The sequence below is a fragment of the Hoylesella buccalis ATCC 35310 genome, assembly GCF_000177075.1.
GTDB classification, from domain to species: Bacteria; Bacteroidota; Bacteroidia; order Bacteroidales; family Bacteroidaceae; genus Prevotella; species Prevotella buccalis.
Genome location: NZ_ADEG01000095.1, coordinates 1 through 45,842 on the forward strand (window position 1 = coordinate 1; position 45,842 = coordinate 45,842).

The following is a 45,842-nucleotide window of genomic DNA, read 5'->3' on the forward strand; positions in this document are numbered from 1 at the left end:
AAGCAACACTGAACTGCCCAAAAGTGAACGGTACGTAGTTGTGGTTTGATGTAGAATCAAGATATAAAGCAACTACTTGTGAAGCACGAGCGCATTATCATTGTTGTGGTTTGATGTAGAATCAAGATATAAAGCAACAGAAGTTTATGGATTTTTGAAGAGAGAATAGTTGTGGTTTGATGTAGAATCAAGATATAAAGCAACGTAGGAGATTTAATTGAAGAATGCAAGTTAGTTGTGGTTTGATGTAGAATCAAGATATAAAGCAACATAGCGGTAAATATTTCCAGCATCGGAAAGTTGTGGTTTGATGTAGAATCAAGATATAAAGCAACCTTGTTGCCGTCCACAGAGCATCGCTCGCAGTTGTAGTTTGATGTAGAATCTTAATTGAACTTACGAGCGGGTCGATATTTTACACCTATATATAAGAAGGACATAAGATAGCAAAAGAACATGGTGCCTCATCCATTCATCACCGAGCAATGTTTCAGAGTGGCACATTAGCCCCCCACCCTCGGCACTTTGCTCATCATGCTTACCATCGTCATCGCACACAAAGATTTCTTCTACGACAGCTGGGTAAGTGCAGTTTGCCTAATCGTCATCATCGTCTTGTGCTGAATAGGTAAGGAAGGCAGAGCGGCGCAAGGGTGGATACGGCACATGCTCGCCTTTGAGTCCGTGCCATAGAACCTGATTGAACTCCACGTCGGGAACATTGTCTTCTTTCGTGAAATCGTAGGTCTCGCTCATGGCCTGGTATTTACTTGCCTTCACATTCAGTTCGTCCAACGCCACATTGTTGGGCAGATGCACAAAGGGCGTAACGTCGGCCTGCGGTGTGAAGCATCGCCACATGGTGCGTGCGGCGGCATCGTGCTGGGTCATGGGCGGCAACCCCAGTATCAGTTCCATGGTGCGCACCATGGAGGTAGTGGTGTAAGGCGTACTGTCTACGAAGCCTCGCTTCACAAATCCACCAGCCACATAAGCCGTACTGCGGTGGGCATCTACGTGGTCGGAGCCATTCTGCGCATCGTCCTCAATGACAAACACGACCGTTTCTTTCCAGATGGGTGAATGACTGAGGTGATTTATCAGCTTGCCTACAGCCAAATCGTTGTCGGCCACATGGGCGTATGGCGTGGGCCGTTTGAGCTTCATGCCCTCGGTGTGATCGTTTCCGAAGCGCACGGTATTAAACTGCGGAACCTGATGGATGGCCAACAGCGAATCGAAATCGGCCTCCCACTGACGATATCGAAGTGTGTCTCTCACCTTGAGGGTGTAAGGCTCGAACGTGGGGCACACGTGACCTTCCAGCGAGGCAATGGTGGGAACAACCTCTGCCGCAACCTTCTTGCCGCCCACTTTCCTGGTCTCGCGTTTACAAAACTCGCCATAAGAACGGTAGGATACACCACGGGCCTTGCATAAATCCCAGAAGAATCCCGACTTGTTGTTTCCCATTCTGTGGCCGCCCTCACCGGCATATACGTCGCCCCGCCCGCTGTAGTTGGTTGGCCACACTTTCTCCAAATAGTCGTTGGCATAGGCACCCATAGTCCAATTGTGTCCGTCACAACTCACCTCAGCGTTCACATAGAAGTTGTCCAGCAGCACAAACTCCTCGGCTATCTTATGAAGGTTGGGCGTGACGCGTCGACCGAAGAGCGTCAGTGATGAATCGCCATTGCCTTTGGGGATGTCGCCCAGCACCTGGTCGTACGTTCGATTTTCCTTGATGACGTAGAACACATACTTGATGGGACTGGGATCACCTAACTTCTGTGGAATGGGATTACCTGGCTCACTACCTGAAAGATATTCTTTTTTCTGGTCGTATGGTGTGTTGGCAAAACACTGTCGAGTGTATCGTTCCAACTGTTTCTTGTTGGGCACGTCGATGATGGACATTGCCCCGAGAAACATTCCGCCGATGTACTGCACTTTCTTGTTTTTCTTGACGTCGCCGCGATGATGCTCAAATTGTTCTTGCCGAGAGACAGGCCATGGCCCATGTGGGTTCGCCGCAGAGCTCAGTCCCTTGCCGTTGGTCACCCACAGCTTGTGGTTGACATACTTCACGTTCGTGGGATACCATCCTACCGGAATGAAGCCCATGGCTCTACTGCTGCCTGGCGTCGACACGTCGAAGAGTGTAACACAGTTGTTGTCGGCATTGGCGATGGCCAGCTGCCTGCCATGCTTCAACAAGCACAGTCCGTTGGTGGTGCTGCCAGGAAGCGACTGACTGAAAAGAGCTGCGTTGAGGGTTTCCTCCACCCGCCGCTGCCGCAGGTTCACCACCGAGACACTGTTGTCATTGGCATTGGCCACGAAAAGTCTACCGTTTCTCTCGTCCAGACACATCTCGTTGGGGTGACTTCCCACGGGGATAGAATCGGACCACGCCTTCGCTGCCACGTCCCAAACCTTCACCTGGTCGCATCCCCAGCAGGAGGCGTAAGCGTGCTTGCCATCTGCTGACACCAGCACCTGATAGCCCTCGCCGCCCAAAGGAGCCTTCGTGAGGAGCCGCTTGGTTGCTGGATCGTAGATGTACAGTGAGTTGTCCCAACGTGTCACGATGTAAAGATGACCGGTTTTGGGATGAACAGCCAAACCAGCGGGCGATATGCGCACGGGCCACTTCTTGCCCAGCACGATGCTGTCGCCGAGGTGTATTTTCCCATTATTGGCCACTTGGTACATGTTAACCTGGTTGTCGTTGCCACCCGAGACATAGAGTGTCTTGCCGTCGGGCGAATAAGTCAGTCCGTACCAACTGGTGCGGATGGTTTGGTCATCCACCTCTACCTGCTTTTTGGTGTCAAACACCTTGACGCATTGACGGCCGTAGCCGTTGTTGGTCACGGCCAGCCACCGCCCGTTGGGCGACACGGCCATGTTCAGCGGGAGGTCTCCCAGCGGTAAATGTTTGCCTGCAGGCGTGAGGCGCCAGCCGTTGGGCAACATAACAGATTGTGCCTGCTGGGCAAACGCACCAACAGACAGGAGTGTAGCGAAAAGCACACTCCATGTTTTCAAATATTTCATCATTGACAATTTCAAATAAATCACGCTAATACCTTGGTCTACAAAAAGACAGCACAAAGTTATGGATTCATTCTGAGAAGAAAAACTGAATCAGGTTACAATCATGTGACATCTCAGAGAGGGAGAAGGAAGGTCTCGATTGCAGGAGCTCATTGCTGCGTCCATAAGAAATAAGAATTGAGGAAAAAAAATATGAAATAAAGATGGAGAAATGAAACGAGAACCTGCCTTCACCTCATACAAAAAGACCGTATCCCAGTCAAATGACAGGATACGGTCTTTTTTTTCGGTGCCTGTTGCCCACTTATCCCACAACCATGCTCACTAAGTACAGCGCGACGGGGATGGTGACGATAGCGATGCCGATGAAGTCGATGTACACACCCGACTTAATCATCTTTGTGATGGGGACGTAGCCGCTGGCATAAACGATAGCGTTAGGTGGCGTCGAGACGGGGAGCATGAAGCCCAACGAGGCTGAGAGTGCCACGCCTACTGCCACCGGCACTGGGTTGAACCCTGCCGAGAGGGCAGTTCCAATGGCAAGCGGACCAATCATGTTGGTCGCGGCGGTGTGCGAGGTCAGCTCTGACAGCAGCAGTGACATCACGCAGAATACGGCCACGAACAGCAGTTCAGACGGTTTACCGCCCATCATGGCGATAATCTGGTCGCGCTTCGAAGACTGTCCTGGAAGAAAGATCCGTCTGTCATCATCCGTGCGATGGAACGTGTACGACTGTTCAGCAGCAACATCAGGGGGGAGGACTTCGAGCTAACCAAAAACTACCTGGAGTCTGCTAATGCTTTCAAGGATGAAGATGGCTATATCTTGAAGTTTTAAAACCAAGGTCGCATTTACTCTGAAATTTTATCTCAAATAAGGATATTATCGTAAAATAATATCTAAACTCGTGGCATTATTCATTTTTCTTTTGGATGATTTTGTCATTACCTTGCTAACCGATAAAGACATTGAACTCACAAGCTAAATGTAATTCTTCTATAAAAATTACTTCTCATTGCACATATTATTTTCTCAAATTTTACGCTAAACGCGTATCTTTTGAGTATCCTTTCATTTTAATTTTTATTAGATGACTGCGCTTTCTTTTTTGTCTTCAAGACAATAAAAACTCACAAATAGTAAACATGAAATAAGAAAAAGCGTGTCTTAAAGACGAGTTATAATACACTCTCAATAAAATAAGCCCCTCCGAAGAGGGGCTGTAGGACTTACATCCTTCGGCATATAGCCTTATTGTGATAAGATGTAGAATATCTTATGATTCATCCGACATTTGGAGTGATAATCCTTATTTAACACGAGAAGCAAGATTATTCCTGACGAGGTCACCTCCTCTGTCCTATTGCATCAATTAAAATGGATCATTGTTCATCCATGCAGTTTTGTTCTCATCAACAGATGTCCTGGATGAATCCTGAGACAACAAATACTGATATTTTTTCTTACAATCATCTCTCTATATTTCGCGTATTTAAAAATAAGAATCCTTCGGTTTGAAATTCGAGAAATTTGAGATAATTCGTAGTGGGTTGACGTTCTGGGGTTTAACAAACATGATTTTACTATACGTTTTTTGTTGTCTACGATTAGATATCAAACGCCACTGCGATTAAACTCTAATCACGATGCGACAAAGGTTCGGTCGCGCAATCGATAAGCTCAAATCGCGGTGCCACAAGGCTGTAACCGCATCGGCCTTGTGTTTTTGATATTCTTCGGTCTTGTAATTATCCGAAAAACATGGCGCATTTCTGCCCAGATGCGACGAAAGAAAATGACAGGAAATGGTAATAATATTTTATAAAGTGAAGAATGAAAAGTGAAGAATGAAGAATGAAGGATGAAGAGGGAAGAGAGAAGAATGAAGAGGGAAGTGTATGCACTGCATGACTGTCGTATCACTCGATCCGATTTTTGACGATTCAAAGTTACCGATTACAAAAGTATGTTTTGAGTGTTATAAAAAATAAAAAAAGCACTATTACGTTGATACTTTTGTATTTTTGCACTCAGTTATCTTGAACAGCAGAATTTGAAACACTGAAAATCCGTAATCTGTCTATATGTAAAATCTTTAAATTTGGATTATTATGACTAAGAAGTTTTGGTTAATAGCACTCATCGTAGCTTGCACTGTTGTATTTGGCAGTTGCGATAAGTCTGAGGAATTGAGTGTTGAGCAACGTAAGTTGGATATGAATCTATTCAACCAAACCTATACTGTCAATGATGAGGGGTGCTGTGTGCTAAAAGGGAGAAAGCCAATAGCAGCAGAAGAAATACAGAGTAAGGTCAAGGGCTATGGTTGGGAGAGTATTGCCACTTATGAGGTACAGGAAAACGGAAAGTTGAGCAAGGAGGAATTTTGGAAAGACAGAGTTGGTGGCAGCCCTACACACTTTTGGTTTGAGACATCACAGCAAGCTTTTAGTTATTTTTATAGTGATGACTTGCCTGCCTTTTGTTTCAGTCGTGTATCATGGAGTTATGACGTGGGTAATGGCTTCATACTGTTTGGCAACAACAATCTGACAACAGAAAACAGATACATGCAGATTCTTAAACTTGACGAGTCGAATGGCAAGACTTTAATGTATACCATGCAAAAAATAGGAACGAGAAGTGAAGGCAGCAATGGTTCCAAGTCTGTTTATGGCATGATTGTATATAAGCGCATGACAAAAACAGATTTGGAAATGATGAAGAAAAGTTACACATATGATTTGGATATAGACCGTTCTGTACCTGAAAACTGCAAGTTCAAGATTAAGGCATACTATACAGAAGACAATAAAGACAACACAGACCCTGTGTTTCAGACTTTCCGCCTTATAACATTTGAACTTACCGATGAATATGGTTTCAACTCTTCGGATAACGCCTTTTACAATTACTACGATTCAATTACTTGGACGAGTGATTGTCGTGATATGCCAGATAGCTTTGGCATCATGGAACGCAAGACAAACAGTTTGAAGACCTCCTATTGGTGGAGTACATACTTCTTCACACCTCATGACAATACTACCGTATATGCCAATGGCTATAAAGATGGTCATATTGTCTATCAAGCTCATAAGAGGCTCTATTTAGTAAATGATGGATTCTTTGGTTACGATTGGGATATTGTAAGGTATAATCCAAAGAACCCCGAGCTAACAGAATATTGCTTGCTTGACAAGAACCGTGAGTTCATCATCACTCCACCTACAGCCTACAAAGAAGACATTGCAAATCCGTATGCAGAGTTACGTATTGTACTGAAAGGAGCAAAAGACAAAAACGACAAGGAATATATGTTAGGCGTGCTTGAACGTGAAAGAGAAGGTCTGTTGAAGATTATGGACCAGTACTATGAAGCACACAGTACTATAAAAGAAACAGAAAAGGCTTCGCTGTGTAAAACGTTTAAGACACTACCCGAAGATGCTGATATTAAGGCATATTGGCGTACAAAACATTCACGCATGGTACTGATACTTAAAACTGACGAAGAAGACCCTATAAACAGTGAATACTATGTGCATGCGGAACCAATTAAATGATAAATAAGTTTAATGTGGATAACGCAATTAAATGTAGTTTATATAAATCGGGTAGGAAGTAAATGTTATTCATAAAAGGCATTTACCTCCTACTTTCACATATACCGACCTCCCACACCACCGTACGTGCCGTTCGGCATACGGCGGTTTCGTACTTTTACACCTCACGGTGTGTGGCAAGTTGTTTTCAGCTATCCCTTTGAGTAACGTCACTTCTATCCTATTGTCGGATTCCGTCCTATCGTCTTGGATAGAGAGCTCCTTTCGGACATCTGACGAAAAGGTTCGCAGGGTAGCATTCATTTACTATTGCACTGCACGATTCGGTCCTTCCCTGTAGGCACACGTGCCTTGGGTACTATGACCTCTGCTGACTTCTCACGGCAAGCTTTACTCCGCTTCTTTCGTAAAAACAACTATTTGAAACGTCCGTGAGACCTCCTCGGATAAGAACATTATCTTTCCATCTTATACCTACTTCATTTACACCGACCATTCCGAATAGCTATGGGACTTTGATTTGTCTGGCAATCTTATCCATGGTCATATGCCTTATATGAAGTTTCTGTTCGTTAGGCCAGATGTTTGCCGCCGGCTTCCTTCAGATTTCACCTCACGATGAACACCCTTGCCTTTGGCTATGTAATTCCCACTATTAGGGCTTACTCGGGACTTCCACCCGTTAGATAATGCTCATGCCGAGCGTACCAAAAAGACCGTATCCTGTCGTGTGACTGGGATACGGTCTTTTTTTTCTGTGCTTGTAGCCCACTTATCCCACAACCATGCTCACTAAGTACAGCGCGACGGGGATGGTGACAATGGCGATGCCGATGAAGTCGATGTACACACCCGACTTAATCATCTTTGTGATGGGGACGTAGCCGCTGGCATAAACGATGGCGTTGGGTGGCGTCGAGACGGGAAGCATGAAACCCAACGAGGCAGAGAGCGCCACGCCTACTGCCACCGGCACTGGACTGAATCCTGCCGAGAGGGCTGTTCCGATGGCAAGCGGGCCAATCATGTTGGTCGCAGCAGTGTGCGAGGTCAGCTCTGACAGCAGCAGTGACATCACGCAGAATACGGCCACGAACAGCAGTTCAGATGGCTTGCCACCCATCATGGCGATAATCTGGTCGCCAATCCAGCTCGACAGACCGGTGGAATACATCATGCCGCCCATGGCCAGTCCGCCACCAAAGAGCAGCAACGTGCCCCATTCCACGCCTGCCACGGCATCCTTCCAGTCGAGTGTCATCTTATTCTTCTTCAGGTCTACGGGCAGGAAGAACAGCAACAGTGCGCCCACCATTGCCGCAATGGCCTCGGGGAAGAGCTTGTTGTATCTGTTCAGCACGTCGCTTTGGGTTCCGAGGACGATGCTCAGCACACCTGGTGTTATCCAGAGGATGACAGCCACACCGAAGGCAATCATCGTGTTCTTCTGCGCACGGGTCCATTTCCCCAGTGCTTTTACCTTGCCGTCGATGAACTCGGTGGCACCCGCGATGTGCTTCACGTCACTTGGGAACATGCGAGAAAGCACGATGTAGGCAATTGCGAAATAGGCCACCATGGCCACGAATCCCCATACCATCCACTGGAAGAACGATACATGCAGGTCGCACATCTCGTTGAGAAATCCCAACATGATGATGTTCGGCGGCGTTCCAATCGGCGTGAGCACGCCACCGATGGAGCAGGCGTAGGCCGTCATGAGCATGAGTCCGGTGGCATATTTGTACGAGCTGAGGTTGACAATCTTGCCTTGCGCGGCCATCATCTCACGGATAGCCTCGAGCAGTCCCAGCGCAATGGGGAACATCATGGCAGCCGTTGCCGTGTTGCTAATCCAGCCCGAGCAGAGCATACACGCCAGTCCGATGGCCAGGAAGATGCGCCGCGGGTTGTCGCCCACCCATTTCATCGACATAATGCCATAGGCGATACGCTTGTCCACGCCGTTCACCATCATGGCCTTGGCTATCATGAAGCCTCCCATGAAGAGGAAAATCATGGGAAATGCTTATATTTGCGTTGTAACTTTTCTGTCAAGGAGAGTTGAACATACCGCTCTCCCGATGTGGGATGTGTAGTTTTTATTCAGGAATTATCCATCAAAAACCTTATATATTATGAAAATGGTGTTTATTATTCTCATTGCAGTAGTGCTCATCCTGGCAATTGCCTATCTGACCTATCGTAAGAACCACAATCTGGCGTTTGATGAGCCGCGTCTGAAAGATGCCGTCAATCGTGTTTTCAGCGAGTCTGGCGAGTCTACTCTAAAGCGGTCTGATTTTCTCTTGCGCTTGAAGCAAATCCTCGGCTGCACGCACAAGCAGGCGCTCTATATGTATGGAGTGGCTCGAACCAAAGGGCTTATCGTGGTCGATAACAAGCAGGTCAGCAAGGCTCTATAGCCAGCTGCACAGAGCCGCAGTGCCTATTCTATACGATGGCTTTTGAGGTATAGGGTGTGACAGGTGCCGTCGTGATATTAGAAATGAGGAACGAAGGATGAAACGAGAAGTAGCCTTCGCCTCATAAAAATGAGAAAAGATTAGTTACCCCTCAAAAAGGCGAGATAGCATTTTTCATATTAACCTGCGGAAAGAATTGGTGATGAAAACTATTTAAGAGCAATAAAATTGCTTTAATTTGCTTACTTAAATTTAATTCTATAACTTTGCACTGCAAAAAAGGTCGAACAGTACGACTGATATTGCAGTAATATGAGTAATATATGGTTATCCAAAGAAATAAATACATCGAAGCTTTGATAAGTAAGCGTTGGAATGGAAAGGTAAAGGTAATCACTGGCATTAGACGCTGTGGCAAATCTTTTTTGTTATCGACATTATACAAAGATTATCTGAAGAAAGAGGGTGTTTCTGAAGATTGCTTCATAGAAATCGCATTAGATAGAAAAGCGAACATAAAGTACAGAAATCCGAATGCGCTTTATGAATACATCATGGATAAAGCATGCGATGAAGAAAAACGATATTATGTTTTTATCGATGAGATACAATTGTCTATAAAAGTAAAAAACACAGTTATAGACGAAAGCCTTGTATCTGAGGACGACAAGGATATGCTTTACACAACGTTCTATGACATTCTCAATGACCTTATGGCACGGAAGAATTTGGACATATATGTTACTGGTTCAAATTCTAAAATGCTGTCTTCTGATATTGTGACGAATTTCCGTGATAGAGGGTCAGAAATAAAAGTGTATCCACTTTCCTTCAAAGAATATTATGAAGTGTGTGGACTTGAAAAAGCTGATGCACTTGAAGAGTATTTAACCTATGGGGGAATGCCGTCAGCAGTCTTGGAACAAAGTGAGTCTGAAAAACAGAAATACCTTTACGACCTTCACAAGAATGTGTACATTAAAGATATTGTTGAAAGGTATAATTTAAAGGATGATGAAGTGTTGGATGCTCTTATTGATTCGCTTTATTCAGCAGTAGGCTCACTAACAAATACCCATAACTTGGCTAATACTGCCAGTTCTTTTATGAAGCGCAAAACATCTGATCATACTATCAAGAATTATATCAACTATCTTGAAGATGCTTATTTGTTCTTGGGTGCTAAACGATATGACATTAAAGGAAAGAAATACTTCGACAACACTCAGAAGTATTATTCCATTGATATGGGATTAAGAAATGCGAAACTGAATTTCCGCCAACAAGAAAAGTCTCATTTAATGGAAAACCTTATTTATTTAGAACTAATTCGTAGAGGATATCGCGTCGATGTTGGAGTCGTAGAACTGACACGTGTTATTGATGGCAAGAAGAAACAGTCACAATATGAGATTGATTTTATCGCCAATACAGGACGTGAAAAGATTTACATCCAATCTGCATTGAATGTAGATACTGTTGAGAAAAAGAACCAAGAAACATTTTCTCTAAAGAACTCAGGGGATTTCTTTAAGAAAATGGTAATTCTTGATGGCAACTCCAAATTATGGACGGATGACGATGGCATAATCTATGTTGGTGTCATTCCTTTTTTATTGGAAGAGTCCATTATACCACAATATTGACATTCTAAATTATTGCTGAACAATCGCGAAAAGCTACCTTCGCCTCCTAAAAACAAAGAAAAGTATGGCAGATGCCTTACATCCGCCATACTTTCCTCATTGATTTGACCGCTATTACAGCAGGGCCTTGAACTTCTCATCGAGCGTTGCCTTTGAGGCTGCCCCGACGAATTTGTCTACCAACTCTCCTCCCTTGAAGAAGAGGATAGTAGGAATGTTGCGTACACCAAACTGCATGGCGATGTCGTCATTCTCTTCTACATCGCACTTACCTACGACGATTTTTCCATCATAGTCGTTTGCCAACTCTGAGATGACAGGCCCTACCATGCGACAGGGGCCGCACCATGTAGCCCATAAATCCACTACCAATGGCAGATCGCCATTCTTGTAACTCTCGAAATTCTCGCTTGTGATTTTTACTTCCATCTTTTATTTGATTTTTATATGTCTTTATGACAAAGATAAATGATTATCATGAATCATGCAAGCATCGTGCCAAATTAATTCACCAGATAATTCATATTGGGGTTTCCTTCGATATATCTGATTAGGTCATGATTCAAACTGATTTGCTGAAGCCCTGAATGAAGCAAGATACTGGTTTGATGTTTCTTGTCCACTACCTGGAAGCACAGCTGCGTGTTGCCCTTCGAATCTTGCAGCATCGACACGATGTCGTTCACCACCACTTCGTCGATGGCCTCGCTGTCCACGACAATGGTCAGCCTGTGTATCTGTTTGTCTCTTACCGTTTGCAGGTATTGAACATCGTTGATGCGAAAGTCGTAGTAGTTGCTGTCCCGGTATCGCTGCGAACACTTGCCGGTAAGATAAACGGTACTGCCCACTACCATCATTCCTTTCCACTTTCCCCATTCCTCACCAAAGAAGGCTATCTCGCCTGTTCCACTAAAATCTTCTATTGTCACGAAGCCACAAGGCTTTCCGGTTCTCGTGAATTTGTCCTTCACCTCAGTAATCATGCCAGCGAAAACCACGTCTGCCTTTTTGGCCAACTCTGCCTTGTCGCCCAGTTCGGTGCACGATGTGTTACACATGCTCTTCAACACGATGCTGAACTCGTCCAGCGGATGGGCCGAAAGATAGATTCCCACCAAATCATGCTCGCGATTCAGTTTCTCAATGTTGCTCCACAACTCTGGTTTAGGAATGGGTGGTGTGGCAATCTCTACGGCATCTACGCCGCCAAACAGCGAATGTTCTATTTCTGATTTCTTGTTCTGATAGAGCTGTCCATAGCGCACCAGCGTGTCAATAAATAGTTCGCCTTTGCTGTTGGCGGTGAAGTAGCTCTCTCGCGGAATGCCGAAGCTGTCGAATCCACCACTGAGCGCCAAACTTTCGAAGGCCTTGCGGTTGACTTGAGTAAAGTCCACTCGGTGTGCAAAATCGAAAATGTCTTGATACAGTCCATGGGCCTCTCGCTCCTGGATGATGGCAGTTGCAGCGGCATCGCCCATGCCCTTGATGGCAGCAAGACCAAAGCGTATTTCCCCCTTGTGGTTCACGCCAAACTTCTGATAGCTCTCGTTGACGTCGGGGCCTAACGTGGCTATGCGCAGCGACTTGCACTCATCCATCAACTTGGATATTTCCGTTATCTGATCCTTGCGTCGACTCATGATGGCTGCCATGAACTCAGCAGGATAGTGCGCCTTGAGGTATGCCGTTTGGAAAGCCACCCACGAATAGCAGGCCGCATGCGACTTGTTGAAGGCATAGGATGCGAATTTCTCCCAGTCGGCCCATATCTTGTCCAACACGTTCTCATCATATCCGTTCTTCTTGCCGCCTTCGATAAACTTGGGTTTCATGGCATCTACTATCGCCTTTTTCTTCTTACCCATCGCCTTACGCAGGGCGTCACTCTCACCACGCGTGAAATTGGCCAGCAAGCGCGAGAGCAACATCACCTGCTCTTGATAAACGGTGATGCCGTAGGTATCTTTCAAATACCGCTCCATCACCGGAATGGGATACGTAATCTCCTCCTCTCCTTTCTTACGGGCGATGAACGACGGGATGTTGTCCATGGGACCAGGGCGGTAGAGGGCGTTCATGGCGATGAGATCTTCAAACTTCGTCGGACTTAACTGGCGCAGATAGTTCTGCATGCCGGCCGACTCAAACTGGAACGTGCCAATGGTGCGCCCCTCTTGGTAAAGCTTGTAGGTCAATTCGTCGTCAATGGGAATCTTGTCAAGGTCGATGTCTATGTTCTTCGTCAGCTTCACATTTTTTACCGCTTCCTTCAACTCAGACAGGGTTTTCAGCCCCAAGAAGTCCATCTTTATCAGACCTGTTTCCTCAATCACATGCCCATCATACTGCGTACAGTTGGTCTTTTCGTCCTTAAAGTCAGGGTCATCCGCCGTTGACACAGGTACCCAGTCGCTGATGGGGTCGCGACAGATGATGAAACCACAGGCATGGATGCCCGTTCCCCGCACCGTTCCCTCCAGCATTTTGGCATACTTGATGGTGTTGCTCTCGCGTATGTCGGTAGATACTTCGGCCATTTGCAGCTCGGGCGTGCACTTGATGGCGTTGTTGAGGTTCATTTTCATCTTATCGGGAAGCCTCTCCGGAATGGCCTTGCACAGAGCGTTTGCTCGCTCCAGCGGCAGTTTTTCCACCCGCGCCACGTCCTTGATGGAGTTCTTGGTTGCCATACTGCCGTAGGTGATGATGTGCGCACAGTTCTCGTGGCCATACTTGTCCATCACCCATTTCAGCACCTTCCCCCGGCCATCGTCATCAAAATCGGTGTCAATATCGGGCAAGGAGATACGGTCAGGATTCAAGAAACGCTCGAACAGCAAGTCGTATTTCAGGGGATCAATCTTCGTGATGCCCAAGCAGTAGGCCACAACCGACCCGGCTGCCGACCCACGTCCCGGTCCAACCATCACGCCCAATTCCTCTCGGGCCGCACGAATAAAGTCGGATACTATCAAAAAATAACCCGGAAAACCCATGGTCTTCATCACATGAAGCTCAAAACGTATGCGGTCGTCCACCTCCTTGGGCAGTGGGTCGCCATACAATGGCTTGGCACCCTCGTATGCAAGATGCTGCAAATAGTCGGCCTCAAACTTGATGCGATACATCTTCTCGTAGCCACCCAGATGGTCTACCCGCTTCTGCGCGTCTTCCTCCGACATGGGATTTTCGCCATTCTCATCGGTGGTAAACTCACGAAGAAGGTCTTCCTCCGTAAACTTTTGTTTCCAATCCTCTTCCTTTCCAAACGATTCGGGAATGGGGAAGTTGGGCATAATGGGGTCGTGGTTGATGGAATAGGTTTCCACCTTATTAAGAATCTCGAGGGTATTCGCCATCGTTTCTGGCACATCGCTGAAGATGCTGTTCATCTCTTCGCGGGTTTTGAACCACTCTTGCTTGGAATAGAGCATGCGCGTGGGGTCGTCAAGGTCTTTCCCCGTAGAGAGGCACAGCAGGTGATCGTGAGCCTCGGCGTTCTCTTTGTCTACAAAGTGAACGTCATTGGTGCACACCACCTTAACGCCGTACTCCTTAGCCAGGTTGAAAATCACCTGATTGGCGCGCTGCTGCATGGGATAGGCCTCACGGTTGGCCCGAATGGAGGGGTCTTTCACCTCGTGGCGTTGTATCTCCAGGTAATAATCGTCACCAAAAACTCGCTTGTACCACTCTACCGCTTCCCTGGCTCCGGCCATGTCGCCGGCAATGATTTTGCGTGGCACCTCACCGGCCAGGCAGGCCGAACAAACAATGAGGTCTTCATGATATTTCTCCAATTCCTCACGGTCGGTACGCGGCCGCATGTAATAGCCCTCCTCCCAGGCATGGCTCACCAGCTTGATGAGGTTTTTGTAGCCGCGGTAGTTCTTCGCCAACACGATGAGGTGATAACCACTCATGTCGCCCATATCCTTGACCTTGTCGAACCTACTGCGCCGAGCTACATACATCTCACAGCCGAAGATGGGCTTGAAGGGCTGCTTGCCGTCGGCCTTCAACTGCTTGTTAACCGTGTTGGCATAGTCGAAAAATTCCTTGATGCCAAACATGTTTCCATGGTCGGTGATGGCCAAGCCGCGCATCCCGTCGGCAACAGCCTTGTCAACGAGTCGCTTCACGGGCGACTGACCGTCGAGAATGGAATAATAAGTATGTACGTGTAGGTGGACAAAATCGTTCATGTGCTCAATTTATTTGGAGCGTAAAGGTACTCAATATGCGCGACACGGCCAAAGAATGAGCGTAAAAGTTTGTGCGGTTTCCGAAAAACAATTATCTTTGCACAAACTTCTAATCGGTTTTCATACTATGATTAAAAGAATCAAAAAACTGAAGAAAATCCGTATACATCGCGAAGGAACAGACTCCCTGATTTGGGGATTCATAGTCATTGCAGCCATTGCATTGCTATTATGGCGTTCGTTCGAAACTAAAATCCCATTTTACGCCTTTACGGTTATCTTCGGAACAATATATTGCATCGTCATCAATTTCTTTCAATGCCCCATCCGCTATTTTCCTTCCGAGGACACCGACAAGATTGTGGTGGCCCCGGCTGATGGCAAAATCGTGGTGATTGAGGAGGTGGAAGAGAACAAGTACTTTCACGAAAAGCGCCTCATGATTTCGGTCTTTATGAGCCTGTTCAACGTTCACGCCAACTGGTTTCCCGTTGACGGTAAGGTGAAACTGGTTCATCACCAAAACGGCAACTACCACAAGGCATGGCTGCCCAAAGCCAGTGAGGAGAATGAGCACAGCGACATCATCATCACCACGCCCGACGGTGTGGACGTTCTTTGCCGACAGATTGCCGGAGCCATGGCCAGACGCATCGTGACCTACGCCAAGGAAGGCGAAGACTGCTACATTGACGAGCACCTGGGCTTCATCAAATTTGGCTCGCGCGTAGACGTGTACCTGCCCATTGGAACGGAAGTGTGCGTGAAGATGGGACAAAAAACAACAGGCGACCACACCGTCATTGCAAAACTGAAATAAAACAAAGCGGGAACGGCAATCGGGGTGACGCACGTCACATCCACCACCCTACCGAACCTCTTCGATACAAATGAGCAACATCATCAAAAGAAACATACCCAACGCACTGACTTGCAGCAACCTCATCTCGGGCTGCATCGCAACTTGTTTCGCCTTTACCGGCGATGCCAAGATGGCCTTGATATGGATACTCGCCGGAGCCACATTCGACTTTTTTGACGGCATGTCGGCCCGCTTTCTGAAGGTATCATCGCCCATCGGCAAGGAATTGGACTCGCTGGCCGATTGCGTCACCTTTGGTGTAGCACCGTCCACCATGGTTTTTTATGAGCTTATGGTCATCGACTACCCGTCGTTTCTCACTACGCCAGAGGCGTTTTCTTTCGACCCTTACCGCACGTTCATTCCCTTTCTGGCCTTCCTCATGGCAGCTTTCTCGGCACTGCGGCTGGCCAAATTCAATATTGACACGCGTCAAACCGATTCGTTCATTGGGCTTCCCACACCGGCGAACGCCCTGTTTTGGGGATCGCTCATTGTCACAAGTCCTGCCTGGCTTGAAAACAATGCCGGCGCATTGGTATACATTTTAGTACTGCTGCTGTTGAGTTGTTATCTATTGGTCAGCGAGATTCCCATGTTCGCCCTTAAATTCAAAAACTTTAAATGGCAGGGCAACGCCATCCGACACAGCTTCATCATCTTCACCGCTGTTGTGCTTATAACGTTTGGCGTGTTGAAAGGTTGGTGGATTGTCATTGCATGCTACTTCCTCATATCCTTAGGATTGTTGGTAACAGGTAGGTCAAAAATCACCAAGATGAATCACGACAAAGAACAGAAACTATGATATTCAAAATAATTCTCATCATTTTCCTCATCGGTTTGCTGGTGGTAGGCTTTTCCGCAGCAAAGTTTATCAGCATTTTCCGCGAAGGCGCCAAACTGTTCAGAGAGCAAGCCAAGGGGTCAGCCCAGCAGCGACAGCACCATAGAAACACCACCCAAACAGTGGTAGACCATCGGGATGCTGATGAAATAAACAAAAAAATCTTCAAAAAAGACGAAGGCGAATACGTTGAATTTGAAGAAGAACCGGTGGAAACGGAAAAACAGAACTAAACAGAAGCGACCATTTCTTTGCCTCATCCCGCGCCCGCGAATGGTCATTCTGCACCCGTGAAGGAATGAAATCAAATTGAGTAGGCACACATTTGGCCAACGGGGACTATTGGAAGAGGCTTCATGATTTTTTTCTTAAAATCTTACTGATTGCTCGTAATGTACTGATAATCAGTACTAATTGGAATGGTAAAATGATGAAAGAAACAAATTAGGAACAACAAAATCAAGAAACCCCAAAATGAAAGCAAGAGAAAACATAAATTAACACAGAAAACAACGATTATTTTCCGATTTTGTCTTTTGATTGTTCAGGTCTATGAAATGATATTTATGTCATCTCTGTGTTAGTAGTAACTCGAAAAGCTCCAAAACAACCTTTTTCGCTCGTTTTTTATGATTATCAATGAAAGGAATAATATTGCGAAATACTCAATTATATGCATGTCTCGTAAATATTTTGAGAATATTGTACCTTTTTCTGAAATTATTTTCGTATTTTTGCATACGAATTATATATCTATAAAAGTATGGCAAAGAAAGATGTAAACAGATTGAAAATAATGTTGGCAGTAACCAAGCGCTCAAACAAGTGGTTGGCAGAAATGTTGGGTAAAGACCAAGCAACCATTTCCAAATGGTGCACCAACACTTGCCAACCAGACTTGGAAACCTTAATACGGATTTCTGATTTGCTGAAAGTGAATGTAAACGATTTATTGAACAAAGAATGTATCAAAGAATGATGAACGATATATTGAAACAGATAAACGCTGGCGAGGTGTCGGGGGTGCAGTTCAAGGAACGCATTCTCGACAAATATGATATTGCCTGTGAGTTAGTGGCGTTCAGTAATTCACATGGCGGCAAGTTGGTAGTTGGCATAAAGGATAAGACCGGAGAAACCAATGCCTTGTCGTATTCTGAGGTACAAGAAACAACCAACTTGTTGAGTGACATTGCTTCAGAAAACGTAGTGCCATCCATTCTGATAAAGATAGATACTGTTGAGGTCGAGGATGGCAACTTGGTTATTGCTACTGTGAAGGAAGGACTCAACAAGCCTTATCATGACAACAAGGGAATCGTATGGGTGAAGAATGGTGCCGACAAGCGCAAAGTGTTCGATAATGCTGAACTTGCAGAAATGATGACCGACTGTGGTAGTTTTGCACCAGACGAGGCTGGTGTTAGGGATGCAACTGTCAACGACCTTGATGCAACGACCATCAAGCAGTATCTTGGCAACCGTTTTGAAAGAGTTTTGGAAAAGAAAGGCTTGACAGGTGACGCTTTTAATGAAGCATCACTTGATATGATATGTTCTGCCATCGCTAAGGGGCATGACTGTGAGAAGATACTGCGTAATCTGCGATTTATCCGTCCTGATGGTTCACTGACAGTTGCTGCCATGCTTCTGTTTGGCAAATACACCCAACGTTGGTTGCCAATGATGACAGCCAAGTGTATCTGTTTTGCAGGCAACAGCGTCGGCAGCAAGGTTTTTCGTGACAAGGTGAATGATGCAGATATGGAGGGAAATCTGCTTCATCAGTATGACACGATCATGGATTTCTTCACTCGTAACCTACATAATGTGCAGGTGGGAGATGAATTCAACAGCATGGGTAAGTTGGAAATACCTTATACAAGCTTGGTTGAGTTCACGGTAAACAGCCTTGTACACCGTTCGTTGAACATGAAAGCCCCTGTTCGCATTTTCATTTTCGACAATCGTGTGGAGATTCACAGTCCAGGTGCATTGCCTAATGGACTCACTATTGATGACATCAAGGCTGGAACATCCATGCCTCGCAATATGTTCCTTTTTAACAATACCATATACTTGCTGCCATACACTGGTGTAGGTAGCGGCATCACTCGTGCACTTGACGAAGATATCAATGTCACGTTTATGAGTAATGACAAGGCACAGGAATTTGTCATCACAGTTTGGAGAGGAGAAAGTAACCAAGTTGAGAAAAAAAGTAACCAAGTTGAGGAAAAAAGTAACCAAGTCGAACAAAAAAGTAACGAAGTCGAGGGGAAAAGTAACCAAGTCCAAGACTCTGACACAAAAAAAGTGTCATTGTCTAATAAGCAAAGGGATATAGTCAATTTCTGTTCAGTTCCTCGAACCACCGCAGAGATTATGGAACGCCTTGGTTTATCCAATCAAACCAAGAACCGAGAGCGTTACATCACCTCCCTTGTTGCAGCAGGATATTTGCAGATGACTAATCCAGATAATCCTACAGCAAGTAATCAAAAATACAAGAAAGTAAACAAAAGATAAGAAGCGTATGGATTCATTATTTCTACTTCAGTTTGCATTTTTCAATTTTTCTCGCTCCAAAAGCATGGTTCTAAGCGTGCAATCTGTATGCCTTTGCCTGTCAAGAACCTGTAAATAAGGCATCAAGATGATGCTTCTTCGTTCGCAATCTCAATGCCCTAATAGCAAATTTCACTTTTTCATGCAAATCAATCTCTTGTTTGCTTCCTCCCTGCCTATTGATTTTTTCCAGTTTGAAAGTTTAAAGGTGCCATTTTGGGGGCATCAAACAGGAAAAATATTGAACAATTCCGTAGGGGCGTGATATAGCATGACCCGTCGTTTTGTGGTTACACGCTGCTGTTTCAGGGATTCCTTTTTTGTCTACATGTTAAAAATGTATGTCAGGCTAACCGAATGTTTTATCTTTTTAGTATCTTTGCACATCACGCAATCATGGGGGTTCGTGATGATCAATTGAGTGTATTCAAAGAAGTTATGCCACTGCATTTGCCCAAAAATTTTCCAGCCATCGAGCGGCTGAAACAGGAAAACATCCTCGTGGAATGCGGGGAAGAGAAAACTGCGCATGGACAGGTCAAGCCTATCAAGATAGCCGTATTGAACCTGATGCCTACCAAGTTGCAGACCGAAACCGACATTCTGCGGTTGCTGTCGGCATCTCCGTTGGATATTGAAGTGGCGTGGATGAGGCTTCGGTCGCACACGCCAACGCATGTGCCAGCGGCTCACATGGATGCTTACTATCATTATTTTGACGAATTGGTTTCGCTGTCGTTCGATGGACTCATCGTCACTGGCGCACCTGTAGAGCATTTGGATTTTGAAGAAGTGGATTATTGGGACGAGCTGACGCAGATATTTTCGTGGGCAAGGACTTCGCTCAAATCCACCTTATATATATGTTGGGCGGCGCAAGCGGGCTTGTATTTCCATGAAGGTATTCACAAATATGCGCTTCCTAAGAAGATGTTTGGCATCTTTCCTCAACGGGTGCTACATCCTGAAGTACCCATCTTCCGCGGGTTTGATGACGTATTTTGCATGCCGCACAGTCGCCATACCGAGATTAGGAAGGAGGATATCCTCCAGCATCCTGAACTGACGCTGTTGGCAGAGTCGGAAGAATGTGGGGTGAGTATGTGTATGACGACCGGTGGAAAGGAGATTTTCATCACGGGACACATGGAGTATGCCCCCGATACCTTGGACCAGGAGTACCATCGTGATGCGGGAAAGCGCGACGATGTGGACCTGCCCAGGCACTATTACCATGACGACAACCCCGCCAAGGGACCGCTCGTTACCTGGCGCGCGCATGCCCACTTGCTGTTTACAAACTGGATGAACGAATATTTAAGATAAGCAATGCGGAAACTGGAACTGCTGGCACCGGCCAAAAACTTGGAATGTGGAAAGGCTGCCATCGACCATGGAGCCGACGCTGTGTACATCGGTGCGGCCAAGTTTGGCGCGCGGGCATCGGCTGGCAACTCGCTGGACGACATTCGTGAGCTGTGCCTCTATGCCCATCAGTTCGGTGCCAAGGTGTATGTCACGGTCAACACCATTGTCTACCAAGACGAACTTGAGGACACGCGCGCTCTCTTGCGGGCCTTGACGGAGATGCGTGTCGACGCGCTGTTGGTGCAAGACATGGCCGTACTCGACCTGTTGCCCAAGGACGTGAAGCCCTTGCCGGCCCTCCATGCCAGTACGCAAACCGACAATCGAACGGCCGAAAAGGTGGCTTGGCTGCATGGTCTGGGCTTCGAGCGCGTTGTGCTGGCGCGCGAACTATCGCTTGCCGAGATCAAAACTATCCACCAAACCGTGCCTGACGTGCAGTTGGAAGGCTTCGTGCACGGTGCGCTGTGCGTGAGTTACTCGGGTGTGTGCTATGCCTCACAGTATTGTTTTCAGCGCAGTGCCAACCGCGGTGCATGCGCACAGTTCTGTAGGATGAAGTTCGATTTGATTGACGCGCAAGGGCGTGAGATAGAACATCAGCGCCATTTGCTGTCGCTGAAAGACCTGTGTCAGATTGATCACCTGGAAGAAATGGCCGATGCGGGCATCTGTTCGTTCAAGATAGAAGGCCGACTGAAAGATGTGGAGTATGTTAAAAACGTGGTGTCGGCCTACTCGAAGCGGTTGAACCGCATCATCGAGAAGCGCGGAGATGACTACCGCCGGGCATCGTTGGGGCAGGTGACGTATTACTTTGAGCCCGATTTGAAGAAGACGTTCAACCGGGGATATACCGATTATTTTCTGCATCACAGGCAACCTTACATCTATTCGCCCGACACGCCTAAGGCGCTTGGAGAGTATGTTGGCAAGGTGAAAGAAATCAGGCGAGGCTCGTTCAATGTCGCCGGAACGGCCAGCTTTGCCAATGGCGACGGACTTTGTTTCATCAATGATGAGCATGAGTTGGAGGGTTTTCGCATCAACCGGGCAGAGGGCAACCGGCTGTTTCCGCTGCGTATGCCAGACAACCTGCGACCGGGTGCGGCCTTGTATCGCAATCGCGATGAGGCGTTCAGCAAGCTGTTGAAGGGGAAGACGGCAGAGCGCAAGATTCCCATCACGCTCACCTTGTCGGTAACAGAGAACGGTTTTGCCCTTTCGGCCACGGGGCAGGGCATCAAACCCACTTGCCAGGTGCTGGAGATGAACAAGCAGAAGGCCATGAAACCGCAACGTGACAATATTTTGCGACAGTTGGGTAAGCTGGGCGACACGCCCTATATGGCCGACGTGATTGAGCTGGAAGGACAGGCCGATGCCTATTTCATCCCATTGAGCGCATTGGCAACGCTGCGCCGCGAGGTGGTGCAAGCCATTGAGTTGGAGCGCCCCGCCGATGTGGAAACGCCATCCGCACAACCGTCTGTCTCCCCAACAGCTCAGCCAGCGCACAAGCTTAGTGGCACCTTGGCATGGCAACCCGAATACCGCAAGTTTACCTATCTGTACAATATCGCCAACACGTTATCCAAATCGTTCTATCAACGTGAGGGCCTGTCAAACGCAGCTGATGCCTATGAGGTGAGCCAAGGGGCGGATGAAGGGTCGAAACGGAACGATTCGGTGCTGGTGATGCAGTGCCGTCACTGTCTGCGTTACAGTCTGGGATATTGTGTAAAACGGGGTGGCAAGCAACCCACATGGAAAGAACCGCTGTACCTGCGACTGGGTGATGGTCGCCGCTTCCGTTTGGAGTTTAAGTGTGACGAATGCCAAATGAATATCTATGCCGGAGAATGAGATTATCATAAACAAGCGAACGCGTCGTGAACCGTTGCTCCTGCTGTGCCGATGTCTGGTGCTTTGGGTAGTCATGGGTCTGCTCTGTGGTTGTTATCACAGACCTAATCATGCGTCCGAGGCCCTCGTTCCCTTGAACCCCGAGCAGGTAGACTCGCTGCATTTCTATTCCAAGCACCATTATACCAACAACTATAATTTCATCGTCAAGAGCGATTCGCTCGTGCTGCTCAAGCAACAACCCGAAGAACTGCTTTCCGGATTCATGACAGACAGCTTGGTGCTGGGTCGTCACAGTCATGTGGTGGTGGCCGATATTCGCATGCTGCCCACCGACACAATAGACTCCGTCTGGGTGCAGTTGGCCAGCGACCAGCACACGATTGGGTGGATTCACGAATCGGAGATGCTGCCGAACGTGGTGCCAGACGACCCCATCTCGCAGTTTATTTCCACCTTCTCGGACACCCACTTGCTGGTGTTCTTGGTGGTCATCACGCTGATAGCCATCGCCTATTGGATGCGCCGGCTTGTCAAGGATAAGGCGTGGATAGTGCATTTCCGCGACATCAACTCGTTTTATCCCACGCTGTTGTGCCTCATCGTAGCCTCTTCGGCGACGCTGTATGCCAGCATCCAGATGTTCGAGCCCGACATGTGGAGGCATTTTTATTACCATCCCACGCTCAATCCCTTCACAGTGCCGTTGCTGCTCATGGTGTTCCTGCTGTCGGTTTGGGCCATGCTCATCGTGGGTTTGGCGGCCGTGGATGACGTTCGTCATCAGCTGCCCTTCAGCGATGCCGTGATGTACCTCAGCGGATTGCTGGCCACCTGTGCCGTCAACTACATCGTTTTCGGTCTTACCACCTTATATTATATAGGCTATCCCCTGCTTGTGGCTTATTATTGGTTTGCCATCCGACAGTACAAGCGCCACGCCCAACCACATTATTTGTGCGGCAACTGTGGTGAAATCATTCAGCACAAGGGCCGTTGCCCCCATTGTGGTGCCATGAACAGCTGACGTAGGATGTAGCATCCTGACGGTCGCGAACGACAAAATCCTTATAAATAAGGATTGATGCATACCATCGTTTTTTCTACCTTTGTCCCATCAAGATAATCCCATTAGGTAGAGATTGACCTGAATGACAGATCGTGACCGTTGAAAGCCACGGCTTGGGTGCTCGCTCAAGGGAGGTTGCCGACCTCATGTCAATGAGGACATGGAATAGGTGGCAGCGATGAGTCCCCCGTAATGAATTTAATGTTAGACACGAGGCTCTCGGAATTTTGTTTCGGGAGCCTCTTCGTGTATGCCCATGCCGCATTATTGAATCCCCGCTGTTTTTCGCCCAAGGCGCAATGCGCATGGGGGAATGGTTGGTCCCGCCCATGCAAACTCATATAGTTTGGGTGGCAAAGGCTTTGCTTTTGGGGCCCAATCTACATGAGTTTGCCGACCAAAGTCAATGCTTTTTTCCTTTACATCATTCACAAAGTGATTATTGCATGATTGGGTGCGGAAAACAGCATCAAAAATAGTAGCGCAAGACTGCACGATAATATCTGCGCAAAGCTGCAGGGAATCGGCTGACATCGCAAAATATCCGTTAAAAAAATAACATTCTCATAAAAAAATATTTATATTTGCAAAATCAAACCATCCTGATGGTTCGGCTGAGGCTGTCCAACAAAAATTTATGATGAAGAAAGCTCTCTTGTGGGGAGGTGCCATCCTGGGTGTTCCAGTAGCACTATCCGCCCTACTCGCCATACTACTATATATTCCCCCCGTGCAGCAATGGATGCTGCAGAAGGCCACTTACTATGCTTCGCAGAAAACGGGCATGGAGATTTCCATCGGCCGTGTGCGTCTGGCTTTTCCGTTGGATTTGAGCATGGAAGATGTGCTCATCATCCAGCCCAACGACTCGTTGCCGCAGGTGAAAGACACCGTGGCATCGGCGCGTCGCATGGTGGCTGACGTGCAGCTAATGCCCTTGCTGAGCAAGAAAGTGGAGGTGGATGAGCTGACGTTCGAGGGCTTGAAGCTCAATACCGTCAACCTCATTGCGGCCGCGAAGGTGCAAGGTACCATCGGAAAGCTGAACCTGGTGAGCCATGGCATCGACCTGAGCGGCTCGACAGTGCGCGTGAATGAGGCGAACTTGGAAGACGCCAAGCTACAAGTGGCACTGGCTGACAGCGTTCCAAAAGATACGACGGAGAGCAAGACAACTTGGAAAATCGGGCTGGATCAATTGGACATCCGCCGCTCTGACATCACCGTTCACCTGCCTGGCGACACGCTTCAGGTACGAGCATACTTGGGGAAAGCCGTGGCCAGTGATGGCTCGTTCGACCTGGGCGAGGGTGTTTACCAACTGAAAAAACTGGACTGGACGGACGGAAAGTTGAATTATGACAACAAATGGAAAGCACACACCAATGGATTGGACTATAACCATCTGGCGCTGAGCGACATAACCGTTGGCATCGACTCGTTGCAGTACCAAGCATCTAAGTTGGACATGAACGTGCGACAGATTGCTTTTCGGGAGAAGAGCGGACTTGATTTGCAACATCTCTCGGGCAATGTGGCGCTTGATTCCACGCGACTGAGTTTGAAGAATGCCCATCTCAAAACATCGGAATCGAACCTGATGGCCGACCTCGACATGGATTTGAACAGCTTCTCCGAGCAAACAAGCGGGAAAATGAATGCCAACGTGCACGCCACTTTGGGCAAGCAAGACCTGATGCGCTTTATGGGTGACCTACCAAAAGAATTCAAACAAAAATGGCCCAACGCACCTCTATTGGTCGACGGTGTGGTGAGTGGCAACCGAAAGCGCATGCAATTTGACGGTCTGAACATCTATCTGCCCACGGCCTTGAAAGCCTATGCCATCGGCTATGCGGCCAACCTCGACGATTCGAAGCGGTTGAAAGCCGACGTGAAGTTGAAAGCCAAGACGGGCAACCTTGATTTCGTGAAAGCCTTTTTGGACAAGGAAACGCGCAAAAAGGTGAACATTCCGCAGGGAATTGGTCTGGATGGCAGTCTGAAAATCAATGGCAAGCAATATACAACGGATTTTGTTGCCCAGCAAGGAGGAGGCTCTTTGCAGGCCAAAGCCCAGTTGGATGCGGCCAAAATGGCCTATACCGCCAAGTTGAACGCGCGCCGTATGCCGCTTCAAAACTTCCTGCCCAACCAGGGATTGTCCCCCTTTAGCGGCACCATGGACGTGAATGGACAGGGCACCGACTTCCTCTCACCCCGCACTACGCTTACGGCTAAGGCCAAAATCACCCAATTCAACTACGGAAACTACAACTTGAATAACATGACGGCCGATGCCCATGTGAAGAATGGACATGCCAAGGCTTTGATACACAGCAACAACCCGCTCATCAAAGGTGACATCACGCTCGATGCTTTGACTCGTTCGAAAAACATCAATGCCAACGTGGTGACCGATTTGCAGCACGTGGATTTACATCGACTTCATTTGTTGGATGACACCATTTCGATAGCGATGAAAAGTCATTTGAAGCTCGCCACCGACCTCAAAGAATCCTACAAACTGAAAGGAACGGTTGACAACCTGGTCATCAACGACAACGGAAGGATATACAAGCCACAGCCCATGAACCTTGATGTGCTGACCCGAAGAGACACAACCCATGCCGAGGTGGCCACTGGTGACTTCTACCTGTCTATGCACAGCAAGCAAGGCTACAAGAAGTTGATGAAACATGGCAACGCTTTTGTGGCCGAATTGAAGCGGCAGTTTGAAGATAAATACATTGACCAGCAGCGTCTGAGGGACCATCTTCCCAACGCCAATTTGTATCTCAAATCGGGTAAAGACAACTTCTTTGTGAACCTCATGCGCCGATATGGGTGCGACATGGATCGGGCATTGGTGAACATCGAATCGTCTCCCAGCATGGGATTGGAAGGCCTGTTGCAGGTAGACAAGCTGTTGTTAGACAGCATCCAGTTGGACACCGTTCGGCTGAGTCTGCATTCCAATCCCGAGGGAACCACCTACCATGGACGCATACAGAACGCACCAGGCAACCCGCAGTATGTCTTCAAGGGCCTCTTCGATGGTGCCCTGCATGAAAAAGGAACCAACATCCGCGCCAAATTATACGACGAGCATGACCAGTTGGGCATTGCATTAGGATTGATTGCCGACTTGGAAGAGCGTGGCATCCGAACCCGATTGGACAGTACGAAGATTGTACTGGGTTACAAAGATTTTGCTGTGAACAACGACAATTACCTCTTCCTGGGCAACGATCGGCGCGTATCGGCCAACATCTTGCTGCGTGCCAAGGACGGAACGGGTGTTCAGTTGTATTCCAATGACGACCATCTGGACGTGCTGCAAGATGTAACCCTTTCGCTCAACAAGATAGAACTGAAGAACATCATGAGCGTCATTCCGTACACTCCCGACATAGCCGGAACGATGAACGGCGACTTCCACATCATCCAGACCCCCACAGAGCTGTCGGTTTCGTCGGCCGTATCGGTGAAAAACATGTTCTACGAACAGAGTCCAATGGGCAACCTCAGTTCAGAATTCGTGTACATGCCGAAGGCGAACGGGAGTCACTTCGTGGATGGTGTGCTGCTGAGTGATAACAAGGAGGTAGCAACGATGACGGGAACCTACGACAAGCATGGGTACCTGGATGCGACACTCAATTTAGAACGTCTGCCCTTGCAGTTGATAAACGGGTTCATTCCCAAGCGTATTATCGGGTTGCGTGGCTATGGTGAGGGCGAAATTGCCCTGCGTGGGTCGATGAAGAAGCCCCACATGGATGGTGAAATCTATCTCGACTCGTCCTATATCTTCAGCGAACCATACGGCGTGTCACTTCGCTTTGCCAATGATCCCGTTCGAATCAAGGACAGCAAACTGTTGTTTGAGAACTTTGAAATGTTCGCCAACAATAACAGTCCGTTGAACATCTATGGGGCTTTCGACTTCTCTGATACCGAGCGGATGATGCTCGATATCCGTATGCGAGCAGAGAATTTTGAGATAATTGATGCTCGGGAGAATCCTCGTTCAGAGGCTTACGGTAAGGCCTTTGTTGACTTCTTCGGCACAATGAAAGGCCCGGTGGAGAGCTTGCGCCTTAGAGGAAAGCTCAATGTGCTGGGCACCACCGACATGACTTACGTGCTGAAAGATTCGGAACTGGCCACCGACAACCAATTAGACGAACTGGTGAAGTTCACCGACTTTAATGATTCCACGGTTGAGGTGGTGCGTAGGCCTAAGCTCACTGGCTTTGACATGCTGATGGGCGTGACCATTGATGAGGCTGCTCATATCGTTTGCATGCTCAATGCCGACCAAACCAATTACATCGACTTGCTGGGTGGAGGCGATTTGCGTATGAGTTACAACCCGGCAGAATCCATTCAGATAACGGGTCGGTATACCCTTCACAGCGGAGAGATGAAATATTCGTTGCCCGTTATCCCGCTGAAGACCTTCAATATTCAGAATGGCAGTTACATAGAGTTCAACGGCGACCCGATGAACCCCAAGCTCAACATCACGGCAACGGAGCCTGTCAAGGCCACGGTGAGCGAGGGTACGGGTGCCGGGCGTGTCGTTGATTTCGACTGTGGCGTAAAGCTGTCGCAGACACTTAGCAACCCTGGCATCGAGTTCATCATCAGCTCACCGAGCGACATGACCATACAAGACGAACTAAACACCATGTCTGTGGAAGGAAGAGGCAAGGTGGCCGTCACCATGTTGGTGTCGGGCATGTACCTCACCGATGCCAATCCATCGGCATTCTCGATGAACAGCGCCTTGAGTTCGTACTTGCAAACCGAGATTAACAACATTGCCGGCTCGGCCATGCGTACCATGGGACTGGATGTGGGCATGAGCATTGACAACACGATGATGGCCAGTGGCGGCATGCATACCGATTACAACTTCAGGTTCTCCAAGCGGCTGTGGAACAACCGGCTGCGGGTAATCATCGGTGGACGTGTGTCCACTGGCGAGGAGGTGATGGCCAACCGTGACGATACGTTCTTCGATAACGTTGAATTGGAGTATCGCCTGAACCAGAATGCCAGTCAGTATCTGCGCTTGTTCTACAAAAACAACACCTACGACTGGCTCGAAGGACTTATCGGGGTGTATGGCGTTGGTTTTACTTGGCGGCGCAAGCTGGCCCATTTCAAGGATATCTTCCGTTTCAAGAGTGACAAAGAAGCCTTGCCAACCATTCGTCCTGTCCAAAAAGACTCAATCAACAATGACATCAAAACCACTAACTAAATACATCCTTGCGCTCATTCTGCTGCCGGCCATCATGACGGCATGCTCTACAACCAGTGCCATTCCCGATGGCGAGCAGCTGTTTACTGGACTGAAAAAAATTCAGTTTGACAACTATGAGAAGAACGCTCATGCCGATGAAACCAAGATGGAACTGGAGTCGGTATTGGCCACTGCGCCCACATCGTCCTTGCTCGGCAGCAGTTATTACCGCACTCCCATCCCTATCCGCCTATGGATATGGAACGCTTTCTCGCAAGACACCAGTGCCGTGAGCCGATGGATTACCAAGGCATTTGGCTCGAAACCGAAGCTATTGAGCCAGGTCAACCCCTTGCTACGCAAGTCGGTAGGCGAGTTACAGTTGAAGAAGTTTGGCTATTTCAAAGGGAATGTCGACTATGACATCATTCAGCAATCCAACCCGAAGAAAGCCAAAGTGGCTTATTTCGTCAACATGGGGCCCCTGTGGCGGCTCGACTCCATCAGCTATCTCAACTTCACACCCGGGGCAGACAGTCTGGTGGCAGCCACCAAGGATGAGGCTTTGATTCGCAAAGGCGACCCATTCAGCGTGCCAGCTCTTGAATCCGAGCGACAACGCGTGGCCCGCTTGCTGCGCAACAACGGCTATTACTATGCCAAACCCACCGACGCTTCTTACCTGGCCGATACCTTGCAAACGCCCGGCAAGGTGGTGCTTCGCTTTCAAGAGGCCGACAGCTTGGAGCCAGAGGTTACGCGCAAATGGTATGTGGGACGGGTGAACGTGAATTTGCGGCGCCAGTTTATGGAAGAACTCACCGATTCGTTGGTGCGGCGTAGCTTCACCCTTCGCTACGCACGGCGTAGGTCACCCTTGCGTCCCGGCGTGTTCTACAATGGTTTGAAGATACGTCCCGGACAACTTTACAGTCTTGCCAACCAGGAAGCATCGTCAAACTACCTGCACTCCACGGGGCTTTTCACCTACAGCAGCTTCCGCTTTACACCGCGAGATTCGTCAGAAACCTGTAACATACTCGATCTGGACATCGATTGTGTATTTGACAAACCCTACAATTTTTATATCAATGCCAATGCTAAAGGCAAGACCTCGAAGCGCTTCGGACCAGAGTTGATTATGGGTCTCACTAAGTTGAACGCCCTTCGCGGAGGCGAAAAACTGGACATCAACTTCCATGGTTCTTACGAATGGCAGACAGGCCACCGGTCGGAAGGCAGCTCGTCGAAGGTGAACTCGTACGAATATGGCGGCGACATCTCCCTGATTGTCCCACGAATGCTCACGCCGGCCAATCTCTTTTGGTCGGCTAATCACCGCGCCAAAAGAGACAGTTTGCGCGTGCTATCGGGCAAAAAACCCCGAAGGAGAAGGCGGTATTACGGTGTACCATCAACGACTCTGCGCATGTCAAACAACATCTTGAATCGTGCCGGCTTCTTCAAACGGCATGTCGTTTCGGGCGATTTAACCTACGAGTTCTGGACTTCACCGCAGTCGTACCACGAGTTTAGTCCACTCACGCTATCGTACGAGTACATGACCAGCCGCACCGATTCGTTCATGGTCTTGTTGGCCGACAACCCTTATTTGCAGATTTCCATGCGCGATCAGTTCGTTCCCAAGATGAGTTACACCTATCAATATACCACAGGGATAGGTTCTCGCCATCCCTTCTCATGGCGAACCACCGTGAGCGAAGCCGCTAACATCCTGTCACTGGGCTACATGGCGGCCGGAAAACAGTGGAACGACAAGAGCAAGAAGCTGTTTAAAAACCCATACGCCCAGTTTGTGAAACTCGAAACTGATTTCGTGAAGTTGTGGCGGTTTGGCGACAAACATTCCATCGCAGGCCATCTTAATGCCGGTGTGGTTTACAGTTACGGCAATGCTACCAAGGCCCCTTACTACGAACAGTTCTACGTTGGCGGCGCCAACAGCGTGCGGGCTTTCAACGTGCGGAGCATTGGTCCCGGCAAATATCGGCCCAGCAACCAGCGCATGTCATACATAGAGCAGACCGGCGACGTGAAGTTTGAGGCCAACCTGGAGTTCCGTCCCCATTTGTTTGGCGATCTCTATGGAGCCGTCTTCCTCGATGCCGGTAACGTTTGGACCCTCGGTGACGACGCGCAGCGGCCTGGTGGAAAACTCAAGTGGAAGAGCGTGTTCACCGACATGGCTGTGGGCACTGGTGTGGGCATTCGCTACGACCTGGGCTTGTTCGTCGTTCGTGTGGATTGGGGCATCGGCCTGCATGTTCCTTACCATACGGGGAAGAAGGGCTTTTACAACCTTTTGCGCTTCGATGATGGCAACAGTTTCCACTTGGCCATTGGCTATCCATTCTAAATAGGATACGATTTCGGGGACAATCAACGGGTGACAAATTCACTGACCTTACGAATAAAGCAACCATTTACGGCACGATGCATAAATAGAAGAGAATGGTTGCCGATGTCACTTCTGTGTGTTAACAAACCTTTCGTTTGTTAAAACGATTCATTTTTCTTAACAAAATAAAATCGTGAAATAGATGATGACGAGGACTTTTTTGGGTGTTCAAAGCCTTAAAATCATTACCTTGTGCAGTCATTCATATCCAACAATGCGGCAATCAACATGCTTTAACCGCCCAATTTGCATGCTTTAACCGCCCAATTTGCACCATATAGAAGGTTTTTTTGCATCAAAAACAGGCATTTTGGCTCTAAACGCTTTACTTTTTCATGGCGTTTTAAGTTGAGAAATCATCCAACTCGGTGGTAATCAATTTAATAATAAAAACCGTTCCTGCTTGTCGTTTTTTCAACGCACGAACCAGTTGGTTGAAAAAACGCTCGGCATTTGTGTTAAAAAAACGCCGTATAGGTCATGCCAGTACCATTATCATGCAGAGCATCCTTATTCGATATCATCAGTAGAGCATACAGACTGTCTGGTTTCGACAAAGGATGGTACAACTTCATATTTCTGGGAAAATGGGTTACCAATTCAAAATATTTTTCCTATTTTTGTCAGCAACATATCATGAGTAGGTCGTTATGAAAATTTTAGGAAACATTATCTGGCTTATCTTTGGCGGCCTTGGCGTCGCCTTGGAGTATTTCGCTTCGTCATTGGTGCTGATGATTACCATCATTGGTATTCCCTTTGGCATTGCTACGATGAAGCTTGGCATACTTGCCCTGTGGCCATTCGGTTCGCATGTTGTCGACCGTCCGCAGGGCAGTGGTTGCGTCAACGTGTTTATGAATGTGCTGTGGTTCTTTATCGGGGGCATCTGGATTGCCCTCACGCATCTTGGCTTCGGTCTGCTGCTCGGTATCACCATCGTTGGTATACCATGGGCCAAAATGCACTTTCGTCTGATGCGTCTTGCTCTGACTCCTTTCGGGAAACAAATTGTGAACGATAACTTTTAGGCACAAGGGTTATTGGGACGACCAATTGCTCAAATGAGTGGCGCAAGGCATAGGAGAAAGACGCGATACAAAATGCTCGTTGTCCACAATCACCTTGGCTGATACCTTGTCCCAGCTTGACATCATGTCCCAGCCAGGTGTTGCCATCATGGCCATGCCCAACAAGCGGAACATCTCTTATGGCGGCGATATGTTGTTGCGCCATCAATGACCGTTGCTTTTATAGTGTCCCTTGTTTCAACTGTTCTATTTAGTCATTGTTTCGTTCAAGTTTGATTAGACAATACGGTGCATTTCATAGCCTTCTACATAGATAGCACTGAACGGACGTGCCGGACACTGGTTTTCGCACGCCCCACATCCAATACAACGTTCGGTGTTGACCGCTGGGATTTTCGGAGATTTTGGATTTGAAGCCTTACTCGGCACCATTGTAATGGCACCTGCGGGACAATGACGGGCGCAATTGCCGCATTCTACACCATCAGTGAGTGGAATGCAATTCTTTTTCACCCAAACGGCATGGCCGATTTGCGTTGCTGATTTGGCCGTGCGTGTGATGGGTCTGATGGCACCAGTAGGGCAAACATTGCTGCATCGCGTGCATCCAGGGTGGCAATAGCCTCGCTCGAACGACATGGTGGGTTGCATCAACTTCATCAAGTCGGTTGACGGGCGAAGCACATCGTTGGGGCACTGCGCCACGCAAAGCTGACATGCGGTGCAGTGCCGTGCCATATTCTCGGCCGAAAGCGAACCAGGAGGTGTGATAGGTGTCGTTCGTTTCGGAGCGATTTTGTCTTCAATGACAGCCAATCCTCCGTCTATCTTCTTCTTTTTCTGTGCCCATGCCGCCGTTGTCATGGCAACAGCCACCCCGATGAGGAATGTTCGGCGTGAGGTATCAATCGGCTTTGTGGCATCCGCTTTCACAATTTTGTCTTCGTTTGAGCGGTTCATGTCGTTCCATCTCCATTGCAGATGAAGCGCGTCGTGCTGACAGGTATCTATACAATCCATGCACGCCACGCATCGGCTGTAGTCAATCTTGTGGTTTTTGTAATCTATGCAAGCCGCTTTGCATCTATGTGCGCACAGACTGCATTTGGTACATTTCCCGGCATCGAGCACGGGATGAAGCAGCGAGAAGCGCGAGATAAACCCCAGCACGGTGCCCACCGGACAAACGGTGTTGCAATAGGTACGTCCGTTGAGCCAAGCCAACACGATGAGCGCAACAAAGCTTACTGCGGCGATGATGAAAGTAGGCAGACTGCGCAGCCACACATCCTTTTCGTAGAAAGCATAGCTGTTGGCACGTTCGGCCAAGAAAGCCAGCAGGTTGTTGCCCCAGATATATATAGGCTGAAACAGGTTCTGTACGATGCGTCCGTACGAACTGTAAGGAGCGAGCAATGCCACCAAGGAGCCAATGCCTGCGATCAAGGCAATGACAAAAAGGATAAAAACGCCATATCGCAACCACTTTACTTCAGGAGAGTATGAGAAACGATAATGCTTTTTCTTGCGTCGTCCGCTAACCCATGACACAATATCTTGGAAAACGCCCAATGGACAGATAATGGAGCAATAGATACGTCCGAATACCAAAGTCAGCACAACCAAGAAAACAATCACTCCAATGTTCAACGCAAGTACGGCGGGCAGGAATTGTATCTTTGCCAGCCAACCCAGCCAGGTGTGTAGTGTACCGGTGAAATCGAGGAACAGCCCTGTGATGAGCACAAACACAACAAGGGCACAAGTTAATCTTATTTTTCGTAACATAATCGTCAATCTTGAAAATTCAAAACGCTATCAGGATTTGGTGTGTTCGTTGCGAAACCTACCAATTCTTCGTTGCCATGTCATCATCATCGCTTTCGACTGCGTATCACGTATACTTTCGGGTGCTATCAACGAAATCTTTGAGTGACAATGACCTGGAATCGTTTATAAAAATAGTTGGATTTATGGAGATAACTATACCTCGTCATGATATCTTAACATATATTAGTACGAAAATCCCATTCACGGTGACATCCTTGTATTATGGCTTGTTCGCTTGCGACGCTCCATGGTTGCGGCTTGACCTTTATGCCAGATGTGGTTTCCCGATGAACTCCAGTTTCCCTCATGCTCACAACTAAGCGTAGCTTCAATCGTTCCTACAATGCGGACAATTCAACTAAAAAATAACACACGCTTGTGTTTCTCGTCTAAAAGCCGTAAATTTGTTGCAATTATAACAAAATACAACAGGCATTGGAGGAGCAAACAGACTGATATGTCAAGCATCAAAATACTCAATAGTTCGTTTCTCGAACAACTTGAACTCGAGCTGGCGCCAGGCATCAAAGCCGGCTTTCCGAGTCCTGCGGGTGATTATCTGCAAGACTCTCTCGACTTCAATCGTGACTTCATCCGTCATCCCGACGCTACGTTCTATGGCCGGGTGTCGGGCGACTCGATGATAGATGCCGGCATCAACGATGGGGATATCGCCGTGATAGACCGTTCGGTGGAGGCTGGACACAATGATGTGATTGTGGCTTACTTCAATGGAGAGTTCACCATCAAGTATCTCGACATGACCCATGTGCATGAGGGTTATATCGAATTGCGGCCCGCCAACAAGGCGTTCCGTCCGATTAGGGTCAGCGAATTGGATAAGTTTGAGGTGTGGGGCGTGGTGGTTTGGACCATCAAAAACTGGAAAAAGTAATATGTTTTACGCCATCTGCGACTGTGACAACTGCTATGTGAGTTGTGAACGGGTGTTCCGTCCCGATCTCAACGGCAAGCCCGTTGTTGTGCTGAGCAACAACGATGGTTGCGTGGTGGCACGCAGTAAGGAGGCCAAACAGATGGGCATCAAGGCTGGATTGCCTTATTATCAGATGAAAGAGCAATTCCCTGGTGAGGAAGTTGCCGTGTTTTCCAGCAATTACGAGTTGTATGGCGAACTCACGGCGCGTGTCATGACCATCATCAAAGACGCTGCTCCACAGATGTTTCGTTATTCCATTGACGAATGCTTCTGCTTGCTACCCGACATGAGTTTTGACGAACTAAAGCAGTGGGGCGAAGACCTGCATCGGCGTATTCTGAAGCATACGGGGCTTCCCGTCAGCATCGGAATGGCCAAAACCAAGACGCTGGCGAAGGCGGCCAGCCACTTTGCCAAGAAACATGAGGGCTATCATCATTGTTGCATCATCGATACGGAGGAAAAACGCATCAAGGCTCTCCAGCTGTTTCCTGTGGGTGAGGTGTGGGGAATAGGACATCGAAACACCCCCAAGCTATTGGAAATGGGCGACAAGACGGCCTACGACTTTGCCAACCATTCCAAGGAGTGGGTTCGGTTGCTGTTCCATGTCACTGGTGTGAGGACCTGGATGGAACTCAATGGGGAGGACTGTATTCCGAATGAAGAACCTGCGAAAAAGAAAAGTATCTGTACCAGTCGCAGCTTTACGGGTACGATATCCGACTTTGAAGCCGTTAGGACGCACGTTTCCAACTTCGCTGTGCGCTGTTCGCAGAAGCTCAGACGGCAACACAGCGTGGCGTCTGTGGTGAGTGTATTCATCCACACCAATCAGTTTAGAGAAGACCAACAGCAGTATTGGAACAGCCGCGAGGTGACACTTTTGACGCCTTCCAACTCCACACAGCAGATTGTGCAAGCGGCAGCAAAAGCTTTGCAGGAAATCTTCGTGCCTGGTTTGCAGTACAAAAAGGCGGGAGTTATTGTGATGGGAATCATGTCCGACAGTGCTGTTCAGACCAATTTTATCGATTATAACCGCGATAAGATGGAAAAACAGATGCGGCTTGATCAGGTGATCGACCGCCTGAACAAGCTCGGCGGCTCCGAATTGGTGGTATTAGGAGCCCAGCAATACCGTGAAAAAGACAAGCAAGGCCACCATGTAGCTTTCACGGATGCCATTCGACACGATTTTAGAAGTAAGAATCCCACCACGCGTTGGAGCGACATCATCACCCTGAAATAGGCATTCCCAAGCATTTCTTGGCAGCAAATAGTGACGGAATTCGCCCTGCGTGTTCTGCCTCTTATCCTTCTTCCGCCTGCTCAAGCACTTGTTCTTGCGTTGTTTCGTCCTGTTTTTTCTCACGCGTCACATACTTCTGCCAATAAGCAATGAGCAGGGTTGTTAGCGGAAGAGCCACAATCAGACCAATGAATCCAAGCAATGTTCCCCATACAGACAGGGACAAAAGCAGGATGGCGGGATTGAGGTTCATGGCTTTTCCCATGATTTTAGGCGTGAGGACGGTATCACTAATCACCTGAACAATCAGGAACACGAGCATGGCCAAGCCAAAGACAATCCAGAAATTCTGGCCCGTGTCAGCTGCTTTCAGCATGGACAGGAAGACCATTGGCACCAAGGCCAGTGTGTGGAGGTAGGGCACCAGGTTCATAAATCCCATCATGATGCCAAGCGCAATGGCCATTGGGAAATTGATGATGGAGAGGCCAATGCCGAAGAGAATGCCTAAGATGAGTGAAACAAGTCCTTGTCCTCGGATGTAATTATTGAGTTCTCTTTCCACATCTTTCATCAACTCTTCCCAGAATGGACGATTCTTCTTCGGGAAAATGCGAATCCAGTTGTCGGTCAAAAATTCATAATCTTGCAAGATAAAGAAGGTATATAATAAGGTGATTAACGAAGCGATAATGCTAATCACGACACTGGCCGTTTGTCCAAGCAAGGTAAATACCTTGGGCATCCCCGTTTTAAGAATGTCGCTGAAATCCTTGCTCTTCATGAAGCTTTCTATTTCAGTGCGGTTTTTGGTAATCCACTGCGAGATGTAAGAGCCTAAGTCGCTACTGTGTGTGCTTTGATTAATCCAGTTGTTAAGGATGTCGTTGAGCTTGCCAAACTGTTCTATCATCGGTGGAATGATGGCATATACCAGTCCACCAATCACCACAGCCACGGCCAACATGGTGATGATAATAGCAATGGCGCGAACTTTGACATGCATTTTATATTGCACAAACTTCACCAGTGGGTAGAGCAAGTAGGCAAAGAGCCAGGCCACAAAGAAAGGTAGAAGCACACCACTCAGGTAGTTGACAAGGTATAATACGAAGAATATCAATAGCAGGACGGAGGCTATTCGTATAAATTTGTCAAAGGTGATTTCTTGTCTTTTCATATTTTCGTAGATTGATGTATCCTATTTGAGCTTTTCTTCCTGTTGGGGAGCCATCGAAACGGATTGTTCTTCGAGCAAGGTCTTTTGATAACATTCCCGACAAAGGGGTTCATAGGTGAGCTTTTCGCCCAGCAAAACGCGCTTATCGTTCTGCACCAATCGGTGGCTGATGTAAGCCAAAGCGCCGCATTTCACGCAGATGGCATGCACTTTGGTCACCTCATCAGCGATGGCACACAAGCCGGGAATGGGTCCGAAAGGCTTTCCTTGGAAATCCATGTCAAGTCCTGCGATGATCACGCGCACCCCTTTGTTGGCCAATTCGTTGCACACCTTGACGAGTCCATCATCGAAGAATTGGGCTTCATCGATACCCACGACATCCGCATCGGAAGACAATAACAAAATGCTTGACGATGAATCAACGGGAGTAGACTGAATGGCATGCTGGTCATGGCTCACCACATTCTCCTCGGAATAGCGAGTGTCTATGGCGGGTTTGAAGATCTCAACGCGCTGCTTGGCAAAGCTAGCCCGTCGCATGCGCCTAATCAGCTCTTCTGTCTTGCCCGAAAACATAGAGCCACATATCACTTCTATTCTTCCTGGGCGATGTGATTCGCCTGTCAAATATTCCATCATGTTGCTGCAAAAATACGAAGAGCAATTAAAAATTGCAAAGAAATTGACAGTTTTTTTGTTCGTCTTGATTATTTAACTATATTTGCGTTCTATATGGGAATATTGTACATCGTGCCCACCCCAGTGGGGAATATGGAAGATATGACGATGCGAGCCATTCGCATTCTCAAGGAGGTGGACCTGGTGTTGGCAGAAGATACCAGGACATCGGGCAAGTTGTTGAAGCATTATGACATACAAAATCACTTGCTATCACACCATAAGTTCAACGAACATGGCACTTCCGCGGGCATTGTAGAACGATTGAAAGCAGGCCAGAGCATAGCGCTCATCAGCGATGCGGGCACACCCGGCATCAGCGACCCGGGGTTCTTTCTGGCACGCGAGGCTGCAAAAGCAGGCATAACGGTACAAACACTGCCTGGAGCCACCGCTTGCATTCCGGCTGTTGTCTCATCCGGTTTACCCTGTGACCGCTTCTGTTTCGAAGGCTTCTTGCCGCAGAAAAAAGGTCGACAAACACAGTTGGAGGCGCTCAAAGAAGAGCGTAGAACGATGGTTTTCTACGAGTCGCCCTATCGTTTGCTGAAAACATTACAGCAATTTGCCGATGTATTTGGCCCCGACCGCCCCGTGAGCGTGGCTCGTGAGATATCCAAACTGCACGAAGAACATGTCCGAGGCACACTTGAAGAGGTGATACAACATTTTAAAGAAGTTCCACCGCGAGGCGAAATCGTCATTGTGGTGGGTGGAGATAATAAGAATAAGAAACTTAAAACAGAACGAATATGAAAAAGATTTTAAGTCTGGCCACCATTGCCATCTTTACTTTCGCATGCTTTGGATGTCAGAACAACAAGAAAAACAGCGATTTGGAACAGGCGGCCCAAGCCGATTCTTTGCAGCAAGTCATCAGTCAGAAAGACAACGAAATCAATGACATGATGGGTACGCTCAATGAAATCCAAGAGGGATTCAAGGAAATTAATGCGGCAGAAAACAGGGTTACCATCGCCAAAGAAGGTGAGGGCGCCAACAAAGGGCAGCAGATTCGTGAGGACATTCAGTTCATTGCGTCTACCATGAAGCGTAACCGCGAACTGATTGCCAAGCTCCGCAACCAACTCAAGCAAAGCTCCGTGAAAGGTGATGGCTTGAAAAAAGCATTGGACAGCCTCACCGCTCAGTTGGAAGAGAAAGACAAGCAGCTTCAGGAATTGCGTGCCGAACTGGATGCGAAGGATATCCATATCTCCGAGTTGGATGAAACAATCAACAACCTGAACACCAATGTCAACAATTTGGCAACCGAGAGTTCGCAGAAATCACAGGTAATCAACAGCCAGGATAAGCAGCTTAACACCGCTTGGTTTGTGTTTGGTACACGAAAAGAGCTGAAAGAACAGCGAATCATCGAGGGTGATAAGGTGTTGCAGGCCAACTTCAACAAGGATTATTTCACCAAGATTGACATCCGCGTGAACAAAGAAATCAAGTTGTACTCCAAGTCGGCTAAGGTTCTCACCATGCACCCATCCAGCAGTTATCTGTTGCAGCGCGATGCCAACAAGCAGTATGTGCTTCGAATCACTAATCCAGAAATCTTCTGGAGCACCAGCAAGTACCTCGTTATCTTGGTGAGATAAGGCTGTCGAGAACACGGCTCCTTCCCAGAAATAACGCACATGCGTCTGCTGGGAAGCAATAACTATACACATCAATCCTCTTGCTCGGATCAGTCCGAGTAGGAGGATTTTTTATTGATGCCAACCGCTTCAATCACCCTATTGAAATCGCTCATTCTCCTTGTTGAAACGACTTTGCGCCAGCTCAGCCTTGCAATTCCTTATCGTTTTGCTTTGAAAAACTGTTGCATCAGCTGCTTGCATTCCTCTTCCAGCACGCCACCCGTGACCGTTGCCTTGGTATGTAACACGTTTGGCGCATACCGCTGGTAGCCCCGTTTGTCATCGCCGGCCCCATACACGATGCGTGAAACCTGCGCCCAGCCCATGGCACCAGCGCACATCGGACAAGGTTCAACGGTGACGTAGAGGGTGCATTGGGGCAGATATTTGCCGCCGAGTTGAGCCGCTGCGGCCGTGATGGCCAGCATCTCCGCATGCGCCGTGACATCGTTCAGGGTTTCAGTCTGATTGTGTGCGCGTGCAATGATGCGACCTTGGCATGTGATGACGGCGCCAATGGGTACTTCTCCTTCATCGTAGGCGGCATGAGCCTCTGCCAGTGCCTTTTGCATAAACTGTTCGTCTTGTTTGCGTTGTTCGTCGTCGGTCATGGTCGTGTCTGTTTGTGTGCTTGCAAATTTACAACATTCTTTTTGATGTGTGGAAGAAAAACCGTATTTTTGCAACACATCATCAGGGAGCATCACGACATGGCTACACACAACAAATTTGGGAAATGGGGCGAAGATACAGCCGTCGATTACCTGCACAAACAGGGATATACCATCCGCGAGCGTGGCTGGCGGCATGGTAAGTTCGAGATTGATATCATCGCCTTATCGCCCGATGGCATTACCTGTGTGTTTGTCGAGGTGAAAACACGTCGGTCAGACGAGGTCGCTTTGCCCTCGGATGCCGTTGATGAGAAGAAGATGAGGAATCTCGGTATCGCAGCTGATGTTTATGTAAAGATGTTTGACATACAAGAGGAGCTGCGCTTTGACGTCATTTCCATCGTGGGTTCGACAGCCGAGAACATGCAGATCGAGCACTTCGAAGATGCCTTCAACCCTGTATTGTTATAACCAAAAATGCGTATCAAACTGGTCAAACTCAATGAGGTAGACTCTACCAATGTGTACCTTTGCGAACACGCTGATTGTTTCAACGAAGAACTGGTGGTCGTACAGGCCGATTATCAGACGAGCGGTAAGGGACAAGGACAGAATGGTTGGGAAAGTCAGGCAGGGAAAAATTTGCTGTATTCCTTGCTGGTTCATCCCCAAAAGCTGCCGGTAAAAAGTCAATTCTTTTTGTCTATGGCTGGTGCTTTGTCCATTAAAGCCGTGTTAGACGAATATGTTGACGACATTACCCTTAAATGGCCGAATGACATCTACTGGAAAGACTGCAAACTGAGTGGCACACTCATCGAGTTGAGCGTACACGCACAGGTTATTCAACGCTGTGTCTATGGAGTGGGCCTCAACGTCAATCAGGCGGTCTTTGAGAGTGATGCGCCCAATCCTGTGTCCTTAGCGCAGATTCTGGGACATGAGTTGGAACGCGACAAGCTGCTTCATCAACTTATCAAAGCTTTTGAGCAGTATTACAATCGCTTGGAAGAAGGAGCGTTCGACGAAATCTCCAACCAGTATCATGCTGCGCTGTATCGGCGGGAGGGCGTGCATCCTTATCGCGACCGTGATGGCTGTTTCCAGGCTTCCATCGTGACGGTGGAACCCGATGGGCGACTGGTGCTGCAAGATACCGATGGACGCATGAGAGGCTACTACCTTAAAGAGGTGGAGTTTATTACATAAAATAGGCTGCGCCTTAACAAAGTAAACAAGTTTTCTTTGTATTCGGCTTGCGCTATTTTTTTACAAAAAATCAATCAAACGATCATTTATAATCAATATGGTAAAGTTTAAACGTATACTCTTGAAGTTGAGTGGAGAAAGCCTGATGGGCAGTCAGAGCTATGGAATCGACCCCAATCGGCTCGCCGACTATGCCCAACAAATCAAGGAAGTGCACGACATGGGCGTGCAAGTAGGTATCGTCATCGGTGGCGGAAACATTTTCAGAGGACTGAGCGGGTCGCAGAAAGGTTTTGACCGCGTGAAGGGTGACCAGATGGGTATGTGCGCTACGGTAATCAACTCCTTGGCGTTGAGTTCCGCATTGGGTGCGATTGGCGTTAAAAATAAGGTGATGACTGCCATTCGCATGGAGCCTATTGGCGAGTATTACAACAAATGGAAGGCCATTGAGGCGATGGAAAACGGACTGGTTTGCATCTTCTCGTGCGGCACGGGCTCACCCTATTTCACCACAGACACGGGCAGTTCGCTGCGTGGTATCGAGATTGAAGCCGACGTCATGCTCAAAGGTACGCGTGTTGATGGCGTGTACACAGCCGACCCGGAGAAAGACCCCACGGCTACGAAGTTTGACGACATCACCTTTGACGAGGTGTATAACCGTCATCTGAAGGTGATGGATCTCACCGCGACGGCCATGTGCAAGGAAAACAACCTTCCGGTCTATGTGTTCAACATGGATGTGGTTGGCAACCTGAAGAAGGTGCTGGAAGGCGAACCCATCGGCACTTTGGTCCACAATTAGGCTGATGTAAAATAAGGTTCTTCCGCTAAATGTCATACGCTTGTCATGCAAAACGTATCGCTTTCATCGGAAGAACTGCTACTCTGCCATGAAACATACAACTACTTCCGCTATATGTTTTAGTTCATGGCAGCTATAATCAGCAAGACCAAGAATGCCATGATCGAAGGGAGGAAAGATGATACCCAACAATCTAAGCTTTCTTTACTCCCTTTTCGGTGCGTCGAGGATGCCCAAAATACTATTTAAGCCACACTTTTGACACGAATGCTGGGGCTATAGATAGGGATAGCAATACCGGAGAATACCAATATGGCGGTACATCCAATTACAAATATAACCTAGAATATTCAATCATAAAGAGATGAGAACATTACTTAAATTCCTCTGTATATTTGCCTTAGTTGTGGGATTATCTTCCTGCGGAAATGAAGACGAAGAATTCGAAAATATAGATTTCAAGGTCACTGGCATCGAATTGCACGATGTGAGTGTTAACAACCATACACATGTTGGTACATTGTTAGCTGAAGGAGGAACGATTACTTTCGAAGCTAAAGGAAAAAATAAAGATTCTGGTTTTGTGAGTGAGGTCTCTTGTGGAAGTTATCGATGGGACAGATCACAACAACAGGACATTCAATATCCTCAAACTATCTGTAATGAGGATTGGGGACAAGTTACTATAACTTCTGTTTTACCACATACAACAAAAGTCGTTATAACACCAAACGCAACTGGTTCAACCAGAGAAATCCGAGTTATATTTGGTGGGGCTTATAAGACATCGATTGTTTACATAAGACAACCAAGTATGTAGATAGTTCCTCTTCAAAGAATGGGATATACCAGTTCTATCACGCTGTGAATATCACGAACATGCTGCAAATCAACAGGAAGCGAGATTTCATACCGATAAAATAATTAGATGGATAATAATATAATGATGATGATTTTGAGAATATAAATTTCAATGACAAAGTTAATCATTTATTGACAGGTAACATAGAGCAAACAGCAAAATCTGTCAAGCGATTTTTGGGTAAAAACTCCCCCACTCTCCCTCTCCAAACAAACTCATTGCATAAAGCCCCTTAAAGCATGCAGATTAGCGTGTAATCTACATGCTTTAAGGGGCTTAACTCTATGCTTTTGTTTCAACATCAGGAACAAGTAGGAAAGTCAAGCGTTACACGTTAGCTTATCCTACTCATTCTCAGATATTTACAACTGTTACATGCGCTCTTTCAACAAGGCAGGGATTTCGCAGGTTTCGCGAGCCACTGGCACGCCTGCGGCTTCAAAAGCGGCAATCTTCTCGGCTGCCGTTCCCGAACCACTGGAAATAATGGCACCCGCATGTCCCATTTGTTTGCCCTTTGGAGCCTCGCGCCCAGAGATGAAAGCCACCACGGGTTTGGTAACATGCTGTTTGATATAGTCGGCTGCACGCTCTTCTGCGTCGCCACCAATCTCACCAATAAGGGCGATACTGTCTGTCTCTGGGTCGTTTTGGAACATCTCCAACAAGTCTTGGAAATACAACCCCACGATGGGATCACCACCTACACCCACTGCGGTAGACTGTCCAAAGCCAGCAGCAGTGAGGTCAGCAACCACCTGATAGGTCAATGTTCCGCTACGACTAATCACACCCGTGTGCCCCTTCTTAAAGATATTGGTTGGCATAATGCCCACCATACTTTCTTCAGGAGAAATCAATCCCGGGCAGTTAGGACCTATCAACTTGGCTCCTTTGTCGGAGATGTAACGATAAGCCTCAACGACATCCAGCGTTGGTACGCCCTCTGTAATACAAATAATCAACTGAATGCCGGCATCGGCAGCCTCGAGCATGGCATCTTTGGCAAAGGCTGCTGGCACAAAAATCACCGAAGTGTTGGCACCTGTAGCTTTCACTGCATCTTTTACCGTATTAAAAACAGGAATTCCTGCAACCTCTTGTCCAGCCTTGCCAGGCGAAGTTCCACCTACCACATTGGTTCCATACTCCTTCATTTTCGTGGCATGGAAACTGCCATCTCGTCCTGTAATTCCTTGGACAATTAACTTTGTATCGTGATTAATTAATATACTCATCGCTTTATAGATTTAACATGGTTAGATATCTTATTTGTTCATGCACTGTTGAGCCAACTCTACAGCCTTTTTACCAGCCTCGCTCATGGTCTTAGCCACATGGAACTTGGTTCCTTTCAACAACTCGCGACCCTCCGCTTCGTTGGTACCAGTGAGTCGGATGACGATTGGCATGTCGGTATCGAGCATCTTAAACGCTTCGATTAATCCCTTTGCCACATCGTCGCAACGTGTGATACCACCAAAGATGTTAATGAGAACCACCCGTACATGACTGTCACTGAGTAACAGTTTCATCGCCTCGACAATCTTCGTAGGATTAGAACTACCACCAATGTCCAAGAAATTGGCAGGATTACCACCATACAGTTTAATCATATCCATGGTTGCCATTGCCAGTCCGGCACCGTTCACCATGCATCCAATCTCACCACCAAGGTTGACATAACTAAATCCTTTGTCTTTAGCATCCTGCTCCTTGCGCTCTTCTGCCGTAGGCTCAAAGAGTTCGAAAACATCAGGATGACGATACAAAGCATTGTTATCGAAAGTCATCTTGGCATCAATCGCCTTCACCTCTCCACTCTTGGTCACTACTAATGGATTGATTTCTGCCAACGAAGCGTCTTTCTCTTTGAAGAGACGGTACAGATTTTGGAAAACTGGAACGGCCTGATTCACTAACGCTTTGTCATCGAAAAGACAAAAAGCAGCTTCTCTTGCCAGATAATCGGGCATGCCAATAAGCGGGTCAATGGGTATCTTATGGATTTTTTCGGGTGTATTTTTAGCAACCGACTCGATGTCCATACCACCCTCACGACTTAACATCAGAATGGCAGACTTTACTTTTCGGTCGATGACAATACTTACATAATACTCTGACGCAATATCAATAGCCTCGCCTACCAAGATACGATCGACGGTAAAGCCTTTGATATCCATACCTAAAATTTGAGAAGCATATTCTCTAAGTTGTTCTTCTCCTTTAGCAACTTTCACGCCGCCAGCCTTTCCACGACCACCCGTATGCACTTGGGCCTTTACAACTGCACGCTCTGATCCTAAGGATTGGTAAGCTGATACGGCCTCATCGACCGTCCGACACAATACACTCTTGTCTACTGGCAAATGGTACTGTGCAAACAAGGCTTTCGCCTGATATTCATGAACCTTCATGGCAATTTGTTTTGTTAGTAAATAGTTTTGTTAACCTTGCAAATATAATGCTTTTTTTGTGTACGATGACAAAAAAGGATAAAAATCACCACTCGAAATGTTAACGATTTAAAATGACGGGAACATTGGCTGTGACAAAATCGTAGACGGTGGTAAATTTTCCTCCCAAAATTAAACTTTATTGCTTTTAG

Annotated in this window: 34 protein-coding genes and 1 CRISPR repeat array; of the genes, 22 read left to right on the forward strand and 12 right to left on the reverse strand. The window is 47.6% G+C overall.

All coding sequences use genetic code 11. The annotated features are described in order from the left end of the window. Nucleotides 1–37 precede the first annotated feature (37 nt). Nucleotides 38–335: direct repeats of the CRISPR family, unit length 36 nt; unit sequence GTTGTGGTTTGATGTAGAATCAAGATATAAAGCAAC. A 262-nt stretch (nt 336–597) separates the two neighbouring features. Together HMPREF0650_RS10675 and HMPREF0650_RS10680 are read right to left on the reverse strand one after the other, a co-directional pair. After that, the gene (locus HMPREF0650_RS10675) at nt 598–3,066 is read right to left on the reverse strand and encodes a bifunctional YncE family protein/alkaline phosphatase family protein (protein ID WP_004350693.1); all 2,469 of its coding nucleotides are present in this window, start codon (nt 3,064–3,066) and stop codon (nt 598–600) included. Nucleotides 3,067–3,367: 301 nt separating this feature from the next. Further along, on the reverse strand, nt 3,368–3,721 hold the full coding sequence (locus HMPREF0650_RS10680) for an anion permease (protein ID WP_004350695.1): 354 nt from the start codon (nt 3,719–3,721) through the stop codon (nt 3,368–3,370). A 1,460-nt stretch (nt 3,722–5,181) separates the two neighbouring features. Here HMPREF0650_RS10680 and HMPREF0650_RS10685 point away from each other — a divergent pair. After that, the gene (locus tag HMPREF0650_RS10685) at nt 5,182–6,636 is read left to right on the forward strand and encodes a hypothetical protein (protein ID WP_004350696.1); all 1,455 of its coding nucleotides are present in this window, start codon (nt 5,182–5,184) and stop codon (nt 6,634–6,636) included. A 772-nt stretch (nt 6,637–7,408) separates the two neighbouring features. Here HMPREF0650_RS10685 and HMPREF0650_RS10690 read toward each other — a convergent pair. Beyond that, on the reverse strand, nt 7,409–8,656 hold the full coding sequence (locus HMPREF0650_RS10690) for an SLC13 family permease (protein ID WP_004350697.1): 1,248 nt from the start codon (nt 8,654–8,656) through the stop codon (nt 7,409–7,411). Nucleotides 8,657–8,780: 124 nt separating this feature from the next. On the opposite strand from HMPREF0650_RS10690, the gene HMPREF0650_RS10695 reads away from it, so the two are divergent. Beyond that, nucleotides 8,781–9,062: a type III effector protein gene (locus tag HMPREF0650_RS10695; protein ID WP_155813638.1), complete on the forward strand. Its 282-nt coding sequence runs from the start codon at nt 8,781–8,783 to the stop codon at nt 9,060–9,062. Between the two features lie 323 nt (nt 9,063–9,385). After that, entirely contained in the window at nt 9,386–10,708 is a 1,323-nt protein-coding gene (locus HMPREF0650_RS10700) for an ATP-binding protein (protein ID WP_004350700.1), read from the forward strand. Between the two features lie 114 nt (nt 10,709–10,822). On the opposite strand, the gene trxA is transcribed toward HMPREF0650_RS10700, so the two are convergent. Further along, nucleotides 10,823–11,137 (reverse strand): thioredoxin, encoded by a 315-nt coding sequence (trxA, locus tag HMPREF0650_RS10705; protein WP_004350702.1) that lies wholly within the window; start codon nt 11,135–11,137, stop codon nt 10,823–10,825. 74 nt (nt 11,138–11,211) lie between these two features. Continuing rightward, nucleotides 11,212–14,919: a DNA polymerase III subunit alpha gene (gene dnaE, locus HMPREF0650_RS10710; RefSeq protein ID WP_004350703.1), complete on the reverse strand. Its 3,708-nt coding sequence runs from the start codon at nt 14,917–14,919 to the stop codon at nt 11,212–11,214. Between the two features lie 127 nt (nt 14,920–15,046). On the opposite strand from dnaE, the gene HMPREF0650_RS10715 reads away from it, so the two are divergent. The 11 genes from HMPREF0650_RS10715 (at nt 15,047) to HMPREF0650_RS10770 (ending at nt 32,206) form a co-directional block, all read left to right on the forward strand. Further along, nucleotides 15,047–15,739, forward strand: a complete 693-nt coding sequence (locus tag HMPREF0650_RS10715; protein WP_004350704.1) for a phosphatidylserine decarboxylase family protein — start codon at nt 15,047–15,049, stop codon at nt 15,737–15,739. 70 nt (nt 15,740–15,809) lie between these two features. Continuing rightward, the gene (locus HMPREF0650_RS10720; RefSeq protein ID WP_004350706.1) at nt 15,810–16,589 is read left to right on the forward strand and encodes a CDP-alcohol phosphatidyltransferase family protein; all 780 of its coding nucleotides are present in this window, start codon (nt 15,810–15,812) and stop codon (nt 16,587–16,589) included. Then, a complete protein-coding gene (locus HMPREF0650_RS10725) occupies nt 16,586–16,861 on the forward strand; it encodes a DUF4834 family protein (protein ID WP_040563227.1) in 276 nt (91 codons plus the stop codon). Before HMPREF0650_RS10720 ends, HMPREF0650_RS10725 begins: the two co-directional genes overlap by 4 nt. Nucleotides 16,862–17,391: 530 nt before the next feature. Then, complete coding sequence (locus tag HMPREF0650_RS10730) at nt 17,392–17,607, forward strand: helix-turn-helix transcriptional regulator (protein WP_004350708.1); 216 nt, start codon at nt 17,392–17,394, stop codon at nt 17,605–17,607. Beyond that, on the forward strand, nt 17,607–19,157 hold the full coding sequence (locus HMPREF0650_RS10735) for an RNA/DNA-binding domain-containing protein (protein WP_004350709.1): 1,551 nt from the start codon (nt 17,607–17,609) through the stop codon (nt 19,155–19,157). The genes HMPREF0650_RS10730 and HMPREF0650_RS10735 overlap by 1 nt, the downstream gene beginning before the upstream one ends. 477 nt (nt 19,158–19,634) lie before the next feature. Continuing rightward, a complete protein-coding gene (locus tag HMPREF0650_RS10740; RefSeq protein WP_004350711.1) occupies nt 19,635–20,522 on the forward strand; it encodes a homoserine O-succinyltransferase in 888 nt (295 codons plus the stop codon). A gap of 3 nt (nt 20,523–20,525) precedes the next feature. Beyond that, nucleotides 20,526–22,430, forward strand: coding sequence for a peptidase U32 family protein (locus tag HMPREF0650_RS10745; RefSeq protein ID WP_004350712.1), 1,905 nt, complete (start codon nt 20,526–20,528; stop codon nt 22,428–22,430). A gap of 73 nt (nt 22,431–22,503) precedes the next feature. Next, the gene (locus HMPREF0650_RS10750; RefSeq protein WP_004350713.1) at nt 22,504–23,457 is read left to right on the forward strand and encodes a hypothetical protein; all 954 of its coding nucleotides are present in this window, start codon (nt 22,504–22,506) and stop codon (nt 23,455–23,457) included. Nucleotides 23,458–24,136: 679 nt separating this feature from the next. Further along, nucleotides 24,137–28,774, forward strand: coding sequence for a translocation/assembly module TamB domain-containing protein (locus HMPREF0650_RS10760; protein WP_004350716.1), 4,638 nt, complete (start codon nt 24,137–24,139; stop codon nt 28,772–28,774). Continuing rightward, a complete protein-coding gene (gene tamL, locus HMPREF0650_RS10765) occupies nt 28,752–31,133 on the forward strand; it encodes a translocation and assembly module lipoprotein TamL (RefSeq protein WP_004350717.1) in 2,382 nt (793 codons plus the stop codon). The genes HMPREF0650_RS10760 and tamL overlap by 23 nt, the downstream gene beginning before the upstream one ends. A 692-nt stretch (nt 31,134–31,825) precedes the next feature. After that, nucleotides 31,826–32,206, forward strand: coding sequence for a YccF domain-containing protein (locus HMPREF0650_RS10770; RefSeq protein ID WP_004350719.1), 381 nt, complete (start codon nt 31,826–31,828; stop codon nt 32,204–32,206). 9 nt (nt 32,207–32,215) lie between these two features. On the opposite strand, the gene HMPREF0650_RS13175 is transcribed toward HMPREF0650_RS10770, so the two are convergent. Together HMPREF0650_RS13175 and HMPREF0650_RS10775 are read right to left on the reverse strand one after the other, a co-directional pair. Then, nucleotides 32,216–32,380 (reverse strand): hypothetical protein, encoded by a 165-nt coding sequence (locus HMPREF0650_RS13175; protein ID WP_155813640.1) that lies wholly within the window; start codon nt 32,378–32,380, stop codon nt 32,216–32,218. 102 nt (nt 32,381–32,482) lie between these two features. After that, complete coding sequence (locus HMPREF0650_RS10775) at nt 32,483–33,994, reverse strand: 4Fe-4S binding protein (RefSeq protein WP_004350721.1); 1,512 nt, start codon at nt 33,992–33,994, stop codon at nt 32,483–32,485. A 499-nt stretch (nt 33,995–34,493) separates the two neighbouring features. Here HMPREF0650_RS10775 and HMPREF0650_RS10780 point away from each other — a divergent pair, with 499 nt between their 5' ends. Both HMPREF0650_RS10780 and HMPREF0650_RS10785 read left to right on the forward strand, forming a co-directional pair. Beyond that, nucleotides 34,494–34,931 (forward strand): LexA family protein, encoded by a 438-nt coding sequence (locus tag HMPREF0650_RS10780; protein WP_004350723.1) that lies wholly within the window; start codon nt 34,494–34,496, stop codon nt 34,929–34,931. Between the two features lies 1 nt (nt 34,932). After that, nucleotides 34,933–36,228: a Y-family DNA polymerase gene (locus tag HMPREF0650_RS10785; protein ID WP_004350725.1), complete on the forward strand. Its 1,296-nt coding sequence runs from the start codon at nt 34,933–34,935 to the stop codon at nt 36,226–36,228. 61 nt (nt 36,229–36,289) lie between these two features. Here HMPREF0650_RS10785 and HMPREF0650_RS10790 read toward each other — a convergent pair whose 3' ends face one another. Then, nucleotides 36,290–37,408: an AI-2E family transporter gene (locus HMPREF0650_RS10790; protein ID WP_004350727.1), complete on the reverse strand. Its 1,119-nt coding sequence runs from the start codon at nt 37,406–37,408 to the stop codon at nt 36,290–36,292. A 21-nt stretch (nt 37,409–37,429) separates the two neighbouring features. After that, nucleotides 37,430–38,050 carry a thymidine kinase gene (locus tag HMPREF0650_RS10795; RefSeq protein WP_004350728.1) on the reverse strand — a complete coding sequence of 207 codons (621 nt, stop codon included), beginning with the start codon at nt 38,048–38,050 and terminating at the stop codon, nt 37,430–37,432. Nucleotides 38,051–38,143: 93 nt separating this feature from the next. Here HMPREF0650_RS10795 and rsmI point away from each other — a divergent pair, with 93 nt between their 5' ends. Together rsmI and HMPREF0650_RS10805 are read left to right on the forward strand one after the other, a co-directional pair. Further along, a complete protein-coding gene (rsmI, locus tag HMPREF0650_RS10800; protein ID WP_004350729.1) occupies nt 38,144–38,845 on the forward strand; it encodes a 16S rRNA (cytidine(1402)-2'-O)-methyltransferase in 702 nt (233 codons plus the stop codon). Beyond that, nucleotides 38,842–39,699, forward strand: coding sequence for a Cbp1 family collagen-binding glycoprotein adhesin (locus tag HMPREF0650_RS10805; protein WP_004350731.1), 858 nt, complete (start codon nt 38,842–38,844; stop codon nt 39,697–39,699). Before rsmI ends, HMPREF0650_RS10805 begins: the two co-directional genes overlap by 4 nt. Nucleotides 39,700–39,899: 200 nt before the next feature. On the opposite strand, the gene HMPREF0650_RS10810 is transcribed toward HMPREF0650_RS10805, so the two are convergent. Continuing rightward, nucleotides 39,900–40,352, reverse strand: a complete 453-nt coding sequence (locus HMPREF0650_RS10810) for a nucleoside deaminase (protein ID WP_040563235.1) — start codon at nt 40,350–40,352, stop codon at nt 39,900–39,902. A gap of 99 nt (nt 40,353–40,451) precedes the next feature. Between HMPREF0650_RS10810 and HMPREF0650_RS10815 the strand changes: the two genes are divergently transcribed. The 4 genes from HMPREF0650_RS10815 (at nt 40,452) to HMPREF0650_RS10830 (ending at nt 43,192) form a co-directional block, all read left to right on the forward strand. After that, nucleotides 40,452–40,826, forward strand: coding sequence for a YraN family protein (locus HMPREF0650_RS10815; RefSeq protein ID WP_040563232.1), 375 nt, complete (start codon nt 40,452–40,454; stop codon nt 40,824–40,826). 6 nt (nt 40,827–40,832) lie between these two features. Further along, nucleotides 40,833–41,564, forward strand: coding sequence for a biotin--[acetyl-CoA-carboxylase] ligase (locus HMPREF0650_RS10820; protein WP_004350734.1), 732 nt, complete (start codon nt 40,833–40,835; stop codon nt 41,562–41,564). Nucleotides 41,565–41,661: 97 nt separating this feature from the next. Then, nucleotides 41,662–42,372, forward strand: coding sequence for a UMP kinase (pyrH, locus tag HMPREF0650_RS10825; protein WP_004350735.1), 711 nt, complete (start codon nt 41,662–41,664; stop codon nt 42,370–42,372). A gap of 364 nt (nt 42,373–42,736) precedes the next feature. Next, on the forward strand, nt 42,737–43,192 hold the full coding sequence (locus HMPREF0650_RS10830) for a hypothetical protein (protein ID WP_040563233.1): 456 nt from the start codon (nt 42,737–42,739) through the stop codon (nt 43,190–43,192). 413 nt (nt 43,193–43,605) lie between these two features. Here HMPREF0650_RS10830 and sucD read toward each other — a convergent pair whose 3' ends face one another. Then, the gene (sucD, locus tag HMPREF0650_RS10835) at nt 43,606–44,472 is read right to left on the reverse strand and encodes a succinate--CoA ligase subunit alpha (protein WP_004350736.1); all 867 of its coding nucleotides are present in this window, start codon (nt 44,470–44,472) and stop codon (nt 43,606–43,608) included. Between the two features lie 30 nt (nt 44,473–44,502). Then, nucleotides 44,503–45,651 (reverse strand): ADP-forming succinate--CoA ligase subunit beta, encoded by a 1,149-nt coding sequence (gene sucC, locus HMPREF0650_RS10840; protein WP_004350737.1) that lies wholly within the window; start codon nt 45,649–45,651, stop codon nt 44,503–44,505. Between the last annotated feature and the right edge of the window lie 191 nt (nt 45,652–45,842).

Bases quoted from the DNA above. Each gene is read 5' to 3' on its own strand.
- HMPREF0650_RS10805 (WP_004350731.1), top strand. From the start codon at position 38,842: ATGAAAAAGATTTTAAGTCTGGCCACCATTGCCATCTTTACTTTCGCA.
- HMPREF0650_RS10750 (WP_004350713.1), top strand. From the start codon at position 22,504: ATGGGTCTGCTCTGTGGTTGTTATCACAGACCTAATCATGCGTCCGAG.
- HMPREF0650_RS10720 (WP_004350706.1), top strand. From the start codon at position 15,810: ATGAGCAACATCATCAAAAGAAACATACCCAACGCACTGACTTGCAGC.
- HMPREF0650_RS10740 (WP_004350711.1), top strand. From the start codon at position 19,635: ATGCCACTGCATTTGCCCAAAAATTTTCCAGCCATCGAGCGGCTGAAA.
- dnaE (WP_004350703.1), bottom strand. From the start codon at position 14,919: ATGAACGATTTTGTCCACCTACACGTACATACTTATTATTCCATTCTC.
- HMPREF0650_RS10735 (WP_004350709.1), top strand. From the start codon at position 17,607: ATGAACGATATATTGAAACAGATAAACGCTGGCGAGGTGTCGGGGGTG.
- HMPREF0650_RS10810 (WP_040563235.1), bottom strand. From the start codon at position 40,352: ATGACCGACGACGAACAACGCAAACAAGACGAACAGTTTATGCAAAAG.
- tamL (WP_004350717.1), top strand. From the start codon at position 28,752: ATGACATCAAAACCACTAACTAAATACATCCTTGCGCTCATTCTGCTG.
- pyrH (WP_004350735.1), top strand. From the start codon at position 41,662: ATGGTAAAGTTTAAACGTATACTCTTGAAGTTGAGTGGAGAAAGCCTG.
- HMPREF0650_RS10675 (WP_004350693.1), bottom strand. From the start codon at position 3,066: ATGATGAAATATTTGAAAACATGGAGTGTGCTTTTCGCTACACTCCTG.
- HMPREF0650_RS10830 (WP_040563233.1), top strand. From the start codon at position 42,737: ATGAGAACATTACTTAAATTCCTCTGTATATTTGCCTTAGTTGTGGGA.
- HMPREF0650_RS10775 (WP_004350721.1), bottom strand. From the start codon at position 33,994: ATGTTACGAAAAATAAGATTAACTTGTGCCCTTGTTGTGTTTGTGCTC.
- HMPREF0650_RS10730 (WP_004350708.1), top strand. From the start codon at position 17,392: ATGGCAAAGAAAGATGTAAACAGATTGAAAATAATGTTGGCAGTAACC.
- trxA (WP_004350702.1), bottom strand. From the start codon at position 11,137: ATGGAAGTAAAAATCACAAGCGAGAATTTCGAGAGTTACAAGAATGGC.
- HMPREF0650_RS13175 (WP_155813640.1), bottom strand. From the start codon at position 32,380: ATGTTCCGCTTGTTGGGCATGGCCATGATGGCAACACCTGGCTGGGAC.
- HMPREF0650_RS10715 (WP_004350704.1), top strand. From the start codon at position 15,047: ATGATTAAAAGAATCAAAAAACTGAAGAAAATCCGTATACATCGCGAA.
- HMPREF0650_RS10690 (WP_004350697.1), bottom strand. From the start codon at position 8,656: ATGATTTTCCTCTTCATGGGAGGCTTCATGATAGCCAAGGCCATGATG.
- HMPREF0650_RS10820 (WP_004350734.1), top strand. From the start codon at position 40,833: ATGCGTATCAAACTGGTCAAACTCAATGAGGTAGACTCTACCAATGTG.
- HMPREF0650_RS10780 (WP_004350723.1), top strand. From the start codon at position 34,494: ATGTCAAGCATCAAAATACTCAATAGTTCGTTTCTCGAACAACTTGAA.
- rsmI (WP_004350729.1), top strand. From the start codon at position 38,144: ATGGGAATATTGTACATCGTGCCCACCCCAGTGGGGAATATGGAAGAT.
- sucD (WP_004350736.1), bottom strand. From the start codon at position 44,472: ATGAGTATATTAATTAATCACGATACAAAGTTAATTGTCCAAGGAATT.
- HMPREF0650_RS10795 (WP_004350728.1), bottom strand. From the start codon at position 38,050: ATGATGGAATATTTGACAGGCGAATCACATCGCCCAGGAAGAATAGAA.
- sucC (WP_004350737.1), bottom strand. From the start codon at position 45,651: ATGAAGGTTCATGAATATCAGGCGAAAGCCTTGTTTGCACAGTACCAT.
- HMPREF0650_RS10785 (WP_004350725.1), top strand. From the start codon at position 34,933: ATGTTTTACGCCATCTGCGACTGTGACAACTGCTATGTGAGTTGTGAA.
- HMPREF0650_RS10760 (WP_004350716.1), top strand. From the start codon at position 24,137: ATGATGAAGAAAGCTCTCTTGTGGGGAGGTGCCATCCTGGGTGTTCCA.
- HMPREF0650_RS10725 (WP_040563227.1), top strand. From the start codon at position 16,586: ATGATATTCAAAATAATTCTCATCATTTTCCTCATCGGTTTGCTGGTG.
- HMPREF0650_RS10770 (WP_004350719.1), top strand. From the start codon at position 31,826: ATGAAAATTTTAGGAAACATTATCTGGCTTATCTTTGGCGGCCTTGGC.
- HMPREF0650_RS10695 (WP_155813638.1), top strand. From the start codon at position 8,781: ATGGTGTTTATTATTCTCATTGCAGTAGTGCTCATCCTGGCAATTGCC.
- HMPREF0650_RS10680 (WP_004350695.1), bottom strand. From the start codon at position 3,721: ATGATGGGCGGTAAACCGTCTGAACTGCTGTTCGTGGCCGTATTCTGC.
- HMPREF0650_RS10790 (WP_004350727.1), bottom strand. From the start codon at position 37,408: ATGAAAAGACAAGAAATCACCTTTGACAAATTTATACGAATAGCCTCC.
- HMPREF0650_RS10685 (WP_004350696.1), top strand. From the start codon at position 5,182: ATGACTAAGAAGTTTTGGTTAATAGCACTCATCGTAGCTTGCACTGTT.
- HMPREF0650_RS10815 (WP_040563232.1), top strand. From the start codon at position 40,452: ATGGCTACACACAACAAATTTGGGAAATGGGGCGAAGATACAGCCGTC.
- HMPREF0650_RS10745 (WP_004350712.1), top strand. From the start codon at position 20,526: ATGCGGAAACTGGAACTGCTGGCACCGGCCAAAAACTTGGAATGTGGA.
- HMPREF0650_RS10700 (WP_004350700.1), top strand. From the start codon at position 9,386: ATGGTTATCCAAAGAAATAAATACATCGAAGCTTTGATAAGTAAGCGT.